47 protein-coding genes and 1 pseudogene are annotated in these 51,703 nt (G+C 45.0%); 36 read left to right on the forward strand and 12 right to left on the reverse strand.

All coding sequences use genetic code 11. The annotated features are described in order from the left end of the window. From R7Z49_RS20155 to R7Z49_RS20170, 4 genes and pseudogenes are all read left to right on the forward strand, one after another. Positions 1–71: pseudogene (locus tag R7Z49_RS20155) on the forward strand (elongation factor Tu); the annotation flags it as partial. 331 nt (positions 72–402) lie between these two features. Then, on the forward strand, positions 403–591 hold the full coding sequence (locus R7Z49_RS20160) for a (2Fe-2S)-binding protein (protein ID WP_005381360.1): 189 nt from the start codon (positions 403–405) through the stop codon (positions 589–591). A gap of 93 nt (positions 592–684) precedes the next feature. Next, positions 685–1,161, forward strand: a complete 477-nt coding sequence (gene bfr / locus R7Z49_RS20165; protein WP_005381359.1) for a bacterioferritin — start codon at positions 685–687, stop codon at positions 1,159–1,161. Positions 1,162–1,367: 206 nt separating this feature from the next. Then, a complete protein-coding gene (locus R7Z49_RS20170; protein ID WP_005381358.1) occupies positions 1,368–2,645 on the forward strand; it encodes a malic enzyme-like NAD(P)-binding protein in 1,278 nt (425 codons plus the stop codon). 113 nt (positions 2,646–2,758) lie between these two features. On the opposite strand, the gene metJ is transcribed toward R7Z49_RS20170, so the two are convergent. Beyond that, positions 2,759–3,079 (reverse strand): met regulon transcriptional regulator MetJ, encoded by a 321-nt coding sequence (metJ, locus tag R7Z49_RS20175; protein WP_005381353.1) that lies wholly within the window; start codon positions 3,077–3,079, stop codon positions 2,759–2,761. Positions 3,080–3,304: 225 nt separating this feature from the next. Here metJ and R7Z49_RS20180 point away from each other — a divergent pair, with 225 nt between their 5' ends. The 3 genes from R7Z49_RS20180 (at position 3,305) to metF (ending at position 8,054) form a co-directional block, all read left to right on the forward strand. Then, positions 3,305–4,465 (forward strand): O-succinylhomoserine (thiol)-lyase, encoded by a 1,161-nt coding sequence (locus R7Z49_RS20180; RefSeq protein ID WP_005381350.1) that lies wholly within the window; start codon positions 3,305–3,307, stop codon positions 4,463–4,465. Between the two features lie 15 nt (positions 4,466–4,480). Beyond that, positions 4,481–6,889, forward strand: a complete 2,409-nt coding sequence (locus tag R7Z49_RS20185) for a bifunctional aspartate kinase/homoserine dehydrogenase II (RefSeq protein ID WP_053307548.1) — start codon at positions 4,481–4,483, stop codon at positions 6,887–6,889. A 262-nt stretch (positions 6,890–7,151) separates the two neighbouring features. After that, positions 7,152–8,054 (forward strand): methylenetetrahydrofolate reductase, encoded by a 903-nt coding sequence (metF, locus tag R7Z49_RS20190; protein ID WP_005381345.1) that lies wholly within the window; start codon positions 7,152–7,154, stop codon positions 8,052–8,054. 70 nt (positions 8,055–8,124) lie between these two features. Here the strand turns inward: metF and R7Z49_RS20195 are convergent, their stop codons facing one another. The 3 genes from R7Z49_RS20195 to argE all read right to left on the reverse strand — a co-directional run bounded on the left by R7Z49_RS20195 (position 8,125) and on the right by argE (position 13,132). Then, complete coding sequence (locus R7Z49_RS20195) at positions 8,125–8,664, reverse strand: PadR family transcriptional regulator (protein WP_005382791.1); 540 nt, start codon at positions 8,662–8,664, stop codon at positions 8,125–8,127. Positions 8,665–9,089: 425 nt separating this feature from the next. Then, entirely contained in the window at positions 9,090–11,723 is a 2,634-nt protein-coding gene (ppc, locus tag R7Z49_RS20200; RefSeq protein ID WP_053307549.1) for a phosphoenolpyruvate carboxylase, read from the reverse strand. A gap of 272 nt (positions 11,724–11,995) precedes the next feature. Continuing rightward, a complete protein-coding gene (gene argE / locus R7Z49_RS20205) occupies positions 11,996–13,132 on the reverse strand; it encodes an acetylornithine deacetylase (protein WP_005381335.1) in 1,137 nt (378 codons plus the stop codon). Positions 13,133–13,276: 144 nt separating this feature from the next. Between argE and argC the strand changes: the two genes are divergently transcribed. The 4 genes from argC (at position 13,277) to argH (ending at position 18,510) form a co-directional block, all read left to right on the forward strand. After that, entirely contained in the window at positions 13,277–14,281 is a 1,005-nt protein-coding gene (gene argC / locus R7Z49_RS20210; RefSeq protein WP_005382790.1) for an N-acetyl-gamma-glutamyl-phosphate reductase, read from the forward strand. Between the two features lie 21 nt (positions 14,282–14,302). Beyond that, the gene (gene argB, locus R7Z49_RS20215) at positions 14,303–15,094 is read left to right on the forward strand and encodes an acetylglutamate kinase (protein WP_005381333.1); all 792 of its coding nucleotides are present in this window, start codon (positions 14,303–14,305) and stop codon (positions 15,092–15,094) included. Positions 15,095–15,178: 84 nt separating this feature from the next. Beyond that, complete coding sequence (locus R7Z49_RS20220; protein ID WP_318111966.1) at positions 15,179–16,393, forward strand: argininosuccinate synthase; 1,215 nt, start codon at positions 15,179–15,181, stop codon at positions 16,391–16,393. A 242-nt stretch (positions 16,394–16,635) separates the two neighbouring features. Further along, the gene (gene argH / locus R7Z49_RS20225) at positions 16,636–18,510 is read left to right on the forward strand and encodes an argininosuccinate lyase (protein ID WP_138939166.1); all 1,875 of its coding nucleotides are present in this window, start codon (positions 16,636–16,638) and stop codon (positions 18,508–18,510) included. A 194-nt stretch (positions 18,511–18,704) separates the two neighbouring features. Here argH and R7Z49_RS20230 read toward each other — a convergent pair whose 3' ends face one another. The 3 genes from R7Z49_RS20230 to R7Z49_RS20240 form a co-directional block, all read right to left on the reverse strand. Next, positions 18,705–18,986, reverse strand: a complete 282-nt coding sequence (locus R7Z49_RS20230) for a DUF3624 domain-containing protein (protein WP_025768083.1) — start codon at positions 18,984–18,986, stop codon at positions 18,705–18,707. Between the two features lie 372 nt (positions 18,987–19,358). Next, on the reverse strand, positions 19,359–20,831 hold the full coding sequence (locus tag R7Z49_RS20235) for a dihydrolipoyl dehydrogenase (protein WP_053304156.1): 1,473 nt from the start codon (positions 20,829–20,831) through the stop codon (positions 19,359–19,361). 191 nt (positions 20,832–21,022) lie between these two features. Beyond that, positions 21,023–21,751, reverse strand: a complete 729-nt coding sequence (locus R7Z49_RS20240; protein ID WP_005382781.1) for a redoxin family protein — start codon at positions 21,749–21,751, stop codon at positions 21,023–21,025. A gap of 169 nt (positions 21,752–21,920) precedes the next feature. Here R7Z49_RS20240 and oxyR point away from each other — a divergent pair, with 169 nt between their 5' ends. Next, positions 21,921–22,832 (forward strand): DNA-binding transcriptional regulator OxyR, encoded by a 912-nt coding sequence (gene oxyR, locus R7Z49_RS20245; RefSeq protein ID WP_005381326.1) that lies wholly within the window; start codon positions 21,921–21,923, stop codon positions 22,830–22,832. Positions 22,833–22,884: 52 nt separating this feature from the next. Here oxyR and R7Z49_RS20250 read toward each other — a convergent pair whose 3' ends face one another. Then, positions 22,885–25,446 carry a penicillin-binding protein 1A gene (locus R7Z49_RS20250; RefSeq protein WP_085570127.1) on the reverse strand — a complete coding sequence of 854 codons (2,562 nt, stop codon included), beginning with the start codon at positions 25,444–25,446 and terminating at the stop codon, positions 22,885–22,887. A gap of 144 nt (positions 25,447–25,590) precedes the next feature. Here R7Z49_RS20250 and pilM point away from each other — a divergent pair, with 144 nt between their 5' ends. The 14 genes from pilM to rplI all read left to right on the forward strand — a co-directional run bounded on the left by pilM (position 25,591) and on the right by rplI (position 36,779). Continuing rightward, entirely contained in the window at positions 25,591–26,607 is a 1,017-nt protein-coding gene (gene pilM, locus R7Z49_RS20255; protein ID WP_017821733.1) for a type IV pilus biogenesis protein PilM, read from the forward strand. Continuing rightward, complete coding sequence (locus tag R7Z49_RS20260; RefSeq protein WP_054577259.1) at positions 26,591–27,166, forward strand: PilN domain-containing protein; 576 nt, start codon at positions 26,591–26,593, stop codon at positions 27,164–27,166. The genes pilM and R7Z49_RS20260 overlap by 17 nt, the downstream gene beginning before the upstream one ends. Beyond that, complete coding sequence (locus R7Z49_RS20265) at positions 27,159–27,752, forward strand: type 4a pilus biogenesis protein PilO (protein WP_033907305.1); 594 nt, start codon at positions 27,159–27,161, stop codon at positions 27,750–27,752. The genes R7Z49_RS20260 and R7Z49_RS20265 overlap by 8 nt, the downstream gene beginning before the upstream one ends. Then, the gene (locus tag R7Z49_RS20270) at positions 27,742–28,257 is read left to right on the forward strand and encodes a pilus assembly protein PilP (protein ID WP_005382766.1); all 516 of its coding nucleotides are present in this window, start codon (positions 27,742–27,744) and stop codon (positions 28,255–28,257) included. Before R7Z49_RS20265 ends, R7Z49_RS20270 begins: the two co-directional genes overlap by 11 nt. 25 nt (positions 28,258–28,282) lie before the next feature. Next, positions 28,283–30,028, forward strand: coding sequence for a type IV pilus secretin PilQ family protein (locus R7Z49_RS20275; RefSeq protein WP_318111967.1), 1,746 nt, complete (start codon positions 28,283–28,285; stop codon positions 30,026–30,028). Between the two features lie 187 nt (positions 30,029–30,215). Then, positions 30,216–30,734: a shikimate kinase AroK gene (aroK, locus tag R7Z49_RS20280; protein ID WP_005381319.1), complete on the forward strand. Its 519-nt coding sequence runs from the start codon at positions 30,216–30,218 to the stop codon at positions 30,732–30,734. A gap of 32 nt (positions 30,735–30,766) precedes the next feature. Further along, positions 30,767–31,867 (forward strand): 3-dehydroquinate synthase, encoded by a 1,101-nt coding sequence (gene aroB, locus R7Z49_RS20285; RefSeq protein ID WP_005381318.1) that lies wholly within the window; start codon positions 30,767–30,769, stop codon positions 31,865–31,867. 52 nt (positions 31,868–31,919) lie between these two features. Continuing rightward, positions 31,920–33,431, forward strand: coding sequence for an SPOR domain-containing protein (locus R7Z49_RS20290; RefSeq protein WP_115386332.1), 1,512 nt, complete (start codon positions 31,920–31,922; stop codon positions 33,429–33,431). 69 nt (positions 33,432–33,500) lie between these two features. Next, positions 33,501–34,340, forward strand: coding sequence for a Dam family site-specific DNA-(adenine-N6)-methyltransferase (locus tag R7Z49_RS20295; protein WP_005382762.1), 840 nt, complete (start codon positions 33,501–33,503; stop codon positions 34,338–34,340). Positions 34,341–34,432: 92 nt separating this feature from the next. Next, positions 34,433–35,104: a ribulose-phosphate 3-epimerase gene (gene rpe / locus R7Z49_RS20300; protein WP_005381300.1), complete on the forward strand. Its 672-nt coding sequence runs from the start codon at positions 34,433–34,435 to the stop codon at positions 35,102–35,104. 244 nt (positions 35,105–35,348) lie between these two features. Continuing rightward, positions 35,349–35,738, forward strand: a complete 390-nt coding sequence (gene rpsF, locus R7Z49_RS20305; RefSeq protein WP_005381299.1) for a 30S ribosomal protein S6 — start codon at positions 35,349–35,351, stop codon at positions 35,736–35,738. A gap of 8 nt (positions 35,739–35,746) precedes the next feature. After that, entirely contained in the window at positions 35,747–36,049 is a 303-nt protein-coding gene (gene priB / locus R7Z49_RS20310; protein WP_005381298.1) for a primosomal replication protein N, read from the forward strand. Positions 36,050–36,065: 16 nt separating this feature from the next. Continuing rightward, positions 36,066–36,293 (forward strand): 30S ribosomal protein S18, encoded by a 228-nt coding sequence (gene rpsR, locus R7Z49_RS20315; RefSeq protein WP_000090472.1) that lies wholly within the window; start codon positions 36,066–36,068, stop codon positions 36,291–36,293. Between the two features lie 33 nt (positions 36,294–36,326). Next, positions 36,327–36,779: a 50S ribosomal protein L9 gene (rplI, locus tag R7Z49_RS20320; protein ID WP_005382760.1), complete on the forward strand. Its 453-nt coding sequence runs from the start codon at positions 36,327–36,329 to the stop codon at positions 36,777–36,779. A 77-nt stretch (positions 36,780–36,856) separates the two neighbouring features. Here rplI and R7Z49_RS20325 read toward each other — a convergent pair whose 3' ends face one another. Continuing rightward, the gene (locus tag R7Z49_RS20325) at positions 36,857–37,621 is read right to left on the reverse strand and encodes a DUF481 domain-containing protein (RefSeq protein ID WP_186584618.1); all 765 of its coding nucleotides are present in this window, start codon (positions 37,619–37,621) and stop codon (positions 36,857–36,859) included. Between the two features lie 221 nt (positions 37,622–37,842). Between R7Z49_RS20325 and R7Z49_RS20330 the strand changes: the two genes are divergently transcribed. Together R7Z49_RS20330 and alr are read left to right on the forward strand one after the other, a co-directional pair. Beyond that, positions 37,843–39,243 carry a replicative DNA helicase gene (locus R7Z49_RS20330; RefSeq protein ID WP_005382759.1) on the forward strand — a complete coding sequence of 467 codons (1,401 nt, stop codon included), beginning with the start codon at positions 37,843–37,845 and terminating at the stop codon, positions 39,241–39,243. Between the two features lie 13 nt (positions 39,244–39,256). Beyond that, a complete protein-coding gene (alr, locus tag R7Z49_RS20335) occupies positions 39,257–40,333 on the forward strand; it encodes an alanine racemase (protein ID WP_005381272.1) in 1,077 nt (358 codons plus the stop codon). Positions 40,334–40,371: 38 nt separating this feature from the next. On the opposite strand, the gene R7Z49_RS20340 is transcribed toward alr, so the two are convergent. Continuing rightward, positions 40,372–40,791, reverse strand: coding sequence for a secondary thiamine-phosphate synthase enzyme YjbQ (locus R7Z49_RS20340; protein ID WP_005381271.1), 420 nt, complete (start codon positions 40,789–40,791; stop codon positions 40,372–40,374). A 306-nt stretch (positions 40,792–41,097) separates the two neighbouring features. Here R7Z49_RS20340 and pgi point away from each other — a divergent pair, with 306 nt between their 5' ends. Further along, positions 41,098–42,750, forward strand: coding sequence for a glucose-6-phosphate isomerase (pgi, locus tag R7Z49_RS20345; RefSeq protein WP_005381270.1), 1,653 nt, complete (start codon positions 41,098–41,100; stop codon positions 42,748–42,750). 99 nt (positions 42,751–42,849) lie between these two features. On the opposite strand, the gene R7Z49_RS20350 is transcribed toward pgi, so the two are convergent. Next, positions 42,850–43,311, reverse strand: coding sequence for a chemotaxis protein CheX (locus R7Z49_RS20350; RefSeq protein ID WP_005381269.1), 462 nt, complete (start codon positions 43,309–43,311; stop codon positions 42,850–42,852). 9 nt (positions 43,312–43,320) lie between these two features. After that, complete coding sequence (gene zur, locus R7Z49_RS20355; protein WP_005381268.1) at positions 43,321–43,785, reverse strand: zinc uptake transcriptional repressor Zur; 465 nt, start codon at positions 43,783–43,785, stop codon at positions 43,321–43,323. Between the two features lie 321 nt (positions 43,786–44,106). Between zur and dusA the strand changes: the two genes are divergently transcribed. The 7 genes from dusA (at position 44,107) to R7Z49_RS20390 (ending at position 51,110) form a co-directional block, all read left to right on the forward strand. Next, positions 44,107–45,087 carry a tRNA dihydrouridine(20/20a) synthase DusA gene (dusA, locus tag R7Z49_RS20360; RefSeq protein WP_017821727.1) on the forward strand — a complete coding sequence of 327 codons (981 nt, stop codon included), beginning with the start codon at positions 44,107–44,109 and terminating at the stop codon, positions 45,085–45,087. Between the two features lie 164 nt (positions 45,088–45,251). Further along, entirely contained in the window at positions 45,252–45,467 is a 216-nt protein-coding gene (gene pspG / locus R7Z49_RS20365) for an envelope stress response protein PspG (RefSeq protein WP_005381266.1), read from the forward strand. A 98-nt stretch (positions 45,468–45,565) separates the two neighbouring features. Next, the gene (locus R7Z49_RS20370) at positions 45,566–46,225 is read left to right on the forward strand and encodes a TIGR04219 family outer membrane beta-barrel protein (RefSeq protein ID WP_130545458.1); all 660 of its coding nucleotides are present in this window, start codon (positions 45,566–45,568) and stop codon (positions 46,223–46,225) included. Between the two features lie 157 nt (positions 46,226–46,382). Further along, the gene (locus R7Z49_RS20375) at positions 46,383–46,613 is read left to right on the forward strand and encodes a hypothetical protein (RefSeq protein ID WP_005381264.1); all 231 of its coding nucleotides are present in this window, start codon (positions 46,383–46,385) and stop codon (positions 46,611–46,613) included. A gap of 117 nt (positions 46,614–46,730) precedes the next feature. After that, entirely contained in the window at positions 46,731–48,602 is a 1,872-nt protein-coding gene (locus R7Z49_RS20380; RefSeq protein ID WP_005381262.1) for an assimilatory sulfite reductase (NADPH) flavoprotein subunit, read from the forward strand. Next, a complete protein-coding gene (cysI, locus tag R7Z49_RS20385) occupies positions 48,602–50,338 on the forward strand; it encodes an assimilatory sulfite reductase (NADPH) hemoprotein subunit (protein WP_186584628.1) in 1,737 nt (578 codons plus the stop codon). Before R7Z49_RS20380 ends, cysI begins: the two co-directional genes overlap by 1 nt. After that, a complete protein-coding gene (locus R7Z49_RS20390) occupies positions 50,331–51,110 on the forward strand; it encodes a phosphoadenylyl-sulfate reductase (protein WP_005382748.1) in 780 nt (259 codons plus the stop codon). Before cysI ends, R7Z49_RS20390 begins: the two co-directional genes overlap by 8 nt. Positions 51,111–51,703: the final 593 nt, after the last annotated feature.

Consider the following 51,703-nt stretch of genomic DNA (forward strand, 5'->3'; position numbering starts at 1 on the left):
GTCTACGTTTCGCGATCCGTGAAGGTGGCCGTACAGTAGGTGCTGGTGTTGTTGCTAAGATCTTCGACTAATTCATAACGAATTAAACGAAATCTTGCACTGTTCTTCTTTTTGAAGAAAGCGCATCGAAAAGGGAAGCTTAGGCTTCCCTTTTTCATTTCTAGATTACATTTAGTTATAAGTGTTGAAATAAAAGACGTCACTTTTTCGATTTAAAAACAGAGTGTTACCGGCTTTGTTTCTTAACGCTTTTACTCACCCCTCTTAACCCTTTGATCTTTTCCTGCAGCGGTAAAATCTTTATAACCAAATATTCTGAGCGGACACCATAATGCGACTGGTAACAAGAACTATTCTTGTTTATATTGTTTGTCACAGATTAGTTTTATAGGTTTTTTGAGTATGTACGTTTGTCTTTGCCATGGTGTCTCCGACAAAAAAATTAGGAAGTTGGCGATAGATGAAGGCGTAACAGATATTAAAGGAATCAAAAAGTGCACGGCATTGGGCAGCCAATGTGGTAAGTGCATCAGACAGGCCAAGGAAATTTTAGCGGAAACTAGTTACACGGAATTTAAACAAGCCAGCTAATTGCTGTAAGTATGCAGTAATTATTTGCCTTACATTTTGACACCTTCTCATTTGCTTCTACATTTAAATGAAGCCAAAGAGGAGGGTTTTGTCATGAAAGGCGATCCAATCATCATTCAACATCTCAATAAAGTGCTCGGTAACGAGCTCGTCGCTATTAATCAGTATTTTCTTCACGCCCGAATGTATAAAGACTGGGGCTTAAAGCACCTAGCAGACAAGGAATATCACGAATCTATCGATGAGATGAAGCATGCCGATCATCTAATTGAGCGTATTTTGTTCCTTGAAGGCCTACCGAACCTACAAGATTTAGGTAAGTTGATGATTGGTGAAGATACCAAGGAAATGCTCGAGTGTGACTTAAAGCTTGAAATGGCGGCTATTCCAGATTTAAAAGATGCGATTGCCTACGCTGAAGACATTCGAGATTATGTGTCTCGAGATCTCTTCCAAGATATTCTTGAAGATGAAGAAGAACATGTTGATTGGCTAGAGACGCAACTTGGCTTGATTGAAATGTCTGGTATTGAGAATTATCTCCAAGCGCAATACGTGGACGAAGAGTAACGATACTTTCTGAGTTTGCATACTCCAATAATAGTAAGAAGAAAGAGCACCTGACTCGAAAATCAGGTGCTTAACCCCGTTATCTGGTCTAATCTCTTTTATTATCGGCTTTTTAAGGATATTGCTCGCAATCTTGCCTATGAAGTTTGATTTCTATCCGATAGAATTTATGCCCCCTTACCTAAAAATAAAAAAGAGAAACGTCCATGTCTGAAGACAACCACCAAGCAGCCACTCCAGAAGAAGAACATCGCCAAAAAGCATTGGATTACCATGCTTATCCAACTCCAGGAAAGATTGCTGTCGAACTTACAAAGCCTGCGGAAACGGCGGGTGATCTTGCCCTTGCTTACAGCCCTGGTGTTGCAGAGCCAGTGCGTGAAATCGCACAAAACCCGGATAACGTGTACAAGTACACTGCAAAAGGGAACATGGTTGCTGTTATTTCTAACGGTACCGCTATTCTAGGTCTAGGTAACCTAGGTCCACTTGCATCTAAGCCAGTGATGGAAGGTAAAGCGTTACTGTTTAAGCGTTTCGCAGGTCTTGACTCTATTGATATTGAAGTTAAGCACCGCACGATCGATGAATTTGTTGATACTGTTGCGAGCATTGCAGACACTTTTGGCGGTATCAACCTTGAAGATATTAAAGCACCAGACTGTTTTGAGATTGAAAAGCGTCTGATTGAGCGTTGTGATGTACCAGTATTCCACGATGATCAACATGGTACTGCTATTGTAACGGCAGCGGGTATGCTGAATGCAATCGAACTTCAAGGTAAGAAACTTGAAGATTCAACAATTGTTTGTCTTGGCGCTGGCGCTGCCGCTGTAGCGTGTATGGAGCTTCTGATCAAATGCGGTGCAATGCGCGAAAAAATCTACATGCTAGATCGCAAAGGTGTGATTCACACTCGTCGTGATGACCTTAATGAATATAAGCAGTTATTTGCGAACAATACAGATAAGCGCACACTAGAAGACGTAATTGAAGGTGCAGATCTGTTCCTAGGTGTATCTGGTCCAAACCTGTTGCCAGCGGAAGCGTTGAAGTTGATGGCTGATAAGCCAATCGTATTCGCATGTTCTAACCCGGATCCTGAAATCAAGCCGGAACTTGCTCACGCAGTTCGTGATGACTTGATCATGGGTACTGGCCGTAGTGATTATCCTAACCAAGTTAACAACGTATTGTGTTTCCCATTCATTTTCCGTGGTGCTCTTGATGTGCGTGCAAGTGAAATCAATGATGAAATGAAACTTGCAGCCGTTGAGGCGATTCGCGAGCTAGCAAAAGAGCCTGTACCTGAAGCCGTATTGAAGGCTGCCGGTGTTGATAAGCTAGAGTTTGGTGCGGACTATATTATTCCAAAACCAATGGATTCACGTTTGCTACCACGTGTTGCAAAAGCGGTTGCTCAGGCGGCGGTTAATTCAGGTGTAGCTCGTATCGAGATGCCTGAAAACTACATGGCAGAGTAATATATCTTTCAGATGTGATACACAAAAAATGGGACGCTATTGCGTCCCATTTTTTATGTCATCCATTTGGCTCGAGGCAAGAGTTATTACCTGAAACCTTTTATCAGGCTTTTTTATTCTTCGTCGAATGACTCAAATTCGATGCCCATTTCCGTCATCAGCGCTTTTACTTCTGTTGGAATATCATCAGGACGGTCTTTACGAAGGTCTTCATCTGTCGGAAGTGGCTGACCTGTGTACGCGTGCAAAAATGCCTCGCATAGCAATTCGCTATTGGTTGCATGGCGTAAGTTATTGATCTGACGGCGAGTACGCTCATCAGTTAGCACCTTTAAAACTTTTAGCGGGATAGAGACGGTAATTTTTTTTACTTGTTCGCTTTTTTTGCCGTGCTCTGCATATGGGCTAATGTATTCGCCATTCCAGTCAGCCATTGCACACCTTCATTTATGTAATCGGTTAAAAATAATTTAGGTGCTGATTTTAGCTGCATTTACCGCCATAAGCAAAGACATATAGACGTCTAGAAGTGTTGACGTCTCATTTTTTGACGAGTAAAGTGAACATAACAGCAAAGGAAGCGTGTTGATCACTTTATGTTACTCATTAGATATAGCGCATTCCTATTTAGAAGTCATTACCCGTGAAAGGATACACCCATGAGCACTCGCAAACCTGCGACCATTGCAGTACGCACTGGTATTGAATCAGACAGCCAATATCATGCTGTCGTTCCACCTATTTATCTTTCCACTAACTATGGTTTTCCTGCTTTTGGTGAAGTGCCCAAGTATGATTACACACGATCTGGTAATCCAAACCGCGGACTGTTGGAAAGTGCGCTATCTGAACTTGAGTCTGGAAAAGGAGCGGTTGTTACTAACTGCGGTACGTCGGCATTAAATTTATGGGTTTCCGCTTTTCTCGGCCCAGATGATCTCATTATTGCTCCTCACGATTGTTATGGTGGTACCTATCGTCTTTTTAATACCCGAGCTAACAAAGGCGATTTTAAGGTTCAGTTTGTCGATCAATCAGACGAACAGGCTTTAGATGCTGCATTGGCACAAAAACCAAAACTCATTTTGCTAGAAACTCCGTCAAACCCTCTGGTTCGCGTAGTGGATATTGCAGCTACTTGTGAAAAAGCGAAACAAGTCGGCGCGTTAGTTGCGGTGGACAATACCTTTTTGACACCCGTGTACCAAAAACCTTTAGAGCTAGGTGCGGATTTTGTTATCCACTCCACAACAAAGTACATCAACGGTCATTCGGACGTAATTGGTGGGGTAATCATCACCAACACAGAAGCGCATGCAGAAGAGCTTGCATGGTGGGGCAATTGTATTGGTGCAACGGGCACACCTTTCGATAGTTACATGACACTGCGAGGTATTCGTACGCTTGGTGCTCGTATGAAAGTACATGAAGAGAGCTCACAGCAGGTACTGGCTTACCTACAGAAACAAGCGTTAGTTAAAACTATCTATCATCCAAGCCTGCCGGAACATCCAGGTCACGACATTGCTAAAAAGCAGCAAACGGGCTTTGGCTCTATGTTGAGTTTTGAGTTTGCTGGTTCGTTTGAGCAGCTAAAGGTGTTTGTGAAAGAGCTCCAACTGTTTTCATTAGCTGAATCATTAGGTGGTGTAGAAAGTTTGATTTGCCACCCGGCATCCATGACTCACCGTGCAATGGGTGAGGAGGCACTGGCGGAGGCTGGGGTCTCTCATCAACTATTGCGTTTGTCTGTCGGTTTGGAAGATGCACAAGACCTCATCACAGATTTAGAACAAGCGTTCGCTAAAGCTACCCAGTAATAGGAGACGATAACAATGACTGTACAACGTCAGCTGCATAAGTTTGGTGGCAGTAGCTTAGCAAACCCAGAATGCTACTTACGCGTTGTGGGTATTCTCAAAGAGTATTCGACAGAAAATGATCTTGTGGTCGTCTCTGCTGCAGGAAAAACCACTAATCGCTTGATTGAGTTTTTGGAAGGGTTAAATAAAGATGGCCGAATTGCGCATGAAGCGCTTCAAAGCTTGAGACAGTTCCAAACCGAGCTAATAGAAAGCTTGTTGGAGAGTGAAGCAAAAGAAGAGCTGTTAGCTTTATTACATGATGAGTTCAGTACTCTCTCGGAGCTGACTGCACCACTCACTAATGCGCAAAAAGCTGCGGTACTGGGACACGGAGAAGTATGGTCTGCTCGCCTATTGGCCGCGTTATTATCTCAACGTTCTATCCCTGCGGTTGCACAAGATGCACGAGCGTTTTTACGTGCAGAAGCGGGAACTCAACCAGAGGTTGATCGCGCTCGTTCATACCCTTTAATTAAAGAGATCCTCGCGCAGCATAACCATAAACGTGTGGTAATTACTGGCTTTATGGCTCAGAACGAGGCAGGAGAAACCATTCTACTTGGTCGTAACGGCTCTGACTATTCTGCAACGGTCATAGGCGCGCTTGCTGAAGTCAGTACTGTCACGATTTGGAGTGATGTTGCTGGTGTTTATAGTGCCGATCCACGTTTGGTGTCTGATGCTTGTTTATTACCGTTACTTCGATTGGATGAAGCCAGTGAACTTGCTCGCTTAGCTGCCCCAGTGCTACACAGTCGTACGCTTCAGCCTGTGGCGCAAAGTACCATGGACCTTAATCTCAAGTGTAGCTATCTGCCAGAGTCGGGTTCTACTCGTATTGAGCGTGTATTGGCATCTGGTCGTGGCGCTAAAATTATTACTTCACTGGATGATGTTTTATTGGTGCAGTTGTCTTTCATGCATGGGCACGACTTCGAAAAAACACAGAGTGATGTATTACAAGCGTTGCAGCGCGCGCAATTAGAGCCATTGGCATTTGAAGCTCAATCCGATCAGCATACGCTACGCTTGGCTTACACCGCAGAAATCGCCGGTGGTGCATTGAAACACTTGCAAGAGCTTGCGGTAGAGGCAGAAATTAAGCTAAAAGAAGGTTACTCGCTCTTAGCTGCGGTAGGTGCAGGCGTTACGAAAAACGCCAATCATTGCTTTGGCTTTTATCAGAAGCTAAAGCACTCTCCGGTAGAATTTATCTCTGAAACAGACTCAGGGCTGAGCCTAGTCGCTGTTTTGCGCCGTACTGATACCGAGGCGTTGGTTCAAACGATTCATAGCCAGTTGTTCCAAGCGCAAAAACGCGTGGCAGTGGCTTTATGTGGCAAGGGTAATATTGGTTCTAGTTGGTTAAATTTATTTGCGACGCAAAAAAGTGAGCTCGAAAAACGTCATGGTATGAGCTTTGATCTTGTCGCGGTTGTGGATAGCCAAACCTATTGGTTCGATGAGCAAGGTATTGAGGCGGTGAGTGTTGCTGAACGATTTGATGATGAAAGCATAGCAAACAATGGGGATTGGCTGGCACGTTTGGGAGCGCTTAAAAGCTACGATGAAGCCGTCGTGCTTGATGTTACCGCGAGTAAAGATTTGGCTCAGCGCTACGTAGAAATCGCACAGCAAGGCATTCATTTGATTTCCGCCAACAAAGTGGCCGGTTCCGCAGATAGTCAGTACTACCATCAGGTTCAAGATGCATTCGCTAAAATTGGTCGTCATTGGCTATACAACGCAACGGTTGGTGCTGGGTTACCGATAAACCATACCGTGCGAGATCTTCGTGAAAGTGGGGATGAAATCGTCGCTCTATCGGGGATTTTCTCGGGGACGTTATCATGGCTGTTCCAACAGTTTGATGGTTCTGTGCCATTTAATGATTTAGTCGATCTTGCTTGGCAGCAAGGGTTAACCGAACCTGACCCTCGTTCTGATTTAGATGGCTCCGATGTAATGCGTAAGTTAGTCATCTTGGCTCGAGAATCGGGCCTAGATATAGAACCAGACAGCGTTAAAGTTGAGTCTTTGGTGCCAGAAGAATTAAGAGAACTGAGCTTAGATGATTTCTTCGATAATGGAGCATTGTTGAGTGAAATACTTCAAGAGCGTCTGACAAAAGCACAGAGAAACGATCAAGTGCTTCGCTATGTGGCGCGTTTAGAAAAAAATGGTAAAGCAACGGTGGGAGTCGAAGCGTTATCTCGTGAGCACGCGCTCGCCAACTTATTGCCATGCGATAACATTTTTGCCATAGAGAGCAAGTGGTACAAAGATAACCCTCTGGTAATTCGAGGACCAGGCGCAGGCAGAGAAGTGACAGCCGGCGCTATTCAATCCGACCTCAACCGATTGGCTGGTTTATTTTAAAGTTGCGATTGACCTAAAAACCCTGGAATTAATCCAGGGTTTTTTATTCCCCTATCAGTGCCATACTGAAGTCATAACCCGTGCAAAATGGCGAGATGATGCTCAAGTAGAAACTTGAACTATCTTCATTATTAACTTGAGAAAAATTCATAATTACAAGGTTGACATTAAATCGTATTCAATACATTCTGTAGACATATAGACGTCTAAACGTCGATTTTAAGGATTTGTTTTCGTGGCGGAGTGCCGCAGGGAGAGTAAGATGGGATATACGCACGCAGGCCATATCGACGCCTTGAACCAGAATATTGCTGAGTTATCAGATAACATCAATGTATCGTTTGAGTTTTTTCCGCCAAGCAGCGCTAAGATGGAAGAAACACTTTGGAATTCAGTGCACCGTCTTAAAACGCTTCAACCTAAATTTGTTTCTGTGACTTACGGTGCGAACTCCGGCGAGCGTGACAGAACACACTCCATCATTAAAGAAATTAAAGCAACAACCGGATTGGTTGCCGCTCCCCATCTCACTTGTATTGATGCGACTCGTGAAGAGTTGATTAATATTGCCGATGATTATTGGAACAATGGTATTGAAAATATCGTCGCTTTGCGTGGTGATATTCCTCCAGGTGGCGGTGCGCCTGATATGTATGCCTCGGATTTGGTTGAGCTGCTGAAATCACGCCACGATTTCGATATCTCCGTTGCTGCATTCCCTGAGGTTCACCCTGAAGCTAAAAGCGCTCAGTCTGACTTATTGAACCTAAAACGTAAGGTAGATGCAGGTGCAAACCGTGCTATTACTCAGTTCTTTTTTGACGTTGAGTCTTACCTGCGATTCCGTGACCGTTGTGTCGCAGCAGGAATTGACGTAGAAATTGTGCCAGGAATTTTGCCTGTATCGAACTTTAAGCAAGCTTCTCGCTTTGCGGCACAGAACAATGTGAAAGTACCAGGATGGATGAGCAAACAATTCGATGGCTTGGATGATGATCCGGTGACTCGCCAGCTTGTAGGAGCTAGCCAAGCTATTGATATGGTGCGTGTACTGAGTCGTGAAGGGGTTAAGGATTTTCACTTCTACACACTAAACCGTGCAGAGATGACTTACGCGTTATGCCATACGTTGGGTGTTCGTCCTCGCGCAGTAGTCGGTGCGTAAACCTAGTTTCAAAAAGATAAAAGGCTTGCCAAGTGGCAAGCCTTTTTCGTTTTATCAAAGCAAAAGGAGTTTAACCAATCACTTCAAGTTCAGTTAGAACTTCTTCTGCCCAAGTGATCCAAGTTTCACGTAACAGTAGGTTACGGCGAAGCGTTAGACGTTCTAGGCGAGCTTGTTTATCTAAAGTTGACGGCGTTGCGTAGTAAGCCGCTTCAATTTCTTTGTAGTGAGAAACCAGTTTGCGAGACTCTTCAACTAGCTCGGCGAGTTGGTCACGGAATGGAGCCGCTGGTTGAACGGCACATGCCATCAATTTCGCTGAAAACTCATCACGAACTGTTGGGTGTGCAGTTGGTTGATCAAACCACTCTCCTAAAGCGCTGCGACCAGCGTCTGTAATGGAGTAAACCTTGCGGTCTGGTTTGCCTTCTTGGGGTTCTAATACGCAAGTAACCAGTTCTTTCTCAGCCATTTTGTTGAGTTCACGGTACACCTGTTGGTGGCTTGCTTTCCAGAAGTAACCGATGCTAGCAGAGAATTCTTTAGTGATATCGTAACCGGTTGCGTCGCGAGTGCTAAGAACAGTTAAGATTACGTGTGGTAATGACATGTCTTCAATCCAAATGGTCAATAAACTTGTAAACAAGCTACTTATACTTTCAGCTGCGCTCTTACTGGCACTTGAGTTTTTTAATGTATAAGTAGCACCAACAATGTTGGTCCTGTCACCTTAAAGCCGTTTATCACCTAGAGAGATGGGGAGTCCCATCAAGGCTGGAGCAGGTATGATTGGATTTATGAGCTCTCAGCAGGCAAGTAGTATATAAATAATAAGCATGAAGTGGAATAGTAGGACAAAATTACCCTAAAAAACTAACATAATAATCAATAGTGTTAACTTGTGGTTTTTTATTCTTTTATTTTGGTATTTTTTGGGTCTCTAGTGGTATATTTAACTGCCTTTGTTTTGGTGCGATTATCCTGTGATAAAAAAAAGCTGAGCATTTGCCCAGCTTTCTATTAAAAATGAAACGATTAGCCTGTGTTGCGCATACCTGCAGCAATACCAGCAATCGTCACCATCAACGCTTCTTCCAAGTTTGCAGAAGCTTCTTCGGTTTGACGCGTGCGGTATAGCAGCTCTGCTTGTAGCATATTCAATGGCTCAACGTAGATATTGCGTAAGCGAATAGACTCGAGTCCCCAAGGGTCATGCTGCATCAAGTTTTCATTGTTCTCTACATTCAGTACCGCTTTGATGTCTTCTTGAAGCTGAGCACGAAGCTTTTCACCGAGTGGACGGAGCGACTCATCCACCAATCGCTCATCGTAGTAGCGAGAGATATCAATATTACACTTCGAGTACACCATTTCCAGCATGCCGAGACGAGTTGAGAAAAATGGCCATTCGCGGCACATCTCTTCGAGCAATGCTTGGTGGCCTTTATCGATCGAGTATTGAATCGCTTCACCTGCGCCTAGCCATGCAGGAAGTACCAAACGGTTTTGACTCCATGAGAAGATCCACGGGATTGCACGTAAGCTTTCTACTCCGCCCTTAGGGTTGCGTTTTGCAGGACGAGAACCAAGTGGCAACTTGCCGAGTTCGAGTTCTGGTGTTGCTTGGCGGAAGTAAGGCACGAAATCTGGCTCGCCACGAACCACATTTCGGTAAGACTCACAGCTTACTTCTGATAGCACTTCCATCAAGTCGCGCCATTCTTGTTTTGGCTCCGGTGGCGGTAACAAGTTGGCTTCCAGAATCGCACTTGCATATAGGTTAAAGCTGTTTACTGCGACATCTGGGAGTCCCAGTTTAAAGCGGATCATTTCGCCTTGCTCTGTTACACGTAAACCGCCTTTCAAGCTTTTTGGTGGTTGCGACAAAAGCGCAGCATGCGCAGGTGCGCCACCGCGACCGACTGTGCCCCCACGACCATGGAATAGAGTTAGCTCAACGCCTTCTTCTTCAGCCACTTTAACTAACGATTCCATCGCATGATACTGAGCCCAACCAGCAGACATAACACCTGCATCTTTCGCTGAGTCAGAGTAACCAATCATGACCATCTGGTGGTTTTGGATAAAACCACGGTAAAGGTCAATCCCCATAAGCTGCTTGATGACCGATTCTGCGTTGTTCAAATCGTCTAGCGTTTCGAACAGAGGACACACATCCATGCGGTAAGGGCAACCTGCTTCTTGTAGCAGTAGATGAACGGCTAGTACATCAGAAGCGGTACGTGCCATTGAAATAACGTAAGCGCCAAACGCTTCACGCGGTTGTGCTGCAACAATCTTACAGGTATCCAAAACCTCTTTGACGGGTTCAGACGGTTCCCAATCACGAGGGAGAAGCGGACGTTTAGATGCCAGCTCGTTAGTTAGAAAAGCAATCTTATCTTGCTCACTCCATTGTTCGTAATCACCAATACCTAAGTAGCGAGTTAGTTCAGACAAGACGTTTGAGTGACGCGTGCTCTCTTGGCGGATATCAAGACGTACAAGATGGATACCAAATGCTTTTACGCGGCGTAGTGTATCCAGTAGTGAGCCGTTGGCTATTACACCCATGCCACATTCGTTTAGTGACTGGTAGCAGGCATACAGCGGTTCCCAAAGTTGCTCGACTTTTTGCAGTGGGGCTTTAACGGCCAGTTTTTGACCGTGGATCTTAGCATCGAGAATATCTTTGGTTTCATTGAGCAGAGTGCGTAATTGCTTCAGGATCGCACGGTATGGTTCGTGCTGATCTTCGCCAGCAAGTTCACGGACTTGATCGTTTGAAACTGTCATAGACAGCTCGCTGATCAACTCGTTGATGTCATTGAGATAAAGATCGGCGGCTTTCCAACGAGACAATAGTAAGACTTCACGCGTAACGTTGTGAGTAACAAACGGGTTACCGTCACGGTCACCGCCCATCCAAGAGGAGAAGTGCACTGGGCGAGCATCAATGGGTAAACCTTCTCCAAGGTAAGATTTTAGACGGTCATTCATCTCACGTAGGAAGTCCGGTACTGCTTCCCATAGCGAGTTTTCAACGACCGCAAAGCCCCACTTTGCTTCATCCAACGGAGTTGGGCGTTGTTGTCGAATCACGTCTGAATGCCAGCCTTGGGCAATCAGTTGCTCTAGGCGGCGTTCGGTTTTTCTGCGCTCTTTAGAAGAAAGATCGCTTAGCTCCAACTTTGATAAGCACTCGTTTATCTTGACCAGTTTGTTGATCATCGTGCGGCGCGTAATTTCTGTTGGGTGAGCCGTCAATACCAATTCAATATTTAGATCACGAACCGCTTGGGCAGTGTCCAGTTTGCTCACATCGTTTTGTACCAGTTTAGAAAACAGCGAGTTAATCGCGTCTGGCTCGCAAATGTGCTCTTCACAATGGCGTGAAATCGTGTGGTATTGCTCAGCGATATTGGTGAGGTTTAGAAATTGGTTAAACGCGCGAGTAACGGGCGTTAGCTGCTCATCAGGTAGATGTTTGATTTCTTCGATCAAGCTGTCCCTGTCTGCTTGATTCCCTGCTTGAGCTGATTTGGATAATTTACGAATGGTTTCCACTTTCTCGAAGATTTCTTCGCCATGGGCATCGCGAATGGTGTTACCCAATAAGTGGCCTAACATGCGCACATTACTTTTGAGTGCGGCGTATTTCTCGTTCATTGTCGTCCTGCCTCGTAAAAAAACTACATCCATTGTCCTTGTTAAGACTCCAATCTAGCGAAAAGCACCAGTTATAGTCAAATAAAGCAGACTAAGTTTGCAATTATTCCGCTGTCTCCTGATTTAGAGCAAATTTACGGCAGCCATAGAGTAAGAAGTGAAAATTAATTACAAAATAACAAGTTAAATAAGTGTTAAGACTCGCGCTAAATTGTGAAGATAAAAAGATGCAGCTCAATCGAGCTGCACAGACTTTCGAGCTTAAACGCGTATTAACAGCAGTACTTGACCATCGCCTTTGAAAGCACATCAATTGTGGGGTCGATAAAGTCGAAGGATAGAAACTCATCCGGTTGATGGGCTTGGTCGATTGACCCAGGGCCGAGCACCAAGGTTGGACACAACTGCTGTAGAAATGGTGCTTCAGTACAGTAGTTCACGGTTTCTGAACTGGTTTGGCAGATCTCTTCAACACCACCAATAAATGGGTGGTCATGTTGGCATTCGTAACCCGGAATAGGCTCATGCAATGGAATAATCTCCAGTCTCCCAGGCCATTTCGCTTCGACTTCTTTTAATGCTCCGCGCAACATGTTCTCTAAACCATCAAGGCTAATGCCGGGAAGAGGACGCACGTCGTAATGCAGCTCACAGCAACCACAAATACGGTTAGCGCTGTCACCACCGTGAATGTGTCCAAGATTTAGGGTAGGGCTTGGAATGGCAAAACCCGGATGGTGATATTCTTTAATCAATTTGTCACGCAGTTGCATCATGGCGAACATGACTTCATGCATGATCTCAATAGCGTTAACGCCAAGCGCTGGGTCCGATGAGTGACCGGACTTGCCTGTTACGCGAATGGCATTTGCCACATGCCCTTTATGACCTCGAATTGGTACAAGGCTGGTGGGTTCACCAATGATGCAGTAATCCGGCTTAAATGGGGCGTTTGCTGTGAAATGTCGCGCGCCCAACATGGTGGTCTCTTCGTCACAAGTGGCTAATACGTAAAGTGGTTTGCTCTGCTTGCTCCAATCGACTTTCTTCACTGCTTCATAAATAAAGGCGAAAAAGCCTTTCATGTCTGCTGTGCCTAAACCGTAGAAGCGGTTGTCTTTTTCCGTCAGTTTATGCGGATCAAAATTCCATCGCCCTTGATCGAATGGCACGGTATCGCTATGGCCAGCAAGTAAAAGGCCACCTTCACCCTCACCCATACGTGCGATCATATTGTGCTTGCCTGGCTCGACTTCGATCACTTCAACGCTAAAACCCAGATCTTTAAACCAAGATGCGAGTTTTTCGATGACTTTTGCATTGCCCTGATCCCAGCTCGGATCCGTGGAGCTGATAGAAGAGGTGCTGATGAGTCCTTCATAGACCTCTAGAAAAGTTGGTAATTGCATGGATTCTTCAAATCTCCTGTTGACAGACAGACCACAAAAATGTAAAACACATATTAAATCATATTTAATGAATAAAAAATCAAAATAAAGCAAAAATTAAATATGAATAGTCATTTGAGCCTTTAAGTATATGGATGTTACACAATGCTAAAAACCACGATTATTGGAGCCAGCGGTTACACCGGCGCAGAGTTAGCGTTAATGGTTAATAAACACCCACAACTCACGCTATCAGGTTTATACGTTTCCGCCAACAGTGTTGATGCGGGAAAGAGCATCGCGCAGCTGCACGGTAAGCTAGCGGGCATCATTGATATGCCAGTTTTACCACTAACGGATCCACTGCAAATCGCTCAAGAATCGGACGTGGTGTTTTTGGCAACGGCTCACGAAGTCAGCCATGATTTAGCCCCAACTTTCTTGGAGGCAGGCTGTCAGGTATTCGATTTATCGGGTGCATTCCGTGTGAAAAGTGAAGGCTTTTACGACACTTTTTATGGCTTCGAACATCAACATAACAACTGGCTAGATAAAGCAGCATACGGCTTAGCAGAGTGGAACCAAGAATCAATAAAAACCACTCCTTTGATTGCAGTAGCAGGTTGCTACCCAACCGCTTCACAGCTTGCAATCAAACCTTTATTAGAACATGCGTTGCTTGATACCAACCAATGGCCAGTGATCAACGCAACCAGTGGTGTATCAGGTGCAGGGCGTAAAGCCTCCATGGTTAACAGCTTCTGTGAAGTGAGCTTGCAACCTTATGGTGTATTTAACCATCGTCACCAGCCAGAGATTGCTCAGCACTTGGGTTGCGATGTGATTTTTACTCCGCACCTCGGCAACTTTAAACGCGGCATTCTTGCCACTATCACCATGAAGCTTGCGCAAGGTGTGACAGAAGCACAAGTGGCACAGGCGTTTGAACAAGCTTATCAAGGCAAGCCTGCGGTGCGTCTTAAAGGCGACGGTATTCCACGTATTCAGGATGTCGAAAATACCCCTTTCTGTGATATCGGCTGGAAGGTACAAGGCGAACACATCATTGTGATTTCAGCTATCGACAACCTACTTAAAGGTGCATCGAGTCAAGCGATGCAATGTCTCAATATTCATTACGGTTACCCAGAACTGACAGCGTTGCTGTAGTCGTTGAAAGAGGGAAATGCGATGACGCAAACCAATCAAGCTCCTTTAGTCATTAAGCTAGGTGGTGCAGCTCTATCATGCACTCAAACCTTAAGCCAACTTTTTGGTGCCATTGCGGCTTACCAAAAATCGGCACAGCGACAAATCGCCATCGTTCATGGCGGTGGCTACCTAGTTGATGAGTTGATGGCAAAGCTTCAGCTTGAAACCGTTAAGAAAAACGGTTTACGCGTAACGCCTTACGATCAAATTCCTGTGATTGCAGGCGCGCTTGCAGGCACTGCGAATAAGTTACTTCAAGGTCAAGCGATTGCGGACGGTCTTAACGCTGTGGGCCTTAGCCTTGCGGATGGTGGTTTGTGTCTTGTTGAAGAACTTGACCCAGAACTCGGCGCGGTAGGCAAAGCATCACCGGGTGACTCAGCACTATTACAAGCGGTGCTAAACACAGGTGCACTGCCGATCATCAGTTCAATTGGTTTAACCAAAGATGGCCAGATGATGAATGTGAATGCTGATCAAGCAGCAGTCGCGGTTGCGGGCGCATTAGATGCGGAGTTAGTCCTGTTATCAGACGTGAGTGGTGTATTAGATGGAAAAGGCCATTTGATCAAAACCCTGTCAGAGCAGCAAGCTAACTCGTTGATCGATGGACATGTGATCACCGATGGCATGATCGTCAAAGTTAAAGCCGCTTTGGAGGCCGCCAATGATCTTGGCCGTCCAATTGAAGTCGCGACCTGGCGTTACCCAGAAAAATTAGCACAGTTATTCGCTGGTGAAAGTATTGGTACTCAATTCTTGCCTCAATAAGCATCAGCAAAAGAATTCAATATTAGGAAGTCGTAGTTGGCACTGACCGCCGAGCGCAGCGCCAGTTAAGTTTGGAGAAAAAACATGAGCAAAGTGAACGTAAATAAAGTGGTAGTCGCATACTCAGGCGGTCTAGATACTTCAGTAATTATCCCGTGGCTAAAAGAGAACTACGACTGTGAAGTAGTGGCTTTCGTTGCCGATGTTGGTCAAGGTGCCGAAGAGATAGAAGGCATTGAAGCGAAAGCAAAAGCCTCCGGTGCTTCTGAATGCTACATCGCTGACCTGAAAGAAGAAATGGTCGCAGACTACATTTACCCAACGCTAAAAACCGGCGCGTACTACGAAGGTAAGTACCTGCTAGGTACATCAATGGCGCGTCCAATCATTGCCAAAGCGCAGGTTGAAGTGGCACGTAAAGTGGGCGCGGACGCTCTGTGTCATGGCTGTACAGGTAAAGGTAACGACCAAGTGCGTTTCGAAGGTGCATTCGCAGCACTAGCACCGGACTTACAAGTGATTGCACCTTGGCGTGAGTGGGACCTAGTGAGCCGTGAAGAGTGTTTGGATTACCTCGCTGAGCGTAACATTCCTTGCTCTGCGTCTCTTACTAAGATCTATTCACGTGATGCAAACGCATGGCACATTTCGACGGAAGGCGGCGTTTTAGAAGATACGTGGAACGCACCAAACGAAGACTGCTGGGTGTGGACTGTCGACCCAGAGCAAGCGCCAAATGAAGCGGAATACGTCACGCTGAAAGTAGAAAAAGGTGAAGTGGTCGAAGTTGATGGTGAAGCGATGACACCATACAACGCACTGGTTTACCTAAACGAGAAGGGCGCTAAGCACGGTGTTGGCCGTATCGATATCGTGGAAAACCGTCTTGTTGGAATGAAGTCTCGTGGTTGCTATGAAACACCGGGAGGCACCATCATGATGGAAGCGCTGCGCGCTGTAGAGCAGCTTGTGCTAGACAAATCATCATTCGAGTTCCGTGAGGAGCTAGGTCTAAAAGCGTCTCACCTTGTATACGATGGCCGTTGGTTTACGCCACTATGTAAATCGATCCTTGCTGCTTCAGAAGAGCTAGCGCAAGACGTTAACGGTGAAGTGGTTGTTAAGCTTTACAAAGGTCAAGCGACAGTCACGCAAAAACGTTCTGACAACAGCTTGTATTCAGAAGAGTTCGCGACTTTTGGTGAAGATGAAGTTTACGACCAAAGCCATGCAGGTGGGTTCATCCGTCTTTACTCGCTATCAAGCCGTATTCGTGCATTGAACAGCCAGAAGAAATAATCCCTTAACATCCATCTTGGATTGAATAAAGACCCGCCATTTATAGGCGGGTCTTTTGGTTTCTAAAAGCGGGTACCTAAATTTGTCTTGAATATATATGTAAAAATATTGAATTTATACTTTATTTTTTATCGAAATTGCCGTAACGTTGACCCATAAGAAAAAGTGAGCAAATGACCATCAAATTGGTTACTACTCATTCGAGAACGTTAGAGTAAGCAATAGTCATCAGGAGAGACGCAATGGCATTATGGGGCGGAAGATTTACCCAAGCGGCAGACACCAGATTTAAAGAGTTCAATGATTCGTTGCGTTTTGACTACCGATTGGCTGAGCAAGACATCGTAGGTTCAATCGCATGGTCTAAAGCTCTGCTTTCTGTTGATGTGCTATCGGCAGAAGAACAGCAAAAACTGGAACTTGCTTTAAATGAGCTGAAGTTAGAAGTGATGGAAGACCCTCACCAAATTCTTCGCTCTGGTGCAGAAGATATCCACTCTTGGGTTGAGCAGCAGCTAATCAGTAAAGTGGGAGATTTAGGTAAAAAACTCCACACTGGGCGTTCTCGGAATGACCAAGTCGCCACAGACTTGAAACTTTGGTGTCGTCAGCAAGGTCAGCAATTGTTGATTGCTTTAGATCGCCTACAAGCACAAATGGTCCATGTTGCTAAACAGCACCAAGGCACCGTATTGCCAGGCTATACTCATCTTCAGCGTGCTCAACCTGTAACCTTTGCTCACTGGTGCTTGGCTTATGTTGAAATGTTCGAGCGTGACTACTCTCGTCTGAATGATGCCTTACAGCGTCTCGATACTTGTCCACTTGGCTCGGGTGCGTTAGCGGGAACGGCTTATCCGATTGATCGCGAACAATTAGCACATAATCTCGGTTTCCACCGTGCTACGCGTAATTCACTCGATTCGGTTTCAGATCGTGATCATGTGATGGAGCTGATGTCGGTGGCTTCGATTTCTATGCTGCACCTTTCTCGTCTCGCCGAAGATATGATCTTCTACAATTCAGGCGAGTCAAACTTCATTGAGTTAGCGGATACGGTGACATCTGGTTCGTCATTAATGCCACAGAAGAAAAACCCAGATGCACTTGAGTTGATCCGTGGTAAGACAGGGCGTGTCTATGGCGCATTATCGAGCATGATGATGACAGTTAAAGCCTTGCCATTGGCGTACAACAAAGACATGCAGGAAGATAAAGAAGGGTTGTTTGACGCTTTAGATACATGGAACGACTGCATGGAAATGGCAGCTCTGTGTTTTGACGGTATTAAAGTGAATGGCGAGCGCACACTAGAAGCGGCGAAACAAGGTTACGCAAACTCGACGGAGTTAGCTGATTACTTAGTGGCGAAAGGCATCCCATTCCGTGAAGCTCACCACATCGTCGGTGTCGCGGTCGTTGGTGCTATTGCTAAAGGTTGTGCGCTAGAAGAACTGTCTATCGAAGAGTTAAAAGCCTTCTCAGAGGTCATTGAAGCGGATGTGTATGACATCCTGACTATCGATTCGTGTTTGGAAAAGCGTTGTGCTTTGGGTGGTGTTTCGCCTCACCAGGTCGCTTACGCGGTAGAACAAGCGGATAAGCGCCTGAGCCAGCGTGACAGCTCGGCGGTGAAAGTGCGTCCTGCACGTTTGACGGACATTGAAACGTTGGAAGGTATGGTTGCTTACTGGGCGAACCTTGGTGAGAATCTTCCGCGCTCTCGTAATGAGCTCGTGAGAGATATTGGCTCTTTTGCGGTGGCTGAGCATCATGGTGAAGTGACGGGTTGCGCTTCTCTATATGTGTATGACTCAGGGTTGGCAGAAATACGCTCTCTTGGTATCGAAGCGGGCTGGCAAGGCCAAGGGCAGGGCAGTGCGATTGTGAACTATTTGGTTGAGAAAGCGCGCCAGATGGCGATCAAGAAAGTCTTTGTTCTAACGCGAACGCCTGAGTTCTTTATGAAGCAAAGCTTTTTACCTACATCGAAGTCATTACTGCCGGAGAAAGTTCTGAAAGATTGCGATCAGTGCCCACGTCAACATGCATGTGATGAGGTAGCGCTTGAGATCAATTTAATGGAGCAAGTGATCCAAAAAACGCATGTGGCATGAACTGAAGTTGTGGAGTGATTTTATTAGCATTCAATGACATAGTCATTTTCCTGTTTACTTACATCAGTATTCGCTAAAAAAATCGAAAAAATTTGGAACCTTTGAGAGGAAGCCCGGTCTATTAAAGTACCACTGCTTTTTCTTAGAAGAATCTAAGAGAGCCCCAGAACTGACATTGGTTTTGGGGCTTTTTTCTATCTGTCACTTTTCTCTTTTTTATTGGCCTTTTTTTGTCCCTTTCGACGTTGCCAAGGCAAGATGACAAAACGCATCCATAAGTGTAGAAACAACAAAACGTTGAAAGCGAAGCCGGCAAAGATCAAAGCGATCGACTCGATGCTTTGTGGATCATCTTTGAGCGTAAACCACCACACAATCCAACACAGTACAGAAAGTACCGTCAATTGATCCAAGCATCGTTGGCAACGTCCAAGTTTTTTCCAAAACCAATGTTCCTCGCAGCGGCGACAAGTCATAGTGTTTTCCAAACCATTAGTGTTGCTTCAGATTATATATCTAACTAAATGGTGGAAAGCGTTTCTTACACGGGCTTAGAGCGCCATGACACAACCAAAAATGGAAAGTTAGCTTTGTAAAAGCTTTGTGGCACGTAATTGATGTATGGTGTGCTGTCAGTCTTTAACAGGAAATATAATGATGTCGACAGAGTTGAAACTTGCGCTGAGTATCGCTGGTGGGTTCTTTATGATCGGTGTTGTCGCGATTTATATGGTCAGCCGCTATGCAATGATGGCAGCGTAAGAGAGATTTTATTGCGCCGAAGTAACAAAGCAAAGCCTCGTTGATGACGAGGCTTTGCTTTATATTTAGATAGAAGCCTGAAAGCGTTAGCAGCCAGGGCCGCAGTCAAGGCAATGTTTCACCATTTCTGGCCCTAAGTGTAGTTTTGCATTCAAATCACGTAGAGCGGTGCGGACGCCTTCTTCAATCACTGGGTGATAGAAGGGCATATCTAACATCTCAGAAATCGTCATCCTATTTTGGTGCGCCCATGCTAAAAGGTGAGCAAGATGCTCTGCATTCGGGCCCATCATTTCTGCACCTAAAAAACGTCCAGTGCCTTGCTCTCCGTAGACATGCAGAATGCCTTTATTACGAAGCATGACGCGCGAACGTCCTTGATTTTCAAACGAGACTTCACCGGTTGCGAAACATCCACATGTGCCTAGACGTGTTTCTAGTTGTTTATATGTTTCTCCAACCATAGCAATTTGAGGGTCGGAGAACACGGCTGAAATTGGTGAGCGACGCAGACCCGCACGAATATCTGGGAAACGGCCTGCGTTGTCTCCAGCAATACGGCCTTGGTCAGCGGCTTCGTGCAGCAGTGGAATTTGGTTACTTGCATCACCTGCGATGAAGATGCTCTCTACCGAAGTTTGCAATGTGTAGTGATCCGCCGTTGGTACGCCACGTTCATCGAGAGCCACATTGGTGTTCTCGATCGCCAGCTTATCGACGTTTGGACGACGACCCGTTGCGGCCAATACGTAATCGACAACGAAAGTTTCTAATTCACCATCATGGTTGATGAATTGGATTTCGACCTTGTCTTCGCCGTCATTGTCTGACGAAGCAATGCGTTTCATACTTTCGACTTTTACATCTGCATCAAGGTAGAACTCTTCCTTAAAGGCTTTATCTGCATACGCCATCACCTCTGGGTCTGTCAGTGGGCCCACTTGTCCTCCAAGGCCAAAGAGCTTCACGTTTACTCCTAGGCGGTGTAAAGCCTGACCCAATTCAAGGCCGATGACTCCTGGGCCAAATACTGCCACGGACTCTGGTAAGTCATCCCAGTCAAATACATCATCGTTAATCACTAGGCGATCACCCAGTTCATTCCAAGCTGCCGGATATGCTGGACGAGATCCTGTCGCAATAACAATGCGCTGTGCGGTGACCTGAGTATGATCATCTATGATGAGAGTGTGGTCATCGGCAAACTTCGCGTAGCCCGATAGTTTGTCTTCAGCGGGAATATCATCGACACTTTCAAGCACAAAGCCAACAAAACGATCGCGTTCGCGCTTTACACGATCCATAACTTCTCGTCCGTTAATTCGTACTTCACCTTGCGGGTGTATCCCAAATCCAGGTGCTTTTTCGATTTGATGAACACTTTCTGCTGCCGCAATTAACAGCTTAGACGGCATGCATCCGACACGAGCACAGGTTGTTCCGTAGGGACCGCCCTCAATCATTACCACGCTGTTGGTATGAGCTTTTGCTGCTCGATAAGCACCAAGACCAGCCGTCCCGCCACCAATAATCGCTACGTCGACATTAACTTGTTTCATCGTGAACTCTCGCTTTTGTTTTAAGCCAAGCTAGCTACATTGAGCTTGGAGAGTGAATTGGATAGTTGAATCTGGATAAGTAGTCACCTTATTGGCAGATGACTACTTATCTAGACTAGTAGAAGAAGTGGTTTAGGGTTGGCCTCCGAGCCAAAAGGCACCGGAGACCGAGGGTGTAGGCTATGGACAGCTTAGCCTAGATACGCTTCTAGCTCTTCGCTACCGCCGATGTGCTTGCCACCGATAAAGACTTGTGGAACAGTCGTGCGACCAGATATAGCTCGTAGACTAACTGTTGTTGCGTCTTTACCCAGAATTACTTCTTCATATTGAAGACCGTGGTCAATCAGATTTTGTTTCGCTTTCATACAGAAAGGGCAGCCTGGTTTAGTGAACACCGTGATGGATTCTTGCGTTTTGTAGTCAGGCGCTATGTAGTTCAGCATCGTATCTGCGTCTGACACCTTGAATGGGTCGCCTGGTTCGTTTGGCTCAATGAACATTTTTTCCACTACGCCATCTTTTACTAGCATGCTGTAACGCCATGAACGTTTGCCAAAGCCGATGTCGTTTTTATCCACTAACATACCCATGCCATCGGTGAATTCACCATTACCATCCGGGATGAAGGTAATGTTTTCTGCTTCTTGGTCTTGTTTCCATGCATTCATCACGAACGTATCATTGACCGAGACACAAATAATCTCATCCACTCCGTGCTCTTTAAATACAGGGAACAATTCGTTGTAACGAGGTAGATGGCTTGATGAACAGGTTGGAGTAAATGCACCCGGTAAGCTAAATACGATAACGGTCTTACCTTTAAATAGCTCATCGGTCGTTACATTCACCCAAGAGTCACCTTGACGAACTGGAAAAGTAACTTGAGGGACTTGTTGACCTTCTTTAGATACAAACATAATGATTTCCTTTAACTATTTTAAACTATGCGTATAGAGCTTAGCGTTTTTCGTCGCTCTGTTTCGTTTTGTTGAGCCCATTATTGTAAAAATCCTTTGATAGCTCTAATCGTTTGGTGTTATGGTTTTGATAGGTATTAGCTATTGTTAAAGAAGCGAAGCGTGAATTATGAATATTCGAGATTTTGAGTACTTAGTTGCACTTGCGGAACATAAGCACTTTCGTAAAGCGGCAGAGGCATGTTTTGTTAGCCAGCCAACATTGAGTGGGCAAATTCGTAAACTAGAGGATGAACTCGGGACCACGCTTTTAGAGCGAAGCAGCCGACGTGTTTTGTTTACCGATTCAGGGTTACAGCTGGTGGAGCAGGCTAAACGCATCTTAAGTGAAGTGAAAACCTTCAGAGATATGGCAAGCGGTCAAAGCGGAGCTATGACTGGACCGATGCATATTGGTTTCATCCCGACGGTTGGGCCTTATCTACTACCCAAAATTCTGCCGCAGATAAAAGAAGCATTTCCTGAGTTGGAACTATTTCTGCACGAAGCTCAAACACATCAATTAGTGCGTCAATTGGAAGAAGGCAAACTAGATTGCTTAGTTTTAGCTTCGGTTGATGAAACTGCGCCATTTAAAGAGATCGAAGTGTATCAAGAGCCATTAAGTGTCGCAGTGCCATGTGACCACGAGTGGGCCTCTCTCGACCATGTTGATATGTTGGAGCTGAATGGTAAAACCGTTTTAGCGTTGGGAGACGGCCACTGTCTGCGAGATCAAGCGTTAGGTTTTTGTTTTGCCGCTGGTGCAAAAGACGATGAGCGTTTTAAAGCCACCAGCTTGGAGACGTTACGCAACATGGTTGCTGCCGGTGCGGGGATTACGTTATTGCCTCAGCTTTCTATCCCTAATGAGAAGCAAAAAGATGGCGTATGCTACGTACCAGCTGTTAACCCAACCCCCTCGCGTAATATCGTGCTCGTATACCGTCCGGGCTCACCATTACGAGCTAGGTTTGAAGCTTTAGCAGCGAAGATTAAAGAGGTGTTGGCTTCTTATCCATCATTGAATGCTGCAGCATAAAAAGCAGAAATAAAAAGGGAGAGCTTGATGCTCTCCCTTGTGCTTTTGTGATTTAGAACAGTTCTTCTGCGCCAGAACCTGAAGAATAAATACTATCTTCTAAACGGTCGCCAGCGTATTCGGTAGGCTCCGTGCCTTTTTCAAAGTATTCGAACATTGATGTGCTATCTACCTTGTGCGTTAGCATACCGCTGTTGCGATCAATACGAACTCGAATAATATCCTCTGGAATATTTTTACTTTGCTCCGGCGTCCCTTCTAGCGCAACACGCATGAAGTCAATCCAAGCAGGCTCTGCGGTTTTCGCACCCGACTCGGCACCAGAAATTTGGCCTTGCCCTAGGTTGCTGTTAACGGTGGTGCGGCCAAGTGCACGTGAGTGATCATCAAAGCCAACCCAAGCTATGGCAACGACACCAGGTCCATAGCCATTGTACCAAGCATCCTTGGAATCATTCGTTGTACCCGTTTTACCCCCGATATCACGACGACCAAGTTTTTGCGCGCGCCAGCCTGTACCATTCCAACCTGTGCCTTCACGCCAGTTACCGCCACCCCAAATGTTGCTGTACATCATCTCACGCATTAAGAATGCATTCTGTTCAGAGATAACTTGCGGTGCATATTGAGGTTCATCATTTTCAAGGGCATTGTCTGTTGCAAGGCCATCAATCGCGACGTCTTGTTCGCCAAATTCATCAGCGTAGCGATTTTCTGGCTGCTCGCTCATTTGCGGACAATCCTTATGACAAACACTCTTTGGATTGGCTTTAAACAGTACTTCACCGAATGCATCTTCCACGCGTTCTACATAGAATGGTTCAACGTAATAACCACCGTTCGCAAACACAGAGTAACCTTGTGCCACTTTCATTGGTGTTAAGCTGCCAGCTCCGAGTGCGATGGTCTCAGAGCGTGGTACTTGGTTAATATCAAAACCGAAACGAGTAAGGTACTGACGTGTCTCCTCGAGGCCAACTTCACGGAGTGTACGCACTGCCATGACGTTTTTTGATTGAGCTAAGCCGAGGCGAAGACGTGTTGGACCACCATAAGTTGGTGGTGAGTTTTTTGGTCGCCAAGCTGAACCAGAACCTGCATCCCACTTGTTAATCGGCGCATCGTTAATCAAAGTGGCTAGAGTCAGTCCTTTGTCAATTGCTGCCGAGTAGATGAAAGGCTTGATACTTGAACCAACCTGACGCACTGACATGGTTGCACGGTTAAACTTGCTGTGAACAAAGTTGAAACCACCAACCAGCGACAATATCGCGCCATTTTCTGGGTTCATCGCAACAAACGCGGTGTTTGCTGTCGGCACTTGGCTCAGTTTCCAGCTCAGTGTTTTGTTGTCATCTTCATCGGTTTCACTTACTTCGCGAACCCAAACTTGTTGACCTGTCGCTAGCACATCATGCGCTGACTTTGGTGTTGAGCCTTGGCGGTTATCGGTAATGTACTTACGCGCCCAGTGCATTCCAGTCCAAGGGATGGTTTGCTCTTCATGGTTCTTAACCCATACTTGCGCGGTCTTATCATCGACTTTCGTCACAACCGCAGGGTAAAGGTCACCATAAGTTGGCTGTTTCTTCAGGTGCTTTTCTATTTGCTCATTGTCCCAGGCCGCTTCCCCTTCTTTCCAAAGCACACTTTCTGCACCACGGTAGCCATGACGTTCATCGTATGACAAGAGGTTATTTACCGCAGACGTATTTGCAGCATCTTGCAGTTTAGAATCCACAGTCATGTAGATATTCAAGCCAGAGGTGTAAGCTTCTTCTTCACCGTATTCTTTTACTGCCCATGCACGAGCCAACTCTGCTACGTAAGGTGCGGAAAGCTCAATCTCAGCGCTATGATAACGCGCCACAATAGGCTCATTGCGTGCTTCGTCATACTGCTCTTGTGTAATGTATTTCTCATCAAGCATTCGCATTAATACAACGTTACGGCGTTTTGTTGCGCGCTCAAGAGAGTAAATTGGGTTCATGGTTGATGGCGCTTTTGGCATACCTGCGAGTGTTGCAATCTCACTTAACGTCAATTCATCAAGGCTCTTGCCAAAATACACTTGAGCGGCAGCACCAAAGCCATATGAGCGGTAACCAAGGAAGATTTTATTGACATAAAGCTCCATGATTTCTTGCTTACTTAAAAGCTGCTCAATATGGATAGCAATAAAAATCTCTTTAATCTTACGCATGATCTTCTTCTCATTAGATAAGAAGAAGTTACGAGCTAGCTGTTGCGTAATCGTACTTGCACCCTGTTTAGCCGAGCCTGAAACCGCAACAACAACCGCTGCACGAGTGATGCCGATAGGGTCGATACCGGGATGCTCGTAGAAACGGCTATCTTCGGTTGCGATGAGCGCGTGAATTAAGTCTTGAGGAATTTCGTCATAAGTAACAGGAATACGACGCTTTTCACCGAACTGTGCGATCAGCTTCCCGTCTTGACTAAACACCTTCATAGGTGTTTGTAATTCAACGTCTTTTAGAGTTGCAACATCTGGCAATTCAGGCTTCACGTACTGATAGAAGCCAAATATTGTGGTGACTCCAAGAATTATGCAAATCAATGTTAAAAATAATAAACGCTTTATGAACTTCACCGGAGAATCCCTGATTGGTTGAGGCTGTGTAACGGCAAACCCTTGTACTCTTAGGTCAAAAATTTAGCACATAAGAGATATTAACTCTTATTTGGATGCTAATAACAACCTTTGCACGAAGAAATTTCGGAGCGAGAGTAAGAGATGGATAAGCTAATCGTTACCGGCATCGATATAGGCCATAACAGCCTCAAAGCCGTAGTACTTAAACCCACAGGCAACAATTACGCTCTGTTGGGTTACAAAGAAATATTACTAAAGGAAGGTATTGTCGCTGAAAATAACACCATAAATCATCAAGAAATTGTAAAGACCCTCAAGCAGATAAAAAAAGAACTGCCTTTTGGCGCTAAAAAAGTTGCGATTTCAGTTCCTGATAACTCGGTAATTAGCAAGAAACTGCAAATAGAACAAAATCTTGAAGAGAGTGAAGTTGAGTTTGCAGTGATACAAGCCTTTTCTCATCAATCGCCATTCCCTGTCGAAGAGCTGAGTTTAGACTTCGTTCGTCTTCGCGCTGAGGGCGGGCAGAGTGGCAGTGATAGCTATCAAGTGTTTGCGACAAGAAAAGATGTGGTAGAAGGCCGAGTCGATGCATTACAAAAGTCCGGACTAAAACCTGTTTTAGTGGACGTGCATTCGCAAAGCCTTGGTCATATCTGGAAGCTCACCGCCGATCGCTTTCCTGACAAAAACAAATACTGCTTACTCGATATTGGCACCTTATCGAGCTCCTTCACCATGTTTACCGAACAAGGTGAACTGTTTCACAAAGAGTTTGCTTACGGCACACGCGGAGCAAACAGCGCTTCTCCAGTCGATTTTCTGTCCGATGATGCTCAGGAGAAAACAGAGCTGTTTAACCGTCAAATCATAGAGCGAGTAAAGCGCCAGATGCAGCTCTATACCTCAATCAATGGCTCACAAAACATCAAGGGTATCTGGTTATCAGGGGAAGGGGCCTCCACTCCCATGCTCGCAGAGGAGTTGTCTCAACAATTGTCGTTAGAGTGTGAATTGCTAAATCCGCTAGGGCTATTTGAGATGAAGGTGTCTAAGCGTAAGCGTCGTGCTGTGGATTGGCAGCATTTCTCAACAGCAGCCGGACTGGCCGTTCGTGGCATTCATTGGCTAGGAGGCGCCCGTGCTTTATCGCATTAATTTACTTCCTTGGCGAGAGAATCAAAGAGAAGAGCACCGACGTCGTTTCATCAGTTTGGTCGCATTAGGCATGTTGGTCGCTGTTGGCATCCAGTGGGGTATTGGAAAGTTTTTTGAGTACCAACAAGATCAACAACAGGATCGGCTCGATTACCTCACTCACTACATTGCCGAACTCGACCAGCGTATTGAAGCAATGAAAATTGCAGAGCAAGAGCACAGCAAAATCCTCGAACGTCTAAAGGTCGTTGAAGGTTTACAAAACGGACGAAACAAAACGACCGAGTTCATGAACTTAATGCCTGCCGTTATCCCTGAAGGTGTATATGTCGACAAGATCAAAATGAATGATCTGGAAATTGAGATCTCTGGGATCTCAGATAGCACTCCAAAACTTGCCACGATGCTGGACAACATGGAGCGCTCGGCCAAGTTGAACGACGTAGAAATGCATTCCATCGTTCACGGCAAAGCCCGTTTTGGGAAAGAGTTTCAAACATTCAAAGTGTCTTTCATGTTCAAAGTAACGGAGAAGAAATTGGAGGCTCAACGTGGTTGATTGGCAGGATCTCGAAATAGATGAAATGGCCGAGTGGCCATTGTTGCCCCAGATTGTAGTAATCGCGCTTCTGATCATGGCGATTCAAGGCTTAGGTTATTGGTTTTACCTTAAACCGAAAGAAGAACAGTTGAATCACTTGATCCAGCAGGAGCAGACACTCAAGGTGGCATTGAAGATCAAAGCGAACAAAGTGGCAGCGTTGCCTCAGCTTCAATCTCAATTGGATGAACTTACCACTCGTTACGAGTTATTACTGCAACAACTGCCTGCGCAAAAAGAGCTGGCTACAATGCTCGCTTCAGTGAATGAGCTTGGCATCGACAATAAGCTGACTTTCACCCGAATCGACTGGGGCGAAAAACAATCAGAGCACTTCCTTTATCGTCTTCCTTTAAACATAGAGTTAACGGGCGACTTTCATGACATCGGCCATTTTTCTCAGGCGATAGCGACGCTACCTCGAATCATCACGTTTAAAGATGTGACTTGGCAACGTGTCAGCCAAGAGAGTGAAACCCTGCACTTTCGGGTGCGCGCTAACACCTATCAGTTTAAGCCGGAGGAGACGAAAAATGACAAGTAAGTCTTTGTTGCTGGTACTGATGGGTTCTCTATTGATGGGTTGCCAGGCGAATGATGAATCATTGACGGATTTTATTCGAGGAGTGGAAACACAGGCGCGTCGAGAGGTCGAGAAGCTTAAGCCCGCAGACAAATATGTTGCAGTCACGTACGCACCGGAAGTACAGCGTGCACCCTTTGAATTACCCAAAGAAGCCACTATCGCGACTCAGCCAGTTGCAAGAAAAGATTGTTGGCAACCGCCCTCAAGAAGGCGAACTGGTAAATTAGAAAAATTCCCATTAAGCCAATTACGTTTGAAAGGTGTCATGGGCATGGATAACACGGTTTCTGGCCTTGTTCAGGCTCCCAATGGCACCGTCTATAAAGTTAAGCCGGGTCAATACCTTGGACGCAATAATGGCAAAGTGACCCATGTCAGCCACTCCTACTTGTTGATTAATGAAACGTTGCCCGACGGCTTAGGATGTTGGCAAAAACGTAAAGTTAAGTTGGCTTTGAGATAGCCCCATTTATTTTTGATATTGAGTAATGAAAATGAGACAAGGATTAACACGTACAGCAAGGATACTTACTGGGCTCTTCTCCTTATGGTTGTTTGTATTTTTAGCCCCTTTAGCGGCAGCTGAAGAAGTTTCGTCCAATGCCCTAAAAAGTATCGACTTTCGAACTAATAAAGATAAAGACGCCGTGATTGTCGTCGAATTGGCGTCACCGGCCGCGATTGTAGATATCAAGCGTGTACAGGAAGGGTTAAGTATCGATTTGCTTAACACTTCAGTAAAAGACGAGCAATTGTATCTCCTAGACGTGAAAGACTTTTCGACTGTGGTTGAGAGCGTAGAAGTGTTTCGCGACACCTCGACGACGCGCTTGGTTGCGCACATCAATGAAGAATACATGCATGATTACCGTTTAACGGGGCGTTTTTTGGAAATCAAAGTAGCGAAGATCAAACCCAATGAGAAAGCCCCAGATAAAAGCATTTTAGAAAGAGAAGGTAAGCTTATTTCGATTAACTTCCAAGATATTCCTGTGCGAAACGTCTTGCAGCTTATTGCTGATTACAACCAATTCAATTTGGTTGTCTCCGACTCTGTAGAAGGCAACCTCACGCTTCGTCTTGATGGTGTCCCTTGGCAGCAAGTGCTGGATATTATTTTGCAAGTTAAGGGGTTAGATAAGCGTGTTGATGGCAACGTGATTTTAGTTGCTCCGACTGATGAGCTGGACTTGCGTGAGAAGCAGCAGTTAGAAAAACAAAAACTGACGGAAGAAATGGGAGAGCTTTCATCTGAAATCATCAAAGTTAATTTTGCTAAAGCATCAGACATTGCGGAGATGATCAATGGTGAAGGAAATATCAGCATGCTGTCAGAGCGCGGCAGTATGACCATTGATGAGCGAACTAACTCGTTATTGATTAGAGAGTTACCTGAAAACATCGAGGTGATTCGAGAAATTATTGAGTCTTTGGATATTCCAGTTAAACAGGTTCAAATTGAGGCGCGTATTGTGACCATCAATGAAGGTAACATGGACGAGTTAGGGATTCGTTGGGGTTTTACGTCTATTAATGGCAGTAATACAGTGGGTGGTTCTATTGAGAACAACCTCGCCACGATCGGTCTCTATAATGGAGAAGGGGGTGATGACGGTGGTGACGGTGATGGAGTAGGGATCGATGACTTCCTAAATGTAAACTTAGCTGCAACCAGCCCGAATGCGACCAGCATTGCTTTTCAGGTCGCAAAGTTAGGTTCAGACACCTTGTTGGATCTTGAGCTTTCTGCGCTGCAACAAGAGTCTAAAGCTGAGATTATCTCGAGCCCACGTTTGATCACTACCAATAAGAAACCTGCCTATATCGAACAAGGTACAGAGATTCCTTACCTAGAGTCATCATCAAGTGGTGCAACGACGGTGACGTTCAAAAAGGCGGTATTAAGTTTGAAGGTAACCCCGCAAATCACACCGGATAACCGCTTAGTATTGGATTTAAGTGTCACGCAAGATAGACCAGGACAAGTCGTGAAGACAGGCACTGGTGAAGCTGTTGCGATTGATACTCAACGTATCGGGACGCAAGTGTTAGTGAATAACGGTGAAACGGTCGTTCTTGGTGGTATTTTTCAGCACAGCATTACTAACTCGGTGGACAAAGTGCCTTTGTTGGGCGACCTGCCGCTATTAGGTGCTCTTTTTCGTCGAAGTTATGAGAATGTTGGCAAAAGTGAGCTGTTAATTTTCGTCACGCCTAAGGTGGTGATTCAGTAGTTCTGTCTCGGGAAAAACTGATTAAATCAAAAATAAAGTTGCAATAGTGGCACCATGCTTGGATAATTTCGGGTCTTATCACGAATTATCTGTGAGGAACTGGTGCCACAAGCCTTGTAGAACAGCAGTTTAGCTGTGTTTTCTTGTGGCGATCTTATTGAATCAATGTTGTAAATTACTGCTAAACATGGCTGAGAAACGTAATATTTTCCTTGTTGGCCCAATGGGCGCCGGCAAAAGTACAATTGGTAGACATCTAGCACAGCAACTGCATATGGAGTTTGTTGACTCCGATACAGTGATCGAAGAACGCACTGGTGCAGACATCTCTTGGGTTTTTGATGTAGAAGGTGAAGAAGGCTTCCGCAAGCGTGAAGAAGCGGTACTTGAAGACCTAACACAAGAGCAAGGCATCGTGCTTGCGACTGGCGGTGGCTCTGTTAAGAGCAAAGAAAACCGCAATCGTCTTTCGGCACGTGGTGTTGTTGTTTACTTAGAAACGACGATTGAAAAGCAACTTGCGCGTACAAACCGCGACAAGAAGCGTCCTTTACTTCAAACGGATAACCCTCGCGAAGTACTGGAGCAATTAGCTGAAGAACGTAATCCTTTATATGAAGAAGTAGCGGATTACACTGTTCGCACTGACGATCAAAGTGCAAAAGTGGTAGCCAACCAGATCGTAAAAATGCTAGAAGAGAGATAAGTCTTTATCTTTTTTTTAATTGGAGCAAACCGATGGAACGGATTACGGTCAACCTAGCTGAGCGTAGCTACCCAATCTCTATTGGCGCCGGGTTATTTGAGGACCCGGCGTACCTCTCTCAAGTTCTCTCAAACAAAAATGCAAAACAAAAAGTTGTTGTGATCAGTAATGTCACAGTGGCGCCTTTGTATGCAGACAAAATTTTAAAGCAACTCGAGCAGCTCGGTTGTAGTGCATCCTTGTTAGAATTGCCTGACGGTGAACAGTACAAAAACTTGGATGTATTTAATCAAGTAATGAACTTCTTACTGGAAGGGAGTTATGCTCGTGATGTTGTGATCATCGCGTTAGGTGGTGGTGTTATTGGCGATCTTGTGGGTTTTGCGTCTGCCTGTTACCAGCGTGGGGTCGACTTTATTCAAATACCGACCACATTACTATCCCAAGTGGACTCTTCGGTTGGTGGAAAAACCGCGGTTAACCATCCGTTGGGTAAGAACATGATAGGTGCGTTTTACCAACCTAAAGCAGTGATCATTGATACCAACTGCCTGTCGACGTTGCCTGAACGTGAGTTCGCTGCGGGTATCGCCGAAGTCATTAAGTACGGCATTATTTACGATGCAGATTTTTTTGTATGGTTAGAAGACAATCTTGAGCGCTTGTATGCGTTGGATGAAGAAGCACTAACTTATGCGATCGCACGTTGCTGTGAAATAAAAGCGGAAGTGGTGGCTCAGGATGAGAAAGAGTCGGGCATCCGTGCTTTGCTTAACTTAGGTCACACCTTTGGTCATGCGATTGAAGCGGAACTTGGCTATGGCAATTGGCTGCATGGTGAAGCGGTATCTTCCGGCACTGTTATGGCGGCCAAAACGTCGCATCTACGTGGTCTGATCTCGGAAGAGCAATTTGAGCGTATTGTTGCGATTTTGCGTCGTGCAAAACTGCCTGTGCATACTCCAGACAGTATGAATTTCGATGACTTCATCAAGCACATGATGCGAGATAAGAAAGTCCTCTCTGGTCAATTACGATTGGTTTTGCCTACAGGCATTGGCACTGCCGAGGTAATTGCTGATACGACACAAGACGTACTCAAACAGGCAATAGACTTCGGTCGCGATATTTAACCTTGTAATGGCGCCTTTGGGCGTCATTCTTGTAGTGTATTAAGGTTATTAGATGAGTGTTGCTCACGTACTGGAATTAGATTCTCAAATCGAGTTGCTTGATAGATTAGGTCTACTGACTAACTTTGGTTCCAATCTCATTGCGATTAATGGTCATGATGGGTACGGGAAATCTTGGTTAGCGCAGCGATACCTTGAAGTGGGTGCCAGTAACAAGAATCAATGTTTGTTACTTTGTCATTCTAATCAAGACGATGTGCAGCATCGCGTCCTTATTTTGAATCAACTGGTTTCAGACGCATTGTTTAATCAGCAAGAGCCTTTACTTGATAGCCTTGAAAGGCTTTTAGGTGATGAGCCGTGTGACATTGCAATTGTTGTAGATGATGCGCATTTATTGAGTGAGACACTTATCTCTGAGCTTTGGATGCTGGTCTTAGAGGCGCACCATAAGCCAAATTGGACCATCAATGTCTTACTGTTTACACAGTCTGGACGTTTAGACGGTTTGCTAGCACGTCTCAGTTATGGACAAGAGATAAAGCCTGTTGAGCTTGATATTGATATGTTGTCCGAAGTGGAAGCTCGTCGTTTCTTTGAGTCACTTGTTGCGCGCTACGTCGATGATGAGTCTGAGAAACGGGTTAGAGATGCATTTAAAAAAGTCGACCCAGTACCGGGTGACATCATGGCGTTAGGAGAGATGAAAGTGGAAAAAAGGATCATTATCCGCTCGATTGTCGGTTCACCCCTGAATATTGCGTTGGTGGTATTAGTATTACTGTTGCTTGCTGCGGGTGGCTATTGGTGGATGCTTAGTCAACCAAGTCCTGATGATAAAGCGCAGCAAATTGCTGGCGGTTTAGAGCAAACGGCTATTCCAACTTTTGAAGAGTCAGTAATCAGTGCAGCGCAATCTTCACTGCAACCTGTAACCGATGGCTCTAGCAGTCTTGATAACTCTGGTGCGGTTGATGATTCTGATTCATTACCACCAGCAGTGACAGAAGAAGTAGCGAGCGTAGGCAGTGATGACAATCAACAAAGAGTGGTGATTGAGTCGAATGTGGTCGATGCATTGCTTGAAGGTAAAACTGATTCAGCAGACACAAAAGCGATTGATGACGTCGTAGGTACTGAGAAAACAGAAACCGCCGATGAAACTAGCTCTCCTTTGATTAAAGTCGTAAAACCGAATCAAGATATGGCGCAAGCACCTGCTCAGTCAGAAGAGGGTGAGGCAAACCAACCTGTTGTGAAGTTTTCATTTGCTCGTGAAGAACTAAAAGCGCTATCGCCAAGAGCTTATACTTTACAACTCGCAGCTATGACCTCAATGGAAGATGTACAATCCTTTCTCAATGAGCATAAACTGAATAATCAAGTGCGAATTTATCCTACCGTTCGTAATGACACCGAGTGGTATATCATCACATATCAAGATTATCCGACAATTCAAATGGCTCGTGATGCCGTCGCAAGCTTGCCAGATTCGGTTAAGTCGGTGAGTCCTTGGGCAAAATCACTCCGTCAGGTTCACCGTGAAATTGAACGAGTGAAATAAACCTGAGCTTCCCTGAAAAATATGTTACATTCCGCAGCCTTAATTTTTGGTCGATAGATAGAGCAGTAGATGAAAAAGCAACGAGCCTTTCTTAAATGGGCAGGAGGAAAATACGGACTGGTTGAAGACATCCAACGTCATTTGCCGCCGGCTCGAAAGCTAGTTGAACCTTTTGTTGGTGCGGGCTCAGTGTTTCTGAATACCGATTATGACCATTATCTACTTGCAGATATCAATCCAGATTTGATCAATCTGTACAACCTGCTGAAAGAACGCCCTGAAGAGTATATCTCTGAAGCGAAGCGTTGGTTTGTCGCTGAGAACAACCGCAAAGAAGCCTACCTACACATTCGCGCTGAATTTAATAAAACCGATGACGTGATGTACCGCTCTTTAGCGTTTTTGTACATGAACCGCTTTGGTTTTAATGGCCTATGCCGTTACAACAAAAAAGGTGGCTTCAATGTACCGTTTGGCTCTTACAAAAAGCCGTATTTCCCTGAGGCGGAATTGGAGTTTTTTGCAGAAAAAGCCAAAAAAGCTACGTTCGTTTGTGAAGGTTATCCTGAAACATTTCGTCGTGCGCGCAAAGGGAGCGTCGTGTATTGCGATCCACCTTATGCGCCGCTTTCAAATACGGCAAATTTCACCTCATACGCAGGTAATGGTTTCACGTTGGACGACCAAGCTGCATTAGCCGACATTGCTGAAAGAACAGCGACTGAACGTGGCATTCCTGTGTTGATTTCTAACCACGACACTACCTTGACACGTCGGTTGTATCACGGTGCGGATCTTAATGTGGTAAAAGTAAAGCGTACCATTAGCCGTAATGGTAACGGTCGTAATAAAGTTGATGAGCTACTTGCGCTTTTTCATGCCCCAGACATGGATAAATCAAGCTCTTAATTCTCACACTATTATATCTAAATAGTGGATCTCCCCACTGGCTTCGGTAGAATTGCGCGCAGATTGTTTGCTCATTACTACTGAGGTCAGGTATGAAAGATTTTCTTATTGCTCCATCCATTTTATCGGCAGATTTTGCTCGTCTCGGTGAAGATGTAGAAAAAGTACTCGCAGCGGGTGCGGATGTGGTGCATTTCGACGTTATGGATAACCACTATGTACCAAACCTGACTTTTGGTGCGCCTGTGTGTAAAGCACTACGCGATTATGGCATCACAGCGCCAATCGATGTTCACCTAATGGTGAAACCCGTTGACCGTATTATTCCTGATTTCGCAAAAGCGGGTGCGTCGATGATTACGTTCCATGTAGAAGCTTCTGATCATGTAGACCGTACACTGCAGTTAATTAAAGAGCACGGCTGTCAGGCTGGTGTGGTACTAAACCCAGCAACGCCACTTGCAAGTCTTGAATTTATTATGGATAAAGTCGACATGATTCTACTGATGTCGGTAAACCCTGGTTTTGGTGGTCAATCATTCATTCCTCATACACTAGATAAACTGCGTGCCGTTCGTAAGATGATTGACGAGTCTGGTCGTGATATCCGCTTAGAAATCGATGGCGGTGTGAAGGTTGACAACATTCGTGAAATTGCAGAAGCGGGCGCAGACATGTTTGTCGCAGGCTCGGCGATTTTCGGTGAGCCAGATTACAAACAAGTGATCGATCAAATGCGCGCTGAACTGGCTGAAGTTAAATAAGCACCGATAAGCCAGCGCAATAACACGCTGATTTTAAAGGCTGCCAGCTTGTTGGCAGCCTTTGTGTTTTCTAGTATTAGAAGAAATTAAATATCCACTGCGCTGAGCAAATAATCACTTGCCTATTTTACGCCCTTTCTGTACTATTCGTGCTCCTTAAACTCAGTCAATTATCTTTAGTTCCTTGCTTCCTCTGGACGACTGAGCCATTTGTGGAAGCTGAATAATCCGTAAGGAGCAACCAATGCGTCATTACGAAATCGTATTCATGGTGCACCCAGATCAAAGCGAGCAAGTTGCTGGCATGATCGAGCGTTACACTGGTTCAATCACTGAAGCTGGCGGTAAAATCCACCGTCTAGAAGACTGGGGCCGTCGTCAACTGGCTTACCCAATCAACAAGCTTCACAAAGCTCACTACGTTCTTATGAACGTTGAAGCTGACCAAGCTGTAATTGATGAGCTAGAAACTGCTTTCCGTTTCAACGATGCAGTTCTACGTAACATGATCATGCGTACTAAAGCAGCGATCACTGAGCAATCTATCATGCTTAAGCAAAAAGAAGAGCGTGCTCCACGTCGTGAAGAGCGTTCTGAAGCTAAGCCTGAAGCTAAGTCAGAAGCTGCTGAGTAAGTTTTCTTATGGCCAATCGAATGGAGCTGAGCGGCACCATTGCCAAACCGCCCATTCGTAGTAAAAGCCCTGGTGGCATTGAACACTGTCGGTTTTGGCTGGAGCATCGCTCTACTATTATCGAAGCTGACTTACCTCGACAAGTTTATTGTCGTATGCCGGTAGTCGTCAGCGGGCTTGGGTCACAAGCACTAACTCAGAATTTAGTTCAAGGCAGTAACATTAAGGTAAGTGGTTTTGTCACTTATCAAACCGGCCGAAATGGCGTGGGAAAATTAGTGTTACACGCCGACAACATTACTCAAATTTAAGATCAGGAGATAGCCCATGGCTCGTTTCTTCCGTCGTCGTAAATTCTGCCGTTTCACTGCAGAAGGCGTACAAGAGATTGATTACAAAGACGTAGCAACTCTTAAAAACTACATCACTGAAGCTGGTAAAATCGTACCTAGCCGTATCACTGGTACAAGCGCTAAGTACCAGCGTCAACTAGCACGTGCTATCAAGCGTTCACGCTACCTAGCTCTACTACCGTACACTGACAAGCATCAGTAATCGGTTCATTTTATTAAGAAAGAGGATTAAGCAATGCAAGTTATTCTACTTGATAAAATTGGTAACCTAGGTGGTCTTGGCGATACTGCAAACGTTAAATCTGGCTACGCTCGTAACTTCCTTATCCCACAAGGTAAAGCAGTTATGGCAACTAAAGCTAACGTTGAAATGTTTGAAGCTCGTCGTGCTGAACTAGAAGCTAAAGTTGCTGAGCAACTAGCTGCTGCAGAAGCTCGCGCAGAGAAAGTTAACGCTCTAGAAGCTGTAGTTATCGCTTCTAAAGCTGGTGACGAAGGCAAACTATTCGGTTCTATCGGTACTCGTGACATCGCTGACGCTATCACAGCTGCAGGCGTTGAAGTTGCTAAGAGCGAAGTTCGCCTTCCTGAAGGTGCTCTACGTAACACTGGTGAGTTCGAGATCAGCGTTCAACTTCACTCTGAAGTTTTCGCGACAGTTAACCTACAAGTTGTTGCTGCTGAGTAATTCAGTATCAAGACGAAATACTAAAAAGCACCTCCTTGGAGGTGCTTTTTTTATTTCTAAAACTGAGAGAAAAAGGGTTAAAAAGCGAAAAGTAAATTAACGGAAAATACGCTGTCCGCTTTGCTTAAGCCTTCAGGCACTTTATCGTGATACTGACGAGAGTGCGCCAGTTTCAGTGCAATATCTTCAGTAATATCATTGGTTACACTGAGTTCACTATCAGTACGTGTGTTACTTCTACCTGTTACCAACGTAATATCAGCTGCGAGACTTAAATTATCCAACGCATGCCAAGTTGTGTTGATATTTCCTCGAAAAATGCCTTCTCTAACGATATCGGGAAAGACAATATCGTCATCATCTATTTCGTCTAAGTTTGGCTCTTGATAGCGAAAACCAGGGCCTACTTCTACCTCTAAAATGAAGTTCTCAGTGTAGGAGAACTGGTAACCCAAACCACCTGACAACGTATAGTCTTTAAAATAAGCACTGTAGCGAGAATCCACTCCTTTAAAGCTGCCATACAAATACGTCTTAGGGCCTAACTTGTAGTCACTCTGTAGGGAATAGGTGGATGAGCGTTTGTCTTCTTCACCGTCTTTGTACAAGTTGTAGTACTTCCACTCACCATTAGAACGGTGTCGACCTGACGTATATTCAGCACTCAAACGAGCATTCAGGGAACGAGAGTCCGTGTTACCTGTGTGAGCTTGATAGCCGAACTCCACCTCGGTTTTTAGTGGGTCGGGTACATCAATATTTTGCTCTGGCTGTACTGATTCGTCAGCATACGATGCACTAGCGCACAGTAGGCTAAAGCTAAGTAACCAGTATCGGGACACATCAACCTCGAACGTAATCAAAAAGGAGGGGCATGATACTGATACAGATATTTGGTTGGGTCAATGGTAGGTTAATTTTTATTAGAGCTAGGCGGAAGAACCAGGCTATTACCCGGGTGGTTCACATGATGATTTCTTAACAAGTAATTGTCGCTTCGGGGAAGCATCTCAGCTAGGTTAAGGTTATAATCGTGGGTCAATAGTAGTTATCGAGCAAAGTCATGGCGGAAAACAGAAATCGCAAACCTTCAGACAGTCAGGTCGACGCAATCAAAGTGCCACCTCACTCACTAGAAGCCGAGCAATCAGTAATTGGTGGTCTTTTACTGGATAATGAACGTTGGGACACCGTTGCCGAACGTGTTGTGAGCAGTGATTTCTATAGTCGTCCACACCGCCTGATTTTTGAAGGTGTAAAAACCATTCTTGAAGCGGGTAAACCTCTCGATCTTATTACTTTATCGGAGTATCTAGAGCGTCACGAGTTGTTAGAAGATGTAGGCGGTTTTGCTTACCTCGCTGACTTGGCGAAGAATACGCCAAGTGCAGCTAACATCAATGCGTATGCTGATATTGTCGCTGAGCGTGCGATTGTTCGTGGCCTTATTGGTGTCGCGAATGAAATTGCGGACGCGGGCTATGACCCTCAAGGTCGCAGTTCTGAAGATTTAATAGACATGGCGGAGAGTAAAGTTTTTGCTATCGCCGAGTCTCGAACTAGTGAAAACGAAGGACCACAAAACGTCGACAACATCCTCGAAAAGACGTTAGAACGTATCGAGTTGTTGTATAAAACGCCACAAGATGGTGTTACGGGGGTCGATACCGGTTTCACAGATCTCAATAAGAAAACCGCAGGTTTGCAAGGCTCTGATTTGGTGATTGTCGCAGCGCGTCCATCGATGGGTAAAACGACCTTTGCGATGAACTTGTGTGAAAATGCGGCCATGCAACAAGAAAAGCCCGTACTTATTTTCTCGTTAGAGATGCCAGCTGAACAGTTGATGATGCGTATGTTGGCCTCTTTGTCTCGTGTAGACCAAACCAAGATCCGTACGGGTCAGCTAGATGACGAAGATTGGGCGCGTATTTCTTCTACTATGGGTATCCTGATGCAGAAGAAAAATATGTACATTGATGATAGCTCTGGTCTAACTCCGACCGAAGTGCGTTCGCGCGCTCGCCGTATCGCTCGTGAACATGGCGGTCTATCGATGATCATGGTCGACTACCTTCAGTTGATGCGCGTGCCTTCGTTAACCGATAACCGTACTCTTGAGATTGCTGAGATCTCTCGCTCTCTTAAGGCGCTGGCAAAAGAGCTAAATGTGCCTGTTGTGGCACTGTCGCAGCTAAACCGTTCCCTAGAGCAACGTGCGGATAAACGACCAGTAAACTCGGACTTGCGTGAATCCGGTTCCATCGAGCAGGATGCCGACTTGATCATGTTCATCTACCGTGATGAGGTTTATCACCCAGATAGTCCGTACAAAGGTACGGCCGAAATCATTATTGGTAAACAGCGTAACGGTCCTATCGGCTCTGTTCGCCTCACTTTCCAAGGTCAACATTCGCGTTTCGACAACTACGCGGGTCCTGCATTCGATATTGATGATGAGTAATTCCATGAGCTATATGAAAGCGGCCAAGGCGTGCATTGATTTGTCTGCGTTGCAGCACAACTTACAGCGCGTAAAAGCTCAAGCGCCACAAAGTAAAGTGATGGCTGTCGTCAAGGCCAATGGTTATGGTCACGGATTACGTCATGTCGCAAAACATGCTAACCATGCGGATGCGTTTGGCGTGGCTCGCATTGAAGAAGCATTGCAACTGCGCGCTTGTGGAGTAGTAAAGCCGATTCTATTGCTAGAAGGTTTTTACTCTCCTGGTGATTTACCTGTTCTTGTGACGAACAACATCCAAACCGTGGTGCACTGTGAAGAGCAGCTTATCGCCTTGGAGCAAGCAGACCTTGAAACTCCGGTTGTCGTGTGGCTGAAGATTGACAGTGGCATGCACCGCCTTGGGGTTCGTCCTGAACAATATGACGACTTTGTAACGCGGCTGAAGGAGTGTCCAAATGTAGCGAAACCGTTGCGTTACATGAGCCACTTTGGCTGTGCAGATGAGCTGGATAGCGATATTACCCCACAACAGATTGAGCTGTTTAAATCGTTGACTTCTGGTTGCCAAGGGGAACGTTCACTGGCGGCATCTGCGGGGTTATTGGCATGGCCTCAAAGCCATTTAGATTGGGTTCGTCCGGGTATTATCATGTATGGTGTGTCGCCATTCGATGACAAAACGGCGCAAGATCTTGGGTATCAGCCTGTCATGACACTTAAATCCCACCTTATTGCGGTACGTGAAGTGAAGAAGGGCGAAAGTGTTGGCTATGGTGGTATTTGGACCAGTGAGCGAGATACAAAAGTTGGGGTCATCGCTGTAGGGTATGGCGACGGTTACCCAAGAAGTGCTCCAAACGGTACGCCGGTGTGGGTTAATGGCCGTAAAGTACCTATTGCAGGTCGAGTTTCCATGGATATGCTGACGGTCGATTTGGGACCAGACGCAACGGATAAAGTCAGCGACGAAGCGATTCTTTGGGGGAAAGAGCTCCCAGTAGAAGAAGTGGCGGGTCACATTGGTACGATTGCGTATGAACTCGTGACTAAGCTAACGCCTCGCGTCGAGATGGAATACTCCAAATAAACAACGAAAGGCTAACCCAAGGTTAGCCTTTGTTTTATCTACTCACCGTTAATCGTAGCAATAACGCGGCGGCCACCACCAAAGTCTCGATGCTCACCCAAGTAAATACCTTGCCATGTTCCTAAAGCTAATCGACCATTTTGGATTGGTACCGTCACACTACTGCCAAGCAGTGATGCTTTAATATGTGCCGGCATGTCGTCGTCACCTTCATAGGTGTGCTGATAATAAGGAGCACGCTCTGGCACAAACTTATTGAAGTGCGCTTCCATGTCCATACGCACGGTTGGATCAGCATTCTCATTTAAGGTCAAACTGGCGGAGGTGTGCTGAATAAATAAGTGTAATAAACCTACTGAAAGTTCGTTTATTTGTGGTAATTGTTGTTCAATTTCATCAGTTATCAGGTGAAAACCGCGGCTTCTCGCTTTTAATTGCAGTGTTTTTTGTGCCCACATACGTGTTCCTTTGGAAATTTATAAATTGGCGTCTATCCTATTCCAATTAGAGCCTGTCATTAGTAAATGATATGATTCTTGTCATCGTAAATGAATTGTTCAATTTCAGGGCAGGGAACGTGACCTAACTCAATGTGAGTGTAAAAGCTCTCGGTCATAATTGGCGCCTGAAAAAAAATTACAAAGACTTGTTTTGTGGCAATTTGCCCAAACATCTAATTTATATTCTATTTGCTAAATCGGGGATTCCACAGTTTTCGCTAGACTGTAAGGAATGGAACCTACTGTAACATCGGGATAAAGACCATGTTGAAAAATATCAATCCAACGCAAACACAAGCTTGGAAAGCGCTAACGGCGCATTTCGAATCTGCACAAGATATGGATCTTAAAGAGCTGTTTGCTCAAGACGCAGCGCGTTTCGACAAATACTCTGCACGTTTCGGCTCAGACATCCTAGTCGATTACTCAAAGAACCTCATCAATGAGGAAACTCTGAAGCACCTGTTTGCTCTTGCGAAAGAGACCGAGCTGAAATCTGCAATTGAAGCGATGTTCAGTGGTGAAGCGATCAACCAAACAGAAGGTCGCGCTGTTCTTCACACTGCACTACGTAACCGTGCTAATACTCCAGTTATGGTAGATGGCGAAGACGTAATGCCAGCAGTGAACGCGGTTCTAGAAAAAATGAAATCATTCACTGAGCGCGTTATCGGCGGTGAATGGAAAGGTTACACAGGCAAAGCAATTACCGATATTGTGAACATCGGTATCGGCGGTTCTGACCTTGGCCCTTACATGGTGACGGAAGCTCTAGCGCCATACAAAAATCATCTAAACCTTCACTTCGTATCTAACGTTGATGGTACACACATCGTTGAAACGTTGAAGAAAGTTAACCCAGAAACGACGTTATTCTTGATCGCGTCTAAGACGTTTACAACGCAAGAAACCATGACTAACGCGCACACTGCTCGTGATTGGTTCCTAGAATCTGCGGGTGATCAGGCTCATGTGGCTAAACACTTTGCTGCGCTTTCAACAAACGCGACAGCCGTGTCTGAATTTGGTATCGATACAGCGAACATGTTTGAATTCTGGGACTGGGTTGGTGGCCGTTACTCACTATGGTCTGCGATCGGTCTATCAATTGCACTAGCAGTAGGTTTCGACAACTTTGTTGAGTTGCTTGATGGTGCTCACGAGATGGACAAGCATTTCGTATCAACAGATCTAGAAAGCAATATTCCAGTGATTCTTGCTTTGATTGGTATTTGGTACAACAACTTCCACGGTGCGGAGTCAGAAGCTATCCTACCTTACGATCAATACATGCACCGTTTTGCAGCATATTTCCAGCAAGGCAACATGGAATCAAACGGTAAATACGTTGACCGTGACGGCAATGCTGTAACTTACCAAACTGGCCCAATCATTTGGGGTGAACCAGGTACCAACGGTCAGCACGCGTTCTACCAGCTAATTCACCAAGGTACTAAGCTTATCCCATGTGACTTCATTGCACCTGCAATTAGCCACAACCCAGCTAGCGATCATCACCAAAAACTGATGTCTAACTTCTTCGCGCAAACTGAAGCTCTAGCGTTTGGTAAAAATGAAGAAACCGTGAAAGAAGAGTTGGTGAAAGTAGGTAAGAATGCTGAAGAAGTGGCAGCGATTGCGCCATTCAAAGTGTTTGAAGGTAACCGTCCAACAAACTCTATTCTAGTGAAGCAAATCACGCCTCGTACGCTAGGTAACTTGATCGCAATGTACGAACACAAAATTTTCGTACAAGGTGTTATCTGGAATATCTTCAGCTTTGACCAGTGGGGCGTGGAGCTAGGTAAACAACTGGCTAACCAAATCCTACCTGAGCTTGCAGACGAGTCTCAAATCAGCTCGCATGACAGCTCAACAAACGGTCTAATCAACGCATTTAAAGCGTTCAAAGCTTAATGTTTGAATAGATAAAGAAAAGGTCAGCAAATGCTGACCTTTTTATTGCCTGAGGCAAAAACAAAATAGGTTGGCCAGTGCCAACCTATTTTTTCTCTTTTATTCGAAGCAAATTTCGATAAAGGCATTTCCCCATTGGGAAGAGAAAGGCATGATAATAATTGAGCCTTCACACTTGTGGCGAATCGTATGACCTCGGCCCGAAACCACAACCGGTGTTGCCATATCAAAGTCAAAACCACTTTCCGCCAGAATGCGTTTCGCACCACCAGTAACCATGTTGGTGATCTCACCCACCATATCGGTCACTTCTTCATTGAGCCCATTTGGACGTTCACCAAGCATGTTCTGCATGATTTCTAGGGCGAGTGCTTCATCAAAGGTGATCGACATTGAACCACGAGTTTGTGGGCCTACCATACCAATCAGACCAGAAACGTCACCTCGTGCGATCTCATCTTTTTTGATTCGCGGTTTTTGTGGCTTTAGCTCAAGAGAAGCCATAGTTTTTAGCACGTTCATTAAAGAAGCTAAAAACGGGTTTACAAATTCAGCGCGCATAACGTTCTTCTATACTTTTTCTTTCGTCTCGGAGGAACAGGCCTGGCATTCACCATGAGTTTCAATAACTTGGTTGGTCAGTTTGAATCCATGCTTCTCGGCGTTTTCGGCTAACAAGGATATCAGCGTCTCATCTTCGAGTTCAACGACATCACCACATTTATCGCAAATTAGTAATTGGAAAAAGTGCTGCTGAGTATTGAAAGAACAACAAGTAATAAAGCTATTTGTCGATTCCACTCGGTGGATGAAGCCTTGTTCTAGGAGAAAATCTAATGCTCGATAAACAGTGGGCGGCTTAGCCTGAGGCTCACTCTCTTTTAGTTGCTCCAATAGCTCATACGCACTTGAGGCGCGGCGATTAGAACAAATGAGTTCAAATACGCGTCGGCGTTGCGGAGTCAGTCGTACTCCACGCTCTGCGCAGATACTTTCAATTTGTTCAATGATTGTTGGGTTCAAACCTTTCACCATAACTATCGGACGTGCTCTATGATAAATCATTTCTATACGAAGTTCGTTTAGAAATGCTTCATTTTACCCACTATCAGAACGAAAATCATGAATTAAAGCAAGTCGGTGGTGGTGTGAAGGCGGAATAATCATCACAGAATGAATCAACGAATGACACATTCGTATTACTTCTGCGTATTCCTAAGCACTTGGCTAGTCAGCCAACCAAATCATTCTCGCTGAAACTAGCACCCAGAGGTGCTTGGGTATACAATACCCGACTTATTTTTTGAGCGTACTGCTGCGCTCGACCTTGGCAACATAAAAACGGGTGTTTATATCATGACTCATTCTTGCAGGCTCTCCGTAGCACCAATGTTAGATTGGACTGATCGTCATTGTCGCTACTTCCATCGCTTAATGACCAAAGAAACCCTGCTGTACACTGAAATGGTGACGACAGGTGCGATCATTCATGGAAAAGGAGATTTCCTGGCTTATAACGAAGAAGAGCATCCGTTAGCCCTTCAACTTGGTGGTTCAAACCCAGCAGATTTGGCTACGTGTGCCAAGCTAGCGCAAGAGCGTGGCTACGATGAGATTAACCTAAATGTGGGGTGTCCATCTGACCGCGTACAAAACGGTCGATTTGGTGCTTGCCTAATGGCTGAACCGCAGTTAGTTGCGGATTGTGTCGCAGCAATGAAAGACGTGGTCGATATCCCTGTAACAGTCAAGACTCGCATTGGTATTGATGATCAAGATTCTTACGAGTTCTTAACGGATTTCGTTTCTATTGTTTCAGAAAAGGGTGGCTGTGAGCAGTTCACTATCCATGCTCGTAAAGCTTGGTTAAGTGGTTTAAGCCCAAAAGAAAACCGTGAGATCCCACCATTGGATTACCCACGCGCTTACCAATTGAAGCAAGACTTCTCACACCTAACGATTGCGATTAACGGTGGCGTGAAGTCATTAGAAGAAGCAAAAGCACATCTTCAGCATCTTGACGGTGTGATGATTGGTCGTGAAGCATACCAAAGCCCATATCTACTGGCATCGGTAGACCAAGAGTTGTTTGGCTCTAACGCTCCAGTGAAGAAACGCAGCGAAATTGTTGAAGAGATGTACCCATACATTGAAGCGCAATTAGCGAAAGGTGCGTACCTTGGTCACATTACCCGTCACATGTTAGGTTTGTTCCAAAGCATGCCCGGTGCTCGTCAATGGCGTCGTCATATCAGTGAAAATGCGCACAAACCAGGTTCTGGTCTAGAAGTATTGCAAGACGCGCTAGCTAAGATTCCAAAAGAATTGAATGTGTAAAATTCGCCAGTGAATGGCTAAAATTACCAACTAAAGAATGATAAAGCCAGAGTGCAGAAATGCCTCTGGCTTTGTTTTTTTATTAAAAATCATAATCTTAACTTCGTTTCTGTAAGTTGGTATGGAAACTGCTCTGTTTATTGAAAACAAATGGAGAAGTGATTATGTTGGAGCTAATCTTTATTTTAGTCTTTGCGGCGACCTTGTTGGTTACGGGTATCACAATGATGACCGTATTCGCAGCAACTGGTATTGCGTTAGTTGTGATGTTTTTACTGGGAATGGTTGGAGCGGTACTCAAGCTATTACCATGGTTAATCGTGATTGCATTGGGTATTTGGTTCTTCAAGAATTACGTTGCTCAGCCCCGCTATAAATAATGAGTAACATCATTTAGTTGATGGAGAGGCGTGAGAATATGGTATATTTCCTCTCACGTCCTCTACGTGAATATCAGCTATCTCGGAGTAAATACTACATGACAAATAAAGCGAACATCGCTTTAACGGCATTATCGTTAGCAGTATCTTTTCCTGTTTTTGCAGAGTACTCTGTATCGACAAAAGTCGGCGCAGAGGTATGGGCTGCCGACACTAAAGTTAATGAAGCGAGACGAGATAGCAGTACCACAGGCACTTTTTACGCGGCGATTGAACATGATGTTAAATACGTCCCTAATGCGCGCCTTCGTTACTCAAGTGTTGATGCGAATTACATGGGGTTCGATAAGCTCGATTTAACCTTGTATTACCACGTTCTAGAGCATGATTTATTGCACTTTGATGCGGGTCTTACGTTCAGTAATTTAAGTGACACTAAATATATTGATGCTGGCTCAAGCAGGCGTGTAGAAGAATTTGATGAGCTGATTTGGGCTTGGTATGGCTACGCAGAAATTCAAGTTCCGGATACAAACTTTGATGTGATTGGTGAGATAAACTTTGGTGACAACAAAGGTATTAAAAGCACCGATTTCATGGCAGGTGTTCAATACAATGTACCGCTCGAAAAAGCTCGACTGGCTTTTCGTGGAGGTTACCGTGTGATTGATTTAGAGTCCGATAAATTCATGTCGGATCTAGGGAAAGAGTTTATTTTTGCTAACGGCTTCTTTGTGAGTGCGGAATACGCGTTCTAAACTCAGCCATGTTAGATATTCGATTTACTTAAAACGTCGCTTTATAAGCGGCGTTTTTTTATATCACTTCATTATATCTAATCGAAATTTCTCCCTATTTGGCTGACTTAGACCATGCTTACCTAGGAGCAATGTGAAAGTTAAAGCAGGGATAGCGATGACAATAAATGAACTAAGACATCTATTCCGTGAAAATCAGCTTATCGAAGCGATTATTGAGCCTGCAATCCAAGAGGGTGGTTGGGTTGTAGAGTTCAGACATGCGCGCGGTGGTTTTGTTTTTCTAACGGACAGTCACGGCGAAGAATGTCTTTATGAAGATTTGGATACTGCGTCAAAATCGGCAATGGCAGTAGGCTTTCAACAAGTCCGCATTGAAGACCGATGAGCAAAAAGTAAGCCGTTCTTACTTCCAAAAAGTTATAAAACATTCACTTCTATTCTTTCTTGTTATTAAGGAGAGTGGGTACTCTATCGTCACGCAATGAATAGGGATGTCGTGATAATGTCTTTTCAAAAGAATGAGTATTCTCACAAGAATGTGTCTGAAGATAATAATGGGCAAGGAGGAAATCCTCCAATCGCAAGCCCTCTGAATGACCAACAAATTAGCTCACTCCAACAAACTGTCTCTGAGTTGTCTTCACAGCAACTTGCTTGGGTCAGTGGGTATTTTTGGGGATTAGCTCAAAATCAACCAAACACAGCGGTAACTCCAATTGCACAAGCAACGGCAGCCGTATCAGCGAAGCCAGCAGGTAAGTTGAGTATTATTTTTGCTTCCCAAACGGGCAATGCTAAAGGTGTTGCTGAAGCTCTGGAACAGGAAGCAAAAGCAGAAGGAATTGCAGTCGAACTTTTTGATGCAAGCGATTACAAAGGTAAAAACTTAGCCAAAGAAACGCATGTCATTATTGTGGCATCGACTAACGGCGAAGGCGAAGCGCCAGACAATGCTATTGAGCTACATGAGTTTTTGCAATCGAAGAAGGCTCCAAAGCTGCCAAACCTGCAATATGGTGTTATTGCATTGGGAGATTCTAGCTACGAGTTCTTCTGTCAGACCGGTAAAGACTTCGACACTTACCTATCAAAGCTAGGCGCGACTCCATTTATCGAGCGTCTTGATTGCGATGTGGATTATGAAGCCCCTGCAACTGAATGGCGTAAGAATGCGTTAGACAAGGTAAAAGATACACTGTCTTCTGGCTCTGAAGCGGATGTGGTTCAACTTCCTGTGGGTCAAGCTGCGACTGCGCACTCTCCTTACAATAAACAAAATCCGTACACTGCGACGTTACTGACCAGTCAAAAAATCACGGGCCGTGACTCTGGAAAAGACGTTCGTCATATAGAAATCGACTTAGAAGGCTCGGGCTTAACGTATCAGCCTGGTGATGCACTGGGTGTGTGGTTTGAAAATAGCTCGGAACTTGCAAATGCCATTCTTGGTAAGGTCGGTTTGTCTGGGGTTGAGACTGTTGACGTTGATGGTGAAAGCTTGTCAATCCACAGTGCTCTTGTGAGTAAATATGAAATCACAACATCTAACCCACAGCTCATCACAAAGTTTGCCGAGTTATCCGGTAGCAAGAAACTACAAAAGTTAGTTGAAGATAAAGATAAGCTTCGCGAGTACTCTGCAAATACTCAAATCGTTGATGTACTGGCAGAAAAGAAAACCAAGTTAACCGCAGATGAATTGATTGGTTTGCTTCGTCGTCTTACTCCACGCCTTTACTCTATTGCATCAAGCCAAGAAGAGGTCGATGAAGAAGTACACCTAACGGTTGCTTTGGTTGAGTACGAACAAAACGACGAAAAACGATATGGTGGAGCGTCTAGTTTCTTAGCACAGCGTCTCGAAGAGGGAGATGAAGTTAAAGTATTTGTTGAGCATAACAACAACTTTAAACTGCCGGAAGATGATAGCACTCCAATTATCATGGTTGGTCCTGGCACAGGTATCGCACCATTCCGAAGCTTTATTCAGGAACGTGAAAACCGTGATGCTGAAGGCAAAAACTGGTTGTTCTTTGGTGATCGCACGTTCACTCAAGACTTCTTATACCAAGTGGAATGGCAAAAGTATCTCAAGTCAGGAGTACTAAGCCGATTGGATGTTGCCTTTAGTCGTGACCAAGTAGAAAAGGTTTACGTACAACATCGCATCTTAGAAAACGCAGCTCAAGTGTGGCAGTGGATCCAAGAAGGCGCTTATATCTATGTCTGCGGTGATGCAACGCGTATGGCAAAAGATGTGCACGACGCATTGGTTATCGTTGCTGAACAAGAAGGCAAGATGCCGCGTGACGATGCAGAACAATTTATTAATGACCTACGTAAAGCGAAACGTTATCAGAGGGATGTGTACTAATGACTTTTTCTACGGACAATAATAAGCAGGTTGTATTAGGTGAAGAGTTAGGGCCGCTATCTGATAACGAGCGCCTGAAGCGAGAAAGCAACTTATTACGTGGCACTATTGAGCAAGATTTACAGGACCGTATTACTGGTGGCTTTACTGCCGACAACTTCCAGTTAATTCGTTTCCACGGTATGTATCAACAAGACGATCGTGATATCCGTAATGAACGCACAAAGCAAAAACTGGAACCATTACATAATGTGATGCTTCGTGCTCGTATGCCTGGAGGCATCATCACGCCAACGCAATGGTTAGCGATCGACAAGTTCGCAACGGAGCACTCTTTATATGGAAGTATTCGTCTGACGACTCGCCAAACGTTCCAGTTTCATGGGGTATTAAAACCGAATATTAAGTTGATGCATCAAACGCTCAACAGTATTGGTATTGATTCGATTGCAACCGCGGGTGATGTAAACCGTAACGTGTTGTGTACCACTAATCCAGTGGAGTCAGAGTTACACCAAGAAGCTTACGAATGGGCGAAGAAGATCAGTGAGCATCTATTACCAAAGACGCGCGCTTATGCAGAGATTTGGCTAGACGGTGAAAAAGTAGAAAGCACGGAAGAAGACGAACCGATTCTAGGCAAGAACTACTTACCACGTAAGTTTAAAACTACAGTGGTTATCCCACCGCAAAATGACGTAGATGTACACGCTAACGATCTCAACTTCGTAGCGATTGCAGATAACGGTAAGCTGGTAGGCTTTAACGTCCTGGTCGGCGGAGGCTTAGCGATGACGCATGGCGATACATCAACTTATCCGCGCCGCGCTGATGACTTTGGCTTTATTCCGCTGGACAAGACACTTGATGTTGCCGCAGCTGTAGTAACAACTCAGCGCGACTGGGGTAACCGTTCAAACCGTAAGAACGCAAAAACCAAATACACATTGGATCGTGTAGGTAGCGATGTCTTTAAAGTGGAAGTCGAGAAACGTGCTGGTGTTAAGTTTGAGCAAAGCCGTCCATATGAATTCACAGAACGTGGTGACCGTATTGGCTGGGTAGAAGGAATTGATGGTAAATATCATTTAGCGCTTTTCATCGAAAACGGTCGCTTATTAGACTTTCCAGGTAAACCACTTAAGACGGGTGTTGCTGAAATTGCCAAAATCCACAAAGGCGATTTCCGCATGACAGCAAACCAAAACCTAATTGTTGCGGGTGTACCTAAAAACGAAAAAGCGAAGATTGAAAAGATCGCTCGTGAACATGGCTTAATGGACGACGGCGTAAGTGAACAGCGTAAGAACTCAATGGCTTGTGTTGCTTTTCCAACTTGTCCGCTAGCGATGGCAGAAGCTGAACGTTTCCTTCCTCAGTTTGTTACTGATGTGGAGGGGATTCTGGAGAAGCACAACCTACCAGAAAATGACAACATCATTTTGCGTGTAACTGGGTGTCCAAATGGTTGTGGCCGCGCAATGTTGGCTGAAATTGGTCTAGTTGGCAAAGCGCCGGGTCGTTACAACTTGCACCTAGGTGGTAACCGTGCTGGTACTCGAGTACCTAAAATGTATAAAGAGAACATCACGGATAAGCAAATCTTAGAAGAGATTGATCTGCTGGTGGCTCGATGGTCGAAAGAGCGTGAAGAAGGCGAAGCCTTTGGCGATTTCACTATTCGTGCTGGTATTATCCAAGAAGTGCTCGTATCAAAGAGGGACTTTCATGCTTGATTCTGTAGCATCCAAGTTGGAGCTTACAGAGTTACTGACATTAACAAAGACGGAGCAAATCCTCCGTCTTGCTCAAATTAATGTCGAGCTCGAAAAGCTTTCAGCACAAGAGAGAGTAGCGTGGGCTTTAGATAATCTAGAAGGCGAGTTCGCGGTTTCTTCTAGTTTTGGTATTCAAGCCGCGGTTATGCTTCATTTAGTTACTCGCGCCAAAGCGGACATCCCCGTCATTCTAACCGATACCGGTTACCTGTTTGCTGAGACGTACCGATTTATTGATGAGCTGACAGATGCTCTCAACCTAAATTTAAAAGTTTATCGAGCCAAAGAAAGTGCGAATTGGCAAGAAGCTCGATATGGAAAATTATGGGAGCAGGGCGTAGAGGGAATTGAAAAATACAACAAGCTCAATAAAGTTGAGCCGATGCGTCGAGCGTTAAAAGAGCTTAATGTTGGAACGTGGTTCTCTGGATTGCGTCGAGAGCAAAGTAAATCTCGTGCAGGTTTACCGATTCTATCAATTCAGAACGGTGTGTTTAAATTTCTACCAGTAATTGATTGGACTAATAAAGACGTTCATTACTACTTAGAACAACACGGCCTTAAATACCACCCATTGTGGGATGAAGGTTACCTTTCAGTTGGTGATACACATACCACTCGTAAATGGGAGCCGGGAATGTCAGAGGAAGAAACTCGATTCTTTGGCTTAAAGCGAGAATGTGGCCTACACGAAGATGATGGCTCTGAACAAGATGGGTCTGGCATATAGCCATAATGCTCTTTAAATAGAGTTTAGGTTAAGTTTAATAAAGATAGCTGCAATAAAGCAGCTTTCTTTATTTATGGTACTTGAAAAAACACGCCTCAAAGAACAATTCTGTGGATAAGTTGTGTGAGAGCTTGGGGTAAAGTTGAATAAATAAAGGTTTGATCGAAAACTCATCGTTTAACCATTATTTTTGCAATTTTTGAAAAATAACACTTGCCAATGTGAGCGCGATCTCTATAATGCCTCCTCGTCGACAGGGCAAGGCCTCACAAGGGGTTAAGCGAAGTTGATAAGGCTGAAAAGAAAAACGAAATAATTTGAAGAAAGTGTTTGACACAATAAATTATCTCGCTAGAATGGCCGCCTCTTCCGAAGTGATGTCAATCACAAAGAAGAGTTGCTCTTTAACAATATAGACCTATCAATCTGTGTGGGCACTCGTTGATGATAATCCAAATAGTTTCTTCGGAAACAATTTAGGTTTCAATGAAACGAAGTGACCATTGAATCTTCGGGTTCAGCACAGTCAATTCAAACATTACTTATGTAATGTTCAGTATTCATTGAGCCGAACAAAATCTTAAATTGAAGAG

The sequence above is a fragment of the Vibrio sp. 1562 genome (assembly GCF_033340155.1).
In the GTDB taxonomy this organism is placed as follows: Bacteria; Pseudomonadota; Gammaproteobacteria; order Enterobacterales; family Vibrionaceae; genus Vibrio; species Vibrio alginolyticus.

Excerpts from the sequence above, each read along its gene's own strand:
- R7Z49_RS20160 (WP_005381360.1), top strand. The coding sequence starts at position 403 with ATGTACGTTTGTCTTTGCCATGGTGTCTCCGACAAAAAAATTAGGAAG.
- bfr (WP_005381359.1), top strand. The coding sequence starts at position 685 with ATGAAAGGCGATCCAATCATCATTCAACATCTCAATAAAGTGCTCGGT.
- R7Z49_RS20170 (WP_005381358.1), top strand. The coding sequence starts at position 1,368 with ATGTCTGAAGACAACCACCAAGCAGCCACTCCAGAAGAAGAACATCGC.
- metJ (WP_005381353.1), bottom strand. The coding sequence starts at position 3,079 with ATGGCTGACTGGAATGGCGAATACATTAGCCCATATGCAGAGCACGGC.
- R7Z49_RS20180 (WP_005381350.1), top strand. The coding sequence starts at position 3,305 with ATGAGCACTCGCAAACCTGCGACCATTGCAGTACGCACTGGTATTGAA.
- R7Z49_RS20185 (WP_053307548.1), top strand. The coding sequence starts at position 4,481 with ATGACTGTACAACGTCAGCTGCATAAGTTTGGTGGCAGTAGCTTAGCA.
- metF (WP_005381345.1), top strand. The coding sequence starts at position 7,152 with ATGGGATATACGCACGCAGGCCATATCGACGCCTTGAACCAGAATATT.
- R7Z49_RS20195 (WP_005382791.1), bottom strand. The coding sequence starts at position 8,664 with ATGTCATTACCACACGTAATCTTAACTGTTCTTAGCACTCGCGACGCA.
- ppc (WP_053307549.1), bottom strand. The coding sequence starts at position 11,723 with ATGAACGAGAAATACGCCGCACTCAAAAGTAATGTGCGCATGTTAGGC.
- argE (WP_005381335.1), bottom strand. The coding sequence starts at position 13,132 with ATGCAATTACCAACTTTTCTAGAGGTCTATGAAGGACTCATCAGCACC.
- argC (WP_005382790.1), top strand. The coding sequence starts at position 13,277 with ATGCTAAAAACCACGATTATTGGAGCCAGCGGTTACACCGGCGCAGAG.
- argB (WP_005381333.1), top strand. The coding sequence starts at position 14,303 with ATGACGCAAACCAATCAAGCTCCTTTAGTCATTAAGCTAGGTGGTGCA.
- R7Z49_RS20220 (WP_318111966.1), top strand. The coding sequence starts at position 15,179 with ATGAGCAAAGTGAACGTAAATAAAGTGGTAGTCGCATACTCAGGCGGT.
- argH (WP_138939166.1), top strand. The coding sequence starts at position 16,636 with ATGGCATTATGGGGCGGAAGATTTACCCAAGCGGCAGACACCAGATTT.
- R7Z49_RS20230 (WP_025768083.1), bottom strand. The coding sequence starts at position 18,986 with ATGACTTGTCGCCGCTGCGAGGAACATTGGTTTTGGAAAAAACTTGGA.
- R7Z49_RS20235 (WP_053304156.1), bottom strand. The coding sequence starts at position 20,831 with ATGAAACAAGTTAATGTCGACGTAGCGATTATTGGTGGCGGGACGGCT.
- R7Z49_RS20240 (WP_005382781.1), bottom strand. The coding sequence starts at position 21,751 with ATGTTTGTATCTAAAGAAGGTCAACAAGTCCCTCAAGTTACTTTTCCA.
- oxyR (WP_005381326.1), top strand. The coding sequence starts at position 21,921 with ATGAATATTCGAGATTTTGAGTACTTAGTTGCACTTGCGGAACATAAG.
- pilM (WP_017821733.1), top strand. The coding sequence starts at position 25,591 with ATGGATAAGCTAATCGTTACCGGCATCGATATAGGCCATAACAGCCTC.
- R7Z49_RS20270 (WP_005382766.1), top strand. The coding sequence starts at position 27,742 with ATGACAAGTAAGTCTTTGTTGCTGGTACTGATGGGTTCTCTATTGATG.
- R7Z49_RS20275 (WP_318111967.1), top strand. The coding sequence starts at position 28,283 with ATGAAAATGAGACAAGGATTAACACGTACAGCAAGGATACTTACTGGG.
- aroK (WP_005381319.1), top strand. The coding sequence starts at position 30,216 with ATGGCTGAGAAACGTAATATTTTCCTTGTTGGCCCAATGGGCGCCGGC.
- aroB (WP_005381318.1), top strand. The coding sequence starts at position 30,767 with ATGGAACGGATTACGGTCAACCTAGCTGAGCGTAGCTACCCAATCTCT.
- R7Z49_RS20290 (WP_115386332.1), top strand. The coding sequence starts at position 31,920 with ATGAGTGTTGCTCACGTACTGGAATTAGATTCTCAAATCGAGTTGCTT.
- R7Z49_RS20295 (WP_005382762.1), top strand. The coding sequence starts at position 33,501 with ATGAAAAAGCAACGAGCCTTTCTTAAATGGGCAGGAGGAAAATACGGA.
- rpe (WP_005381300.1), top strand. The coding sequence starts at position 34,433 with ATGAAAGATTTTCTTATTGCTCCATCCATTTTATCGGCAGATTTTGCT.
- rpsF (WP_005381299.1), top strand. The coding sequence starts at position 35,349 with ATGCGTCATTACGAAATCGTATTCATGGTGCACCCAGATCAAAGCGAG.
- priB (WP_005381298.1), top strand. The coding sequence starts at position 35,747 with ATGGCCAATCGAATGGAGCTGAGCGGCACCATTGCCAAACCGCCCATT.
- rpsR (WP_000090472.1), top strand. The coding sequence starts at position 36,066 with ATGGCTCGTTTCTTCCGTCGTCGTAAATTCTGCCGTTTCACTGCAGAA.
- rplI (WP_005382760.1), top strand. The coding sequence starts at position 36,327 with ATGCAAGTTATTCTACTTGATAAAATTGGTAACCTAGGTGGTCTTGGC.
- R7Z49_RS20330 (WP_005382759.1), top strand. The coding sequence starts at position 37,843 with ATGGCGGAAAACAGAAATCGCAAACCTTCAGACAGTCAGGTCGACGCA.
- alr (WP_005381272.1), top strand. The coding sequence starts at position 39,257 with ATGAAAGCGGCCAAGGCGTGCATTGATTTGTCTGCGTTGCAGCACAAC.
- R7Z49_RS20340 (WP_005381271.1), bottom strand. The coding sequence starts at position 40,791 with ATGTGGGCACAAAAAACACTGCAATTAAAAGCGAGAAGCCGCGGTTTT.
- pgi (WP_005381270.1), top strand. The coding sequence starts at position 41,098 with ATGTTGAAAAATATCAATCCAACGCAAACACAAGCTTGGAAAGCGCTA.
- R7Z49_RS20350 (WP_005381269.1), bottom strand. The coding sequence starts at position 43,311 with ATGCGCGCTGAATTTGTAAACCCGTTTTTAGCTTCTTTAATGAACGTG.
- zur (WP_005381268.1), bottom strand. The coding sequence starts at position 43,785 with ATGGTGAAAGGTTTGAACCCAACAATCATTGAACAAATTGAAAGTATC.
- dusA (WP_017821727.1), top strand. The coding sequence starts at position 44,107 with ATGACTCATTCTTGCAGGCTCTCCGTAGCACCAATGTTAGATTGGACT.
- pspG (WP_005381266.1), top strand. The coding sequence starts at position 45,252 with ATGTTGGAGCTAATCTTTATTTTAGTCTTTGCGGCGACCTTGTTGGTT.
- R7Z49_RS20370 (WP_130545458.1), top strand. The coding sequence starts at position 45,566 with ATGACAAATAAAGCGAACATCGCTTTAACGGCATTATCGTTAGCAGTA.
- R7Z49_RS20375 (WP_005381264.1), top strand. The coding sequence starts at position 46,383 with ATGACAATAAATGAACTAAGACATCTATTCCGTGAAAATCAGCTTATC.
- R7Z49_RS20380 (WP_005381262.1), top strand. The coding sequence starts at position 46,731 with ATGTCTTTTCAAAAGAATGAGTATTCTCACAAGAATGTGTCTGAAGAT.
- cysI (WP_186584628.1), top strand. The coding sequence starts at position 48,602 with ATGACTTTTTCTACGGACAATAATAAGCAGGTTGTATTAGGTGAAGAG.
- R7Z49_RS20390 (WP_005382748.1), top strand. The coding sequence starts at position 50,331 with ATGCTTGATTCTGTAGCATCCAAGTTGGAGCTTACAGAGTTACTGACA.